Genomic DNA, 55,159 nt, shown 5'->3' with positions numbered 1-55,159 from the left:
ATGCGGCAGGCGAGAGCGAGCACTTCCCGTTCGGGGCCCTTTTCGGCGACCAGGGTCGCCACGACCGCTCGATCGCCACCTTCTTCCTGCTCGGCTGCACCGGCCTCGCCCCCGACCTGGCCTGGCTCTCCGCCCGTGTCTTTGCAGGCGAACTCGATCCGCAGATCTCCTGGCGTGGCAGCTGGGGCAAGGCCGCAGAAGCGGCCGAGGCCCTCCTCGGCCGCCGGCTCCACGGCAAGGCGGTGCTCGAACTCGACTGACACCGTGGAACGGCCGGCCCAACTGCCGACAAGGTCGTTAGGTTGACCAGGGTCCGGCCGGCGAGCGCGCCGCCGGGTGTCGCCGCGCGTTGCGCGCCCGCCGCGACGATGTCATCGGCCCGGCTCGCGGTGCGGTTCCAGACGGTGACGCAGTGGCCGGCGGCAAGCAGGGTACGGGCCATCGCCGCCCCATCGGGCTGAGCCCCAGCACGGTGACGGGGGTGTTCTGGCTGGTGGTGAAGATGCTGACGCAGCACCTGCGCGAGCTGGAGGAGGACGGCCTGGTGCACCGCGAGGTGTACGCCGAGGTCCCGCCCCGGGTCGAGTACTCCCTGACCGAGCACGGGCACACGCTCAACCAGGCGCTCGGACCGCTCGGGGCCTGGGGCGCCGAGCGCATCCGCCGGGAGCACTCCGCGACGGTCGGCGTGACCGAGGCCGGGCACGGCGAGTACGCCGGGAATGGAGCCACGGTGTGCAGCGGGGCGGCCAACCAGATTCCGCAATAGCCGAGTTGACGAGGAAGGGCTCCTAGCGCGTCCAGGGCCAGTCGTCGGGCCCGGACCCCTGCGTCTCGGGGAAGAACCGGGTGAGCTTGTCGGGGTTGCGCACGGTGTAGATGGCTTCGATCCGGCCCTCGCGGAGCGCGAACAGCCCGATCTGATGCCGGCCGTCGGCCGTGATGGCGAGGGCAGGGGCGCCGTTGACGTCGAGGATGCCAACGGCCTCCATCTCATACCGGTTGAGCAGTCCGGTGAGGAAGGCGAGCACCTTGGTGCGGCCGACGACCGGGCGGCGCGCGGCGGACACCTTGCCGCCGCCGTCGCTCCAGGCGACGACGTCCTCGGCGAGCAGTTCGGTCAGCGCGCCGAGGTCGCCGCCCCGGGCGGCTTCGAGGAAGCGGGTGAGGAGTCTGGCGTGTTCCCCGCCGGAGAGCGGGAAGCGCTCGCGGCCGGCCGCGAGGTGGCGTCCCGCCCTGCTGTACATCTGACGGCAGTTGGCGGCGCTCGTCTCGACGATGGACGCGATCTCGTCGTAAGGCAGCTGGAAGGCCTCGCGCAGGACGAACACGGCGCGCTCCGGCGGGGAAAGCCGCTCCATGAGGTGGACCGTGGCGTAGGCGACGGTGTCGCGCAGTTCGGCGGTGTCGAGCGGGCCGAGCGCGTCGGTGGCGACGGGTTCGGGCAGCCACGGCCCGACGTACGCCTCGCGGGTCATGCGCGCCGAGCGCAGCTGGTCGATGGCGAGCCGGGACGTGACGGTGATCAGGAAGGCGCGCGGGTCCCTGATCTCCTCGCGCTCCACCCGGCTCCAGCGCAGATAGGCGTCCTGGACGACGTCCTCGGCGTCCCACAGGGAGCCGAGCAGCCGGTAGGCGAGCCCGAGCAGCACCGGACGATGGGTCTCGAACTCCTCGGCGTGCTCCGTCATGGCGCCTGCCCCCTTCCCGCGCGGGGCCGGCGGCTTCCCGCCCGGCGCTGCGTCATTCAACTCGACGGCGGCCCGGTGCGCCAGCGTTGACGGGGCGGTGTCCGGCGCGTCACATGGCGCGCCGGTGGCCCTCCCAGTACGGCTCGCGCAGCCGCCGTTTGTAGAGCTTGCCGTTGGGGTCGCGCGGCATCGCGCCGATGAAGTCGACCGACTTGGGCCGCTTGTACGCGGCGAGGCGGCCCTCGCAGTGGTCCAGTATCCGCGCGGCCAGCTCCTCCCCCGCCTGGAAACCCTCGGCCGCTTCGACCACGGCCTTGACCTCCTCGCCCCAGTCGACGTGCGGGATGCCGAAGACGGCGGCGTCCGCGACGGCGGGGTGGGTCAGGAGCGCGGCCTCGATCTCGGCGGGGTAGATGTTGACGCCGCCCGAGATGATCATGTCGATCTTGCGGTCGCGCAGGAAGAGGTAGCCGTCCTCGTCGAGGTAGCCGAGGTCGCCGACGGTGAAGAAGTCGCCGATGCGGTTCTTCCTGGTCTTGCTCTCGTCCTTGTGGTAGCTGAAACCACCGGTGGACATCTTCATGTAGACCGTGCCGAGCTCCCCCGCCGGCAGCCGCTCCCCGTCGTCGTCGAAGACCGCCAACTCACTGATGGGCCAGGCCTTTCCGACGGTGCCGGGCTTCTTCAGCCAGTCCTCGGCGGTGGCGAAGGCGCCGCCGCCCTCGCTGGCCGCGTAGTACTCCTCGACGCAGCTCCCCCACCAGTCGATCATGGCGCGTTTGACGTGGTCGGGGCAGGGCGCGGCGCCGTGGATGGCGTGCCGCAGGGAGGAGACGTCGTAGCGCGCCCGCACCTCCTCCGGCAGCGACAGCAGCCGGTGGAACTGGGTGGGCACCATGTGGGTGTGCGTGCAGGCCTGTTCGTCGATGAGGCGCAGCATGTCGGTGGGCGTCCACTTGTCCATGAGGACGACGCGGTGCCCGATGTGCAGCGAGGCGCCCGCGAACTGGAGGACCGCCGTGTGGTAGAGCGGCGAGCACACCAGGTGGACGTTGTCGTCGAACGGCGTGATGCCGAAGATGGCGAGGAAGCCGCCGAGGTGGGTCTCCTCGGGGAGCTTGCCGGGCAGCGGGCGCCGGATGCCGCGCGGGCGTCCTGTGGTGCCGGAGGTGTAGTTCATGACCCAGCCGAGGGTGCGGTCGTCGGGCGCCGACTCGGGTTGCCCGGACAGGAGTTGGGCGTACGGGGCGAAGCCCGCGATGGCGCCGACGGCGTAGCGGTGCGAAGCGGGCAGCTTCGCCTCGTCGGCGGCCGAGGTGGCCGCGTCGGCGAACCGCTCGTGGGCGATGAGCACCTTGGCTCCGGAGTCGGAGACGATCCAGGCGATCTCGGGCCCGACGAGGTGGTGGTTGACCGGCACCAGGTAGAACCCCGCCTGGGACGCGGCGAGGTAGGCCGTGAAGAACTCGACGCCGTTGGGCAGTACGACGGCGAAGGCGTCGCCGCGCCGGAGCCCGGCGGCCCTGAGGCCGTGGACGAGCTGGTTGACGGCGCCGTGCAGCCGGCCCGCGCTCCACTCCTCGCCGTCCGGCGCGATCAGGACCCGGCGGTCGGGTTCGGCCTCGGCCTGGGCCCAGAAACCGTTGGGGGGCTGGTTCATCGGGCGTCCCTCCCTGCGATGCGGTTGATGCGGTCGACGGCGCGTTCGAAGCCCCGCGTCAGGTCGTCGAAGGTGTCCTGGACGCTGCGTTCGCTGGTCATCCGTCCGACGATCTGGCCGACCGGGGTGCCGAGCAGCGGCTCGGCCTCGTACTTCTGGATGCGGGAGACGGCCTCGGCGACCAGGAGGCCCTGGAGCGGCATGGGCAGGGTGCCGGGTCCCGCCGGATCGTCCCAGGCGTCGGTCCAGGCGGTGCGCAGCTGGCGGGCGGGCTTGCCGGTCAGCGCGCGCGAGCGCACGGTGTCGCCCGAGCCGGCGTCGAGGAGCTTGCGGGTCAGGGCCCGCGAGTGCAGATCGGCCTCGGTGGTGGTCAGCCAGAGCGAGCCGAGCCAGACGCCCTGGGCGCCGAGCGCGAGTCCGGCGGCGATCTGCTCGCCGCTGCCGATGCCGCCCGCCGCCAGGACCGGCAACGGGCCCACCGCGTCGACGACTTCGGGGACCAGGACCATGGTGGCGATCTCCCCGGTGTGGCCGCCCGCCTCGTACCCCTGGGCGACGACAATGTCGATGCCCGCGTCGGCGTGGTGGCGGGCGTGCCGGGCGCTGCCGGCGAGCGCGGCGATGGGCACGCCCTGATCGTGGGCGCGCCGGACGACGTCGGCGGGCGGTGAGCCGAGCGCGTTGGCGAGGAGCTTGATCGGATACCCGAAGGCCACGTCGAGCTGGGAGCGGGCGACCTGTTCCATCCAGCCGGTGATGCGCCAGCCGGAGACGTCGCCCTCGGCGAGCTCGGGCACGCCGTGCTTGGCCAGGGTCTCCCGGACGAACTGCCGGTGCCGCTCGGGGATCATGGCCTCGACCTCGGCCTCACCGACCCCTTCGACCTTCTTGGCCGGCATCACCACGTCGAGGCCGTAGGGCAGCCCGTCGGTGTGCTCCTGCATCCAGTCGAGGTCGCGCGCGAGGTCGTCGGGCGCGGTGTAGCGGACCGCGCCGAGCACACCGAGACCGCCGGCCCGGGTGATGGCCGCGGCCACCGCGGGGAACGGCGTGAAGCCGAAGACGGCGTGCTCGATGCCCAGTGTCCTGCTCAGCTCCGTCTGCATGGGGCGCAGGATGCCGCAGCGGGGGCGACGAGGGAAGACATTTTCTGATGCTGCGTCAGTTTCTTGGCGCCGCCCCTGTGCGAACATGCCCCCCTCCACGACATGCCGCGCCGGGCCGCGCCCCGCCAGGCATCGCCGCGTCATTGACACGGGTGGAGCCGGGGCAGAAGGTTTCCGTTGTCCGAGTGATCACGGAAGAAGTCCTCAGCGCGCCGGAAAGGGCCGTGTGCCGATGGCCGATGACGTACGGGGCTTCAGCAGACGGCGGGTCGCCCGCGCGGCCATGGGGCTTGGAGGTGCGCTGATGGTCGGCTCGTCACCGGGGGCAGCGGGGGCCGGGCAGCGTGCGCGGACCCTGCGGCGCGGGAGCGCCGAGCAGGCCGGGCTGCTGCCCGAGCACCTGGACCGCCTGGTGAAGGAGGCCCGGGCCTTCCTCGGCCCCTCCCCCGGCCATCCGTGGTACGCGGGCGCCGTCCTGCTCGCGGGGCGCGGCGCCACGGTCGCGCTGCACGAGGCGATCGGCGACGCCGTGCGCTATGCGGCGTACGACGAGAAGAGCGACGGCGCGGTGGAGCTCCCGCCCGGGCAGGTGATCGCGGCGGCCGAGGACACGGTGTACGACCTCGCCTCGCTCTCCAAACTGTTCACCTCGCTGCTCGCCGTCCAGCAGATCGAGCGCGGCGCGCTGCGTCTTGAGCGGACGGTCGCCTCGTACCTGCCCGAGTTCGGCGCGGCGGGCAAACAGGGCGTCACGGTGCGGCAGTTGCTCACGCACACCTCGGGGCTGCGGCCCTGGATCCCGCTGTACGAGGCGCCCACCCGCGAGGAGAAGCTGAAGCTCATCTGGCACGAGGCGCCCGCGCGTCCGCCCGGCAGCGCCTATCTCTACTCCGACCTCAACCTGATCTCCCTCCAGCTGGTCCTGGAGGCGATCACGGGACGCACGCTCGACGTGCTGCTCCACGACGAGATCACCGCTCCGCTCGGGATGCGCCGCACGCGCTACAACCCACCCGCGTCCTGGAAGCCCGAAATCGCCGCGACCGAGGACGCCCGCAGGCCGTGGTCGGGGCTCGACCGGGGCCTGGTGTGGGGCGAGGCGCACGACGAGAACGCGTACTGCCTCGGTGGTGTCGCCGGCCACGCCGGTGTCTTCTCCTGCGCCTGGGACCTGGCCGTTCTGGCCCGTACGCTCCTGAACGGCGGCACCTACGGCCGGACCCGGATCCTCGAACCCGCCTTTGTGGACCTGCTCTTCACCGACTTCAACACGGCCTTCCCCGGCCATGAGCACGGCCTGGGCTTCGAGCTGTACCAGCACTGGTACATGGGCGCGCTCGCCACGCCGCGCAGCTCGGGGCACACCGGGTTCACCGGCACCAGCATCGTCCTCGACCCGAGCACCGACACGTTCCTGGTCGTGTTGTCCAACTCCGTTCACCCGGTGCGCACTTGGCGCTCGGGGTCCGCGCCCCGGGTGGCGGCGGGCGACGCGCTGGCGCGGGCCGTCGCGGTGCGTCCCGCGCACGGCGGGACGGCGTGGTTCGGGGGGATGGCACGCGCCACGAGCGCCACGCTGACCCTGCCCGAGCTGCCCGCCCCGGCCGGCCGGGCCCGGTTCGAGTGCTCGCTGTGGTGGGACACCGAGCCGGGGGTGGGCGTTCTCGCCCTGGAGGCGTCGCGGGACGCGGGAGCCACGTGGCAGCCCGTCCCGTTCACGGCCGCGCGCCCCGGTGGCGGGCCCGTGGAGCACCCGTCCGGGTCGGTGACGGGGTGGTCGGGGCGGGTCTGGCACCGGGTGGCGGCGGACCTGGCGGCGTGGCACGGCCGGCCGGCCCGGCTGCGCCTGCGGTACACCACGGGACCCCGGTACGTGGGGCGCGGGGTGTACGCGGACGGCCTGCGGGTCAGCCACGACGGCCGGGCGGTGTTCGACGAGTCCCGGCCGGGCGACGCCGCGCGGATCGCGGCAGCGGGCTGGACGAGGTCCGCCAACTAGACGTGCCCTGAACAGAGTTGACGGACCGTTAGTTGGCGCACACGGGGGGCGCAGCACGTCAGTGGCCCAGCACCGCCATCGCCGCGTTGTGGCCCGGGATGCCGCTCACGCCACCGCCGCGCACGGCGCCCGCCCCGCACAGCATGACGTTGGCGTGGCCCGTCTCCACGCCCCAGCGGCCGGTCGATCCGTCGCCGTAGGGGAAGGCGAGGGCGCGATGGAAGATGTTGCCGCCGGGCAGCCGCAGATCGCGCTCCAGGTCGAGCGGGGTCTTCGCCTCGATACAGGGGCGGCCCCGCGCGTCCAGGGCCAGACAGTCGGCGAGCGGTTCGTCCAGGTGGGTCTCCAGTTGGGCGAGCGTCGCGGCGAGGAGCAGTTCGCGTGTCTTGTCGTTGTCGTCGGCGAAGAGCCGGGCGGGGGTGTGGAGCCCGAAGAGGGTGAGGGTCTGATAGCCACGGGCCGCGAGGTCCGGACCGAGGATCGAGGGGTCGCTCAGGGAGTGGCAGTAGATCTCCGAGGGCGGGACGGTGGGCAGTTCACCGCGCGCGGCTTCGGCGTACGCGGTCGCCAACTGGCCGTATCCCTCGGCGATATGGAAGGTGCCGGCGAAGGCCTCGCGCGGGTCGACGGCGGTGTCCCGCAGCCGTGGCAGGCGCGTGAGCAGCATGTTGACCTTCAGCTGCGCGCCCTCGGCGGGTTCGGGTGCCACATCGCCGAGGAGTTGTGCCAGGGCGTGCGGGGAAGCGTTGACCAGGACGTGGCGGGCGGCGACCGTGCCGGACGCCTCACCCGTGGCGTAGTCGACCTCGGCCTCGGCGCCATCGGTGTGGATCGCGCTCACCTCGTGCCCGGTGACGATCTCGGCTCCGGCCGCCCGCGCGGCCGCGGCGAGCGCGTCGGTGAGCGCGCCCATGCCGCCCACCGGCACGTCCCAGTCGCCGGTGCCGCCGCCGATCACGTGGTAGAGGAGACAGCGGTTCTGGGCGAGCGAGGGGTCGTGGGCGTCGGCGAAGGTGCCGATCAGGGCGTCCGTGAGCACGACACCCCGTACGAGGTCGTCGGCGAAGTGGTCCTCCACCGCGACGCCGATGGGCTCCTCGAACAGCATCCGCCACGCCCTGTCGTCCCCGATCCGCTCCCGCAGCGCGCTCGCGGTCGGCAGCGGCTCGGTCAGGGTGGGGAAGACCCGCTCGGCGACCCGGCGCGTCAAGTCGTAGAAGGACTGCCAGGCCGCGAACTCGGCGTCGGATCCGGTGAGTTGACGGAAAGAGGCGGCGGTGCGCGCGTGACCTCCGCCGACCAGGAGGCCGCCGGGGCGCCCGTCGCGAAGGGCCGGGGTGTAGGAGGACACCGTCCGCTTGCGGACCGCGAAGTCGAGTCCCAGATCCTCAACGATCTTGTGCGGCAGCAGTGAGACCAGATAGGAGTAGCGCGAGAGGCGCGCGTCCATGCCGTCGAAGGGGCGGGTGGAGACGGCCGCGCCGCCGGTGCGGCCGAGGCGTTCGAGGACCAGGACGGACCGTCCGGCGCGGGCCAGATACGCGGCGGCGACCAGACCGTTGTGCCCGCCTCCCACGATGACGGCGTCGTACAGGTCACGGGTGAACGCGGTGTGTGCGGTCATGCCCCTTGCTAACACGGGACGATCCGGCGCGGAACCCGTCCCGCGCACGGCACGGTCAGGGCCCCTCGGCCGCGGCCGCGCGTGCGCGCAGCTCGCTCGGCGCCGGGCGGGCCCCGGGGCCGAGCCGGGCGACCGCCTTGAGGATGTGGCGGGGCGGCAGCTGCCAGCGCACCGTGGCGGGGACACGGCGCAGCGTCGTGCCCATGCGGACGAGACGGCGGTCCACGGCCTGGGCGGCGGGAGCGGGGCGGCCGTAGAGCTCATGGGCGTAGGCGGGAAGTGAGGCGTAGGCGAGGGTGGCCACGCGCCGCCACACCAGCGCGCGCGCCGGGACCAGGGGCGCGGGTGTGGGCGGGCGCCGCAGGAAGTCGTCCACGACCCGGGCGTCGTCGGTGACCGCGAGCTCGGGCCGCACGGAGTCGAAGTAGGCGGCGAGCTCGGCGACGCTTCCCGGCACACCGGCCTCGTCCAGGCCCACCAGGCGGGCGGCCACGCGGTGCTCCTGGACGTAGCGGTCGGCCTGGGCGTCGCTCAGCCACAGGCCCGAGCGCCGGGTCACGGCGAGATAGCTGTCCACCTCGGCGCAGTGCACCCACAGCAGCAGCGCGGGATCGTCTGTCCCGTACTGCTCGCCGGTCACCGGGTCGTCGGCCTTGAGCAGGGCGTGGATGCGGCGGACCCGGGCGCCGGCCCGGTCGGCCTCGTCCTTGGTGCCGTAGGTGAGCGTCCCGACGAAGTCGGCGGTCCGCAGGAGCCGGCCCCAGGCGTCCTCGCGGAAGTCGGAGTTCTGCATGACACCGCGCACCGCGCGCGGGTGCAGCGCCTGGAGGTACAGCGCCCTGATGCCCGCGATCCACATCATGGGGTCGCTGTGCACCTGCCACGTGACCGACCGGGGGCCGAAATGGCCCGGGTCGCCGTCGTCCGCCATGGGGCACCTCCGGTGGGATGGGGTCCTTGAGCCAGTGTGACCAAGCTCTTCAGCTGGCACCAGGCCCCGTTCGTGACCTGCGCTCATGCCGACTAACCTCAGCGGCAGAAGGTTCGGAATCGGCAGGATGGTTCACCGGCGCCGGGCCGGGCAGCCGCGGCTTCTTCCCTACCGAGCCTCAGATGATTGAGGCGGATACGGCACCGCGCTGACCGCTGAGACGTTGCCTTCGGGGCGAGTGTGAGCTCTTTTCAGTCTCACGCTGGGGGTGGTGAAGGGCAAAGATGACCTTCACCACTTCAAACCCAGCCGTGTCCTGCGGCCAACCGACAAGCAGACCGTGGAGCGGGCCTTTGGCGCCATCCGGTCGCCGCTGTTCGCGAAACCGCTTGGCTACCAGGGAGTGGACACAGCCGGCCGCGGCACGGATCCAGAGGCGGACGCCTGCCTGACGGTGGCGCAGATGAAGCACCTCATCGCCACCTGGATCGTGAAAATCTGGCAAAACCGCCGCCTCGGTTCTTACGCCCCGAGCTGGGACCCGAGCGGCGACCACAGCCACAACAGCCTCTTCGCCTCATCGATGCAGCAGGGCGGCTTCGCGCTACGGATCCCGTCCCCCGAGCTGTATTACCAGCTCCTGCCGCAGCACCGGGTCATGATCCACGGCAAGCACGGCGTGAAGATCAGAAACCTCTGGTACGACGGCGAGGCCCTGGAGCCATACCCCGGCGAGTTGTCCCGGCGCGGCGGCCAGGCAAGGAACACGTACGTCATCCACCGCGACCCGCGCGATCCGTGCTTCGTGTTCTTCCAGGACCCGCGCACCCATGACTGGCGCACGCTGCGTTGGACGGGCATGCCCGATGAGGACGAGGTGCCGGCCTTCAGCGAGGCGCGGGTACGCGACGCCATGCGGGAGCTGCGCCGCTGGGGGCTCGCACCCAAGGACGAGACCGAACTGCCGCTCATCCTGCTGGAGTTGATCGGGAAGAATGTCCCCGTCGACCAGTGGCCGACCCGGCTGTCGAAGAAGGAACGCATCGAACACCCCCGTGAGGTGGCACAGGCGGCCGCCGGGCAGCCGACCGTCCTTCAAGCGCCACGGTCACGAGGAAGGCCCGGCAGGCGGCGGCACCGGCGGTCGCTGCCGTTCCGTCGGCACCCGCCCCGGCACCGACGGGGGCAAGGTTGTCCCGCTGCGCTGGAAGAAGCGCGCTCAGCAGGGCGAGGACCCGGTGAACGCCGGAGGCGCCGGGAGGCCGCCGTACCCGAGCAGCCGCCCGCGCCGCAGAGCCTGTCCGAGCGACTGCGTGCCTCTAGCCTGCTGGCGCTGCCCGACTCCGACACCGACGTGGACGACGAGGAACGCGATATGCCGGCCCCCACCGCCGAGGAAGAGGCTGATCAGTGAGCCCTGAGCGCAGCAATCCGTCGTTCCTGCCCGGCCCGCCGGTGGACCGCACCACGTGGGGGGGCTGACAGCGCTGGTGCCAAACCCGCGAGGACTTCGTTCCCGCCCCGGTGCTCACCGCCGAGGAGTACGCCCTCACGTCACCGCGCCGCGTGATGCCGCCCGGTGACCCGCGCGTCGAGGGGTTCGCCGAGCGGCTGGCGGCCCTTCCCGACCAGGACCGCCGCCGCCCCGACCCCCGGTTTCGTGTGCGCTCATTCAGGAAGCCGACGGCCGCCTGAAGTCCATCGCCCGTCCGGTCATCCGGGTCTCCCCGCCGTTCACCGAGGACGCCTGCTCCCAGCGGGCTCCGGCGGGGAGACTCCCGGTCCCACGAACCGGACGCGCACGCCCCGTTCCTGCGTCCCGGCACGGATACCGAGGCCGCGGCACCGGCCCGAGCTGCGCGAACGCACTCCCCGCACCGCCCGGAACCGGCCGAGAAGTACGGGCACCTCCCGTGCGGGAGGCGGCTACTGACAGGCGACCCCGCCCGTTCTCCCCGGGAGGTGCGTCACGTGAAGCACCCGCGCCCCCACCGCAGACGCCGTCGCGGCGAGCCGGTACGAGGGTCAACCCGGCCACGATCACCCGTACCGATCAGCCCGCGGGCAGGTCTGGCCGAGGCTGCCTTCCCGAGTCGCGGGAGGGCAGCCTCAGTCGACGCCCCTGAGATACACCTGACTGTGCTGCGCGTCGAGCGGATGCAGCGCCACGGCCAGCGAGTTCAGTTCGCCTTGGCAGGGCGAGCAGACGGGCCCTTCCGTGACATCGGCCAAGCCCTCCGGCTCGCTCAGACCGAGGTGGGCGAAGGGAGTCGTCGGCTTGACGTCCTTCGCCGAAGGAAGAGGGCTCGCCCGATGCGACAAGGGGCTGGCGGGGGCCAGTTTCCCGACGAACGCCTTGGTGTCCGGCGTGGGCAGGGTGAACGCGAGCAGCAGTCCGTCGTCCTGGAAACCCTTCTGGTAGGCCGCTCTCAGGTCGGTGGCCTGCGCCGGGATCGTGACGTGCAGTCGCCCGGCGACCTCGTGCGGTGTCATCCCCTTGACCCAGTACGGAATCCGCTGCCCGCCCGGGGAGCCGTCACGCACGGACGCGTCCGGCGACGACGAACAGGCGGCCAGGGCGCAGACCAGCGCCCCGGCGCACAAAACACCGACGGACTTCCGTCTCACCGGGCGTCTCCGTCGCGTCCGAGGTCGGTCCGCGTACCGTCCCGGCCCGGGTCGGCCGGGGCAGGCAGGGGACCGGGGTCGTCGTTCCCCAGGTCGTAGTGCTGCACCGTGCCACTGCCTCTCATGTCGAACTCCTTGGCGAGTCCCGTCCTGTGCAGACGGGCCATGTCCGCGTCGGTCATGGTCGTCGGCCCGATCTGGGTGGACTTTCCAGGGTCCCAGTTGTACCGGTCCCAGACGTTGACCCGGTAGTCGAGACCGATCTTGGGTTTGCCGTCGTCCCCCGGCACCACCGTGACCACGCCCGTCGTGTTGGTGTTCGCGCTGCCGACGGCCAGAAACCAGTTCCGGTCCGAGTGCGTGTATCCGATGCCGTTCGACTCCACCGGGATCGACACCGGCTTCCCGCCGGACTTACGGAAGGCCTCCAGTGCCTCTTTGCGCCATTCTTCCTGGTTGTCCTGGACGCCCTGCTCTGTCACGAGTCGGAGCTGCGCGTCGTCCTGCAGCATCCGGTCCACGTCGAGGTCCAGTGTGGTGCCCATGCCCCGGAGGTAGTGGTCCATGTTGCGGGCGGCGTCGGTGTTGCCGATGACGTCGCCCCCGGCCGCCATGGCCTTGGCCTCGGCGAGGACCCAGTAGTCGTGGGCGGAGGGGTCCTCGACGTCGTAGGGGCCGGAGCCGTCGTCGGGCGCCACCTGCTTCACCTGAACCCCGAGGATACCCGCCGAGATCAGATCGTCCTTGTGCTGCGACCACAGTTCGGCTCGTGCCTCCGGGCTCAGAGACTGCCACAGGCGGCGCAGCTCCCCCCTCTGCTCGGCGTTGGCCTCGTCGCCGAGCTCGGCGAGTTTGGTGGCCCGCGGCACCATGTCCTCGTCCAGGGAGGTGTAGGTGGCATGACCCGCGTTGAACGGATCGTCACCGTGGCTCTTCTGGAGGGCCCGCACGACGGCGGCATCGATCTCCGAGGCGTGCCGCACGACATCGGCGAGGGTGTCGGCGTACCACTGCATCAGGTCCTTCGCCTTCTGCCCCTCCTCCTTCCCGCCCACGGTGCACATGGCCGGCATCACCTTCACCGAGCCGTGGTCCCCGTCGACCACCAGGAATCCGGCCTTCTGTGCCTCCGCGTCCAGGTCCTTCGCGTTCCGCTGGAGTCCCGCGAGTTCCGTATGCGCGTCCGCGAGCACGCTCCAGATACTCTTGGCCTCGCTGTGCAGGTCGATGCACTCGTTGGCCGTCTTGTCCACGAACTCACGGGACACCGACGCGTTGAGGCCGGCCCACCGGGCGCTGTCGGCCTTCGCCTTCAGCCCGTCCTGGGCGTCCTTGGCCAGCGCATCGAGGTGTTTCACCGCCTGTTCCCAGGTGGCCACGGCGGAGCCGAGCTTGCCCAGATCCACTTCGAGCAGATCACGGTAGTTCACTGGTCCGGCCTCCTCACTTGAAGTAGCTGCTCAGCACGGACACCGAAACGGCGGAGCCGTCCCGGTTCCGTACCTCGGCACCGATCGTCTCGTCGTCGCGCGCGTGGAGCTTCTGCGAGTAGTCCAGGTGATTCGAGATGTGCGCGAACGCCTGCAGGACCGCCTTGACCTGAGAGGTCCACACGGTCACGGTCGTCTCCAGCCCCGACCCCATGTCGAAGTGATGACTCTTCAGCGCCGCCGCGGCCTGCATCGTCGTTCCGGCGCCGCTCTGGTCGGCTCCGGCCCCTGCGATGTCGACCTGGTCGTGCAGGCGTGCGTGGAGCTGGAATGCCTCGTGCCCCACGGCACCGAGGTCGTCCTGATGAACGACGAGATCCGCGTCCCCGCCACCTCCGGAACCCGGCTGACTGTTCAACTGCGTGCTCGTGTCCTGTTTTTCGGCAGCTCGGCTCTTCAGCTGCTCCCATTCATCCCAGGCCATGCGTCACACGCTCCCCCGCTGCGAAGCCCCGGCACAATTCATGATCAGTTTACGCGAAAGGGGGCGCGCGTCCCGTACGGCACGCCCCCTCTTTCGTCAGGCGGCCGTGCAGGCACCGGTCGTCGGCGGGGTCGTATCGCCGCCACCGCCTCCGTCCCCGCCGCGCCCGTCCAACCCCGCTGGTGGGCATCGTCGTTGATGCGGGTCCAGGTCGTGCCCTGGTCGGTCGACCGGAAGATGCCGCGTACGCCGCCCGTCCTGACGCTGGTGCAGAGGGTCTGGTACGACGCCCCGCTCTCCGCCTTGCCGAAGCCGATGGTGTCGGCCTGCTCGACGCCCGCCGGCTGGACGTAGCTCGCCCCGCCGTCCGTTGCCGATCTTCTTGAAGTACTTGTCGTACATCGCATACCGCAGGTAGTCGCCCATCTTCACCGCCTTGGCGACCATGGCGGACACCTCACTGCCCTTGCCCTGCGCCTTCGCCCACACGTCCGCCCAGTACGCGGCCTGCACCGCACGCGCATCCGCGTCCGGGGCGTCCGTGTACTTCCACTGCTTGGCGTAGGAGGAGTCGCCGGTAACCGTGGGTGCCGCCGTACTTGAAGGCGTCGCAGGTCGGCTGCGGGACGGTCTCCCAGACCGACTCCTGCGGGCCGCGCTGGAAGGTGTTGATGTACGACGGTCCGGTCACCGTCGGCCCCGCCTCACACTTGCCGGGCCCGTTGCCGCAGCCGTAGACGTTGTCCACGTCCTGGAGCCAGTGCGTACCGTACACAGGCGGTTCGCTGGCCGCGGCCTGACTGCCGCTGCTGACCACGCTTACGCGCTGTTCGTTGTCTCCCGCTCCCGAGAGGAACGCGGCGTGGCCACACGCCGCAGGAGGCGGCTAGGCGGGGCGGCACCGCCGGTTCGTCGGTCGTCTTCGCCGGACTGACCGGGGTGATCGCGCTTGCCGGTCTGTTGGTGGTCGGGATTCCGACGTTGACGAAGATGGGGCTCGCCGCGGCCGGCGCGGTGGTGATCGCCGTCGTGGCCGCACTCACCCTGGTACCGGCGTGCCTCGGGTTCTGGCCGAACGCGGTGCTGGCGCGCCGGACACGCAAGGCCTTGAAGCGGGACGCGTAGGCCGACCCGCGCGAGGAGAGCGCCGCTGCGGTATCCAGCGAGGCTCCGAAGTCCGGACGCGACAACCTGGGCGTCCGCTGGGCCCGCTTCGTCCTGCACCGGGTTGGCTCGTGTGCCAACTAGCCTCGGTAGGTGCCAACTACAGGCAGCGGTCGCAACCAGGCTAGCGGCGCACCCGGGGCATCCCCAGGCCGATCCAGGCGATGATTTCGCGCTGGATCTCGTTGTTGCCGCCGCCGAAGGTGAAGATGACGGCGGAGCGGTAGCCGCGTTCGAGTTCGCCGTGCAGGACCGCGCCCGCCGAGCCCTCCTTCAGCGGTCCCGCCGCCGCCAGGACCTCCATCAGGCTCGCGTAGGCGTCCCGGCGCGCCTCGGATCCGTACACCTTGACGGCGGAGGCGTCCTGGGGGGTGAGGGTGCCTTCCTGGACGGCGTTGACCATCTGCCAGTTGAGCAGTTTCATCGCCTCCAGGCGGGTGTGGGTGCGGGCGAGGTTCCTGCGGACCCAGCCGAGGTCGAGGACGCGGCGGCCGTCGGCGAGCGGGACGCCGGCGGCCCAGCGCTGGACGTCGTGGAGCGCGCGGATCGCCGTGGTGCCGTGGGCGGCCAGGGTGACCCGCTCGTGGTTGAGCTGGTTGGTGATCAGGCGCCAGCCCTTGTTCTCCTCGCCGACCCGGTGCGCGGCCGGGACCTTGATGTCCTCGTAGTAGCTGGCCGTGGTGTCGTGCGAGGCCAGCGTGTTGATCAGGGTGCAGCTGTAGCCGGGGTCGGAGGTCGGCACGAGGAGCATGGTGATGCCCTTGTGCGCGGGGGCGTCCGGATCGGTGCGCACGGCGAGCCAGACCCAGTCGGCGGTGTCGCCGTTGGTGGTCCAGATCTTCTGCCCGTTCACGGTGTAGGTGCCGTCGGCCTCGCCGCCTTCGCGCACCGCGCGCGTCTTGAGCGCCGCGAGGTCGGTGCCCGCGTCCGGCTCGCTGTAGCCGATGGCGAAGTCGATCTCGCCGGAGAGGATCCTCGGCAGGAAGTACGCCTTCTGCTCGTCCGTGCCGAACCGCATGAGCGTGGGGCCCACGGTGTTGAGGGCCATCAGGGGCAGCGGGACCCCGGCCTGGGCCGCTTCGTCGAAGAAGATGAACTGTTCCATCGGGCTGAGCCCCCGGCCGCCGTACTCCGTGGGCCACCCCACGCCGAGCCAGCCGTCCTCGCCGAGCCGGCGCACGGTCGCGCGGTAGAACCGCTTCTGCGCGGCCGGGTCCGCGTACCTGGCGTAGACGTTGTCCGGCACGAGCCCGGCGAAGTAGGTCCGCAGCTCGGTACGCAGCTTCTGCTGCTCAGGCGTGTATGCGAGGTGCACGGCCCCTCCAGGACGGTCGCGGTACGGCGGCGCACACAGTAGAACGTGTTCCAAGAATCTGGAAGGGGAGGGGGCGCCCCAGGTGCCAACGGGCCGCAGGGGGCAGTCACTTGCAGGCATCCGGGACTCGTCGGCGCGGGGCGTCACCCGGACGGCGCCGAGCGGTCGCCGGGGGCCGTGGGGGCGGTGAGCATGGCCGGTGGTGCGGAGTGCGGGGTGCGCGCCGTTTGGTGCGGGGTGCGCGCCGGTGGTGCGGGGTGCGCGCCCGTACCGCTACAGCGCGCCCGTCCCGTCCGTGTCCGCACCCCCGCCGCACCCCGCCGCGCCCCGCCGCACCCCGTCGCATCCCCGCCGCACCCGTGAACCGGAGGCCCCCGTGACCACTGCCCGCGACCTGATGACCGCCGGCGTCCGCTGCGTCCCGGCCTCCGAGACCCTGGACCGCGCCGCCCAGTTGATGCGCGACCACGAGGTCGGCGCGCTGCCGGTGAAAGGCAGTGACGGCACCCTGACCGGCATCGTGACCGACCGGGACATCGTCGTGAAGGCGCTCGCCTCCGGGAAGGACGCCTCGAAGATCACCGCGGGCGAGCTGGCCGGGGGCGGCGTGCACACGGTGGACGCGGGCGCCGAGGCCGCGCTCGCGGTGAGGGCGATGAGCGAGGCGCGGATCCGGCGGATCGTGGTCGTCGAGGACGGTCTGCCGGTCGGCATGATCACCGAGGCGGACCTGGCCCGCAAGCTCACGGCGGAGGCCTTCGCCACGTTCGCCGGGCGGGTGTACGCGGTTCGCTGAAACGCGCTCCGCACATGGTTCGAGCCACCCGTACGCGACCGGCCACGGCCCCGAGCAAGGGCGCCGCGCGGCGGTGGCCCTGGGGCGTGTGGGCCGGATGCGGTCCGGGTAGGCGGGGGCCAGAATGGTGCATTACTGGACGAACGTAGGAGGCGGCATGAACGACCGGTCCGATTCCAGCTCGCAGCCCGATTCCGTGACCCCCGACGCGCTGCTGCACACGGGAGCCGGGGGCGAGGTCACCGCAGAGGACCTGGTGCTCGCATCCGGACGGGACATCAACCCGGAGAACCTGGCCTGGGCGGAGCGCAAGCTGGCCGCCGAGGGCCCCGCCGCCCTGGACAAACTGCTTCCCTGAAACACGCCGCTTCCCTGAAAGGACACACCCGGGGGAAGACCTGACCGGCGCGGGCGCCGACTCGAGCGGGCGCCGACTCGACGGTCGCGCCCCCAACGGACCCGGCGCCAACGGACCCGGCGCCAACGGAGCCAGCCCGAGTGGACCCGGCCCGGCCGGCCCGAAGCCGGGTCCACGGCCCCGGCGCTCGTCCGGGGTGACGCGTCGCCGCCCGCGCGGTCAGTTCGCCGCGCGCTCCTCGAAGACCTCTCGGGCGACGGCGACGGCGTTGAGCGCCGCGGGAAAGCCCGCGTAGCCCGCCATCTGCGTGATGACCTCGACGACCTCCTCGCGGGTGCCGCCCACGTTGAGCAGCCCGTGCACGTGGATCCGCAGCTGCGGGGCGGCCGTACCGAGCGCCGTGCACATGGCGACGCTGGCCAGTTCGCGCTCCTTCAGGCCGAGCCCGGGGCGCGCGTAGACGTCCCCGAAGGCGAACTCGATGATGTAGCGCGTCAGATCGGGCGCGATGTCCCGCATCGACGCGACGACCTGGTCCCCGGCGTGCCCGTCCACCTCGGCCAGCTTGGCCAGACCGCGCTCGTAGCGGTCGCCGGGCTCCGGCGCGGTGTCGACGGGGGCGGCCGTGACGTCGGGCCTGCTCTCGAAGACCTCGCGGGCGGCGGCGACGCCGTTCAGGGCGGCGGGGAAGCCCGCGTACACGGCGGTGTGGATGAGCAGTTCCACCACCTCGGCCGGGCTGACCCCGACGTTGAGCGCGCCGTCGATGTGGAAGCGCAGCTGGGGCGCGGCGTTGCCCATCGCGGCGAGCGCGCCGACCGTGATGATCTGCCGCTGGCGCAGCGTGAGGCCGGGCCGGGACAGGATGTCGCCGTATCCGAAGGCGACGGTCATGTGGCCGAGGTCGGGCGCGATGTCGGCCAGGCTGTCCAGGACCGCAGGCCGCTCCCGCCCGCCCACGGTACGCAGCAGGGCGAGCCCGCGCTCGAACCGCTCGTCGGTCGTCTCGTCGCCCCGTACGGCGGCAGTGGCGGTCTCCGGGGCGTTCTGCGTGTTCTGCGTGTTCTGCGTGTTCTGGGCACTGTTCATGCTCCAGACGCTACGAGTTGGAGCACGCTCTAGCGCAAACGCCCGTGCGCGCCGGGTGTGTGGCCGAACGCCCGGCGGAATACGTCGATGAACGCGCTGGTGGAGGACCAGCCGCACCGGTGGGCCACGGTGGTCACCGGAGTGTCGTCGGCGAGCAGCCGCAGCGCGTGGTAGAGCCGCAGCTGGGTGCGCCACTGGGGGAACGTCATGCCGAGATCGGCGCGGAAGAGGCGGCTGAGGGTGCGTTCGCTCGCGCCCGCGTCCGCGCCGAGTTCCGCGAGCCCGCGCCGGTCGGCCGGGTCGGCCCACAGCGCCGCGCAGACCGCGGCCAGGCGGGGGTCGCTGGGCGCGGGCAGATGGACGGGCCACCGGGGCGCGGCGCGCACCTGGTCGAGCAGGACCGCGCGCAGCCGCTCCCCCTCGGGCCCCCGCTCTCGCGGGGCGCGGGTATGGGCGAGCAGCAGCTCGCGCAGGAGTGGTCCGACCGTCACGACGGTGGGGGCGTCGAGGCCCAGCGGGTCTTCGTGGGCCGCGATCCCCATCAGGTGCAGTTCCAGCCGGCCGTGGGCCCGGTGGGCGTGCACGGTGCCGGCCGGCACCCAGATGGCGCGCGTCGCGGGGGCGACCCAGGTCCCGGCGTCCGTGGTGACCGCGAGCACGCCTCGGCTCGCGTAGACGATCTGATGGTCGTCGTGCCGGTGCGCGTCGATGCTGTCGCCGGCGGCCATCGGCTGTGCGCGGGTGGGCGCCACGGGGGTGTGGCGGATATTCGGCATCGCCTGGCATTTTATCGGAAGCGCGACAGGTGCGGCGCTGGCGATGATCGGGCCGTGGCGAAGAAACAGGGTGATCAGCAGTGCGGGGAGCGGTCGACGCGGGGGCGGGGCGGCGGGTTGTGGCGAAGACCGGTGTTCCTGCTTGCGGTGGGGCACGCGTGCGTCGATGTGTACCAGGGCTCCGTGGCGGCGCTCGTGCCGTTCTTCGTGGCGGAGCGGGCCTATTCCTACGCGGCCGCCTCCGGTGTCGTGCTGGCGGCTTCTTTGCTGTCCTCCGTCGTCCAGCCGCTGTTCGGGGCGCTCGCCGACCGGTGGGCGATGCCGTGGCTGCTTGCGGTCAGCACGGCGCTCGCCGGGACCGGCATCGCCCTGAGCGCGACCGGGGGCACCTATGCGATGACCCTGGCGATGGTCGCCGTGTCCGGGGTGGGGGTGGCCGCTTACCATCCCGAGTCCGCCCGGGTGGCCCGGGCGGCGAGCGCCGGGAGCCACACGGCGATGGGCTGGTTCTCGCTCGGCGGCAACCTGGGTTTCGCGGCCGCGCCGCTGCTGGTCGGCGTGGTGGTGGGGGCGGGCGGGCTCGGGGCCGCGCCGCTGCTCGCGGTGCCGGCCGCGCTCGGCAGCGTGCTGTGTGTGCTCACGCTGCGGGCGACCCGGCTGCCCGGGCGGGGCACGGCGCGTGACCCGGGCGGCGCCGCGCGGGACGACTGGGCCTCGTTCCTGAGGCTGTCGTTGGTCGTCGTGTGCCGTTCGCTGGTGTTCGTGGGCCTGAGCGCGTTCGTCGCGCTGTACGCCCGTGAGCGGGTCGGCGGCGGTGAAGTGGCGGGCTCCGCCGCCCTGTTCGTGCTGTACGCGGGTGGCGCCGTCGGCACGGTCGTGGGTGGTCGGCTCGCGGCGCGCTGGGACCGGGTGCGGGTGGTGGCCCGGTCGTACGCGGTCGCGGCGCCGTCCGTCGCCGGGGTGGTGTTCGTCCCGGGCCCGGCTTTCTATCTGTTCGTCGCGCTGACCTCGGCCGCGCTGTATGTGCCGTTCTCGCTCCAGGTGACGCTGGGTCAGGACTATCTGTCCACCAGGATCGGGACGGCGAGCGGGGTCACGCTCGGCCTGACGGTGAGCGTGGGCGGCGTGGCCGGTCCGCTGATCGGGGCCGCCGCCGACGCCACGTCGCTGCGGACCGCCCTCGCCCCGCTGGTCGTCTTCCCCTTGCTGGCCTGGCTGACCGCGCGCACCTTGCCCGAGCCCGCGCCGCCCGAGCGTGAGGACGTGGCCGCCGGCGCCCCGGCCGCGCTGGCCGGGCGAGAGCGATGAAGGGCTCAGCGGGCCTGTCGGGCCCTGATGGCGGTGGCGCCGGCGGCGATGGCGGCCGTCGCGGTGCGGGCCCGCTGGGCGAACTCGTCCTGGGCCTCCGCGGGGCTGTAGACGGTGAGGGCGCGGTCCCGCTTGTCCAGGACCAGGGCGTCGGGCGCGGACGCCGTCTCCCCGTCGTACGCGAGGGAGTCGACGCCTTCGAGCCCGGTCAGACGCAGCGACCGTACGCGTTCGGCCTGGTAGACGTGGGAGCGCCGCAGGGCGCCGGCCAGCGCGGAGACGGCCAGGCGCAGACGGGCCAGGGGCGCTTCGGCGTCGACGGTGCGCAGGTCGAGCAGGCCTTCGTCCAGGCGCGGCCGGTAGGTGGGGGCGAGTCCGTCGGGCTGGTAGTGGCCGTTGCCCGCGAACAGCAGCCACAGCTTCCGGGGCCTGCCGTCCAGGCGCACGTGCACGGGTGTGGCGGTGCGCAGCACGCGCACGAGCGCGATGGCGGCGGCGGGCCACTTGCCGATCCGGCCTTCGAGGCCTTCGCGGATCCGGACCAGATCGGGGTAGAAGCCGATGCTGAAGGTGTTGAGGAACGCCGCCACGTCACGTTCCCCCTCGTCGCGTACGCGGGCCAGGTCGACCCGGATCGCCTCGCCGTGTTCGAGGGCGTGCGCCGTGTCCTCGAAGGCGGCGACGCCCGCGTCGAGGGCGAAGTGGTTGAGCGTGCCGCCGGGGAAGACCGCGAGCGCGAGCCCGGCCCGCGCGGCGCGTGCGGAGGCCGCGTTCACGGTCCCGTCGCCGCCGCACACCCCGAGCACTTTGGTCAGTCGGCCGGCCCGGGCGACGGCGTCGTCGAGGAGTGCGCCCAGGTCGTCCTGCGGACCGAGCACAACGATCTCGGCTTCGGGGAGCAGCAGCCTCAGGTGGTCCCGCGCGGGCAGCCGGCCCGGAACCCCTTTGCCTGACCCGCTGTTGACGACCACCACGAGACCCCGGCCACGCGGCAGCGTGGGTGCGTCGGCGCGGGTGTGCAGCGGGTGCACGGGCCGAGGCCTCGGCGGCCACCAGTAGCAGGTGATGGCGGCGGCGCCCACGCCGAGGACACAGCCGGCCAGCACGTCACCCGGGTAGTGGACGCCGACGTAGACACGTGAGAAGGCCACGGCCGCGGCGACCGGGGCGACGAGCGCGCCGTACCGGGTGGACTCCAGGGCCACGCCGGCCGCGAAGGCGGCGGCCGACGCGGAGTGGCCCGAGGGGAAGGAGGAGGTGTGCGGCGCCTTCGCGAGGCGGCGCACCAGCGGGACGGCGTCCACCACCGGGCGCCCGCGCCGGGTGGCGTACTTGGCGACGGTGTTGGTGGTGAGCGAGGCCAGCGCGAGGGCGCCCGCTCCGCGCCGCGCGGCCCTGCGGGCCGTGGGGCCCCCGGCGGCGGCGAGCACCGCCGCCGTCGCGAACCACAGCCCGCCGTGGTTGGCGGCGCGGCTCAGTCGGGGCAGCACCCGGTCCGCGCCGGCCAGGCGCGCGGTGGCCACCCGCTCGAACCAGCGGCGGTCGATCGTCCCCATCCGTGCCATCGGTGCCATGCTCCCTGCCTAGCGGGAGCGGCGCCCGTCCGCCCGCCGGGTTCGCCCGTACGGACGCCCGCTCAGCGGGGCCGGCCGCGCTTGAGGGCGGCCGGCGTCACCCGGGTCATGGGCAAGCCGCGGGCGGCGAGGGGAGAGCGAAGACCCGGATCGCGGCTCCGAGGACGACGACGGGTTGGGTGGCGACGACCAGGCGTCGGGCCAGGCCGCCGCGCTGAACTTCATCGTGGCGGTACCGCCACAGGGCGCCCGGCCGGCCACCCCATTGAACAGCGGCTTCGTCGGCGTAAATCGCCGGACTCGGCGCACCGAAGACGCTCAGAACCCCTTTCCGTACTGCCCCTGATCGGTTCCATCAGGGGTCAGCCGGCGGGGGGTGTCGTGATCAGGTCCATGCCCGGGTAGCGCCCGGTGACGAAGCCCGCAGCTTCGTAGATCGGCTTTCCGGCCTCGCTGGCGTGCAGTTGGATGTAGTGGATGCCGGCTTCCTGGAGCCAGTCGACCAGTTCGTCCACGATGCGGCGTGCGTGGCCGCGGCCGCGGGCCGGGGTGTCGGTGACGATGCCGTCCAGGTAGCCGCGGCGCCCGTCGGGCCACCGAGAACCGGGCAGATGGTAGGTGACCCAGGCCATGCCGCAGGCGAGGAGAGGTTCGCCGGGGTCACCGCCGACGACGAGGCAGACGCAGTCGTCGCGGCGGTTGACGCGCTCGTCGAACCAGTCGCGGGCGATCAGCCGCCATGGTGTGTCAACCGGTCCGGGGTCGGTGCCCAGGCTCTCCAGGGCGACGGCGCGCAGCCGGATCAGTTCCGGTATGTCGGCTGTGGATGCCTTGCGAGGCCGCATGTCGTGGCTCCTCTTGTCTCGGCCCGGTTCAGCGGGCCATGGTGAGCAGGACGCGGCCGAAGGGCCGGTCCTCGATCAGATGGCGCTGCGCTTCGGCCGCCTGGTCCAGAGGGAACACGCGGGCGACGGCGGGGGTGATGCGGCCCGCTCGCAGCCATTGCAGCAGGGTCACGCGGGCGGCGCGGGCGACGTCCGGCGGAGTCATCGTGAACGTGTAGCCGTAGGCGGTGGCGTTCTTCCAGATCAGGTCGGTGATGTTCACCGTGCCTTCGGTGCCGCCCGAGTATCCGACGCCGATGTAGACACCGCCGTGTGCGAGGGAGGCGATGCAGGGACCGAGCAGCGGACCGGCGACGCCGTCAACCACGACGTCCACGCCCCGGCCGTCGGTGATGCGCGCGACGCCGTCGGTCAGGGACTCGCGGGACAGGTCGATGACGTGCTCGTGGCCGGCGGCACGGGCGGCTTCGGCTTTGTCGGTGCGGCTCGCGGTGGAAATGGTCAGGGATGCGCCCAGTTCGCGGGCCACCTCCACGGCGCCCATGCCGACGGAGCCACCGATGCCTGGCGCCAGGACCGTGCCGCCGTCCTTCAGCCCGCCAAGCCGGGTCAGGACGAGGTAGGCAGTGCTGTATCCGGCACCGGCGAAGAGCGCGCAGGCGGCCTCGTCGCTCACCCCGTCGGGGATGGGTATCAACTGATGGGCGTCCGCGGTCAGTTGCTCGCGCCAGGTGCCGTCGGTGTGCCAGCCGAGCCCCCCGCCGCCGACCACGACGCGGGCTCCGTCCGGCAGACCGGTCGCCCCGGAGTCGGTGATCTCGCCCACCGCGCCGCCGCCGGGTACGTGGGGCGGCGCCCGGTGCAGGGAGGGGTCCATCCGGCCTGCCCTCAGGGTGTTGTCGGCCGGACTCACGTCGGCATAGGTGAGCCTGACCGACGCACGGCCCCCGGTGGCCGGTTCTGCTGGACGGTCCACGAGCCGCAGTTCCTCGTATCCGCCGTGGCGCCGATACTCGATCGCCCGCATGGCGTTCCCCCTCCGTACGTCCGGTCACGGGCCGTCCGACGGCCCGTGATGATCCAAGTAAATGAAACAGGTTCTGTTACAACTGCGGGTACGGGTGGACTCGGCCGGCCCCGCTCGGCGTATCAGCCGGAGCGGTCGGCCAGGGTCTCCCTCAGAACGTCCGCGACCGAGACCCCCGCGAGCTGCCGTCGGACAGCCTCTTCCGCGTCGCCATAGACGTGGCGCAGCGCGGACTGGATGCCGCGGCCGACCGGGCACGCCTGATTCGGTTCACCGCGGTGCAGGGCGAACAGAGGGTCGTCGTGCACCGCGCGGTAGACGTCGAGCAGCGCGATGGACTCAGGTTCGCGAGCCAGCGTCCAACCGGCCCCGGCTCCGTGACGGACGGTCACCAGGTGCGCCTTCCGTAGATCGGCGAGGCCGCGCCGGATCACGACGGGGTTGGTGGCTACGCTCGTGGCGATCTGGTCCGAAGTGACCACGTCACGCCCGCGGCCGTGCACCAGGGCCATCCAGGTCAGCACATGGACGGCGACCGTCATCCTGCTGTTCGCGCTCACGTCTTCACCACACCCCCTTGCCGTAACAATAACAGTTACAGCAGGGCTTGGGGGTTACGGGTAGTTCTTGCTGATCGTCGAGGCAGCCGAAGCCCTGACCAAGACGTCGCCGGGGCAGATGGTGCCGGCGATCAGGCGGCGGACCTCGGCGAGCAGCACGTGCACCCGGGCCGTGTCGTATGCCTCCAGGTCATCCGGGTTGGCGGTGAACGGGTATCCGAACCGTCACTCCCGCAGCGACGGCACGATCCGACCCGTGGCCGCGACGAACCGCCGGCAGGCCCCGACCAGGTCCAAGAACTCCGGGAGTCGCGCGACCGCCGGGCGGGGCGGCACCGGCGGACCGGCGTCGCCCCGCCCGGCGGTCGGGGGCCGCTGTGGGTGGCGGTGCCGGCGCCTCAGACGCCGACGGCCTCCTCGATCTCCTCTTCCTCCTCGGCCTCTGCGGCCTCGGTGGTGGCGGTGGCCTGGGCCACGGTGGACTCGGCGGGCGCCGGAGGTGTCATGGGCGTCTCGGACCGCGTCACCTCGACTGCGGGCGTCCGACGGCGTTCGACGGCGCCGGAGATCGTCATCATGGCGAGACCGAGGACCAGCCAGGCGATGAGGACCCACACATCGCGTGCGAGGCCGTGGCCGCCGAAGTAGACCAGGTCGCGAATGCCCTCCAGGAGGCCCGCGCCGTTCCAGAAGGCGTGCAGACCGCCGAAGAACCCGTTCTGGAGCTCGGGCCTGAAGAGCCCGCCGGAACTCGTGAAGTTGAGCATCACGAAGAGCACCATCACGGCGAGCGTGGTCCAGCGCTTGAGGAAGGTGTGCAGCCCGACGCCGAGGAAGAGGATGCCCGCCGAGTACAGCCAGGCCATCGCCCACACGCCCCACAGTCCGTGGTCGACCAGGTGGAACAGCGGTCCCGCGAAGGCGGCGCCGATCAGGGAGACCACGAAGGAGACCCCGGCCACCAGGCCCGCCCGGGTCCGGAGCGTGAGACCCGCCCCGGCCGCGCCGAGCACCGCGACGGATGCGTACGAGCCGATGCTGACCGCGATGAGCAGGAAGAAGAGGCCCGAGCCCGTGGGGTCGCCGGAGACCGGCGGCACCACGTCGGTGATCTTCAGGGGGGCGCCCTGCGCGGTGGCCACCGGCGTGAAGATCTTCTCGACGGCGGTGGCGCTCATGTCGGATCCGGCCGAGGCGACGATGAGCTCCGGTGCCTTGGCGTCCAGGACGTAGGCGCCGGTGATGTCGCGGGACTTGAGCTGGTCCACGGCGGTGGCGCGGTCGGGGAGGGTGCGCACGTCGAGCTTGTCGCCCGCCTTGCCTGCCGCGCCTGCCGTGTTCGCCGTGGCCGCTCCGTTTGCCTTGTCCTGGATGGTCTGCGCGAACACCTTCGCCTCGGGGCCCGCCCCCACGACGGCGACCGGCAGGTGGTGCGGTTCGGGGGAGACGAACGCGCCGAGGTAGGCGAGACCCATGCCGAGGCACATCAGGAGCGGGGTGATCAGATGCGTGAGGACGTGCCGCAGCGCGGGGTTGGACGGCGCCGTACGCACGAGCGCCGACGCGCCGGGCCGGCCGGCCTTGTGACCTGCGGACATGAGCGGACCCTTCTGCTCGTCCCCGCGACCGGGACCGGTCACGAACCGCGAGCGCAATGGTTGGCTTTTACAACTGCTATGAGTTGTACTCTACAAGCATCTGTCCGTGGACGCCACCTCGGCGGCGCGGGAGCGAGAGTCGCCTCGGTGGCGACGGCGGACCGCCCGCGTTGAGATGGGCCCATGAACCGCCAGGGCGCCCCGTGGTGGGCCGAGCTGCCGCCGGCCGCCGGCGCCGCCGTCATGGCCACCGCGATCGTCTCCATCGGGCTGCACCTGACCGTCCACGAAACGCTCTCCCGGGTGGGACTCGCCATCGCCGTGCTCCTGTGGCTGCTGCTCGCCTGGGACTTCCTGTGGCGGCTGCTGGGAAACCGGGCCCGCTGGTCCGGCGAGGCGGACACCCCACCCGCGCTCACCGCCGTCGCCGCCACCACGGTGCTCGGCACCCGCCTCTGCGCGCTCGGCCGCGAGGACGTGGCGGCGGGGCTGCTCGCGCTCGCGGCGGTGATCTGGCCGGGGCTGCTGATCGCGGTCGTACGCCACTGGCACCCCCGGATGCCCGGCGCCGCCTTCCTGGTGTGCGTGGCCACGCAGGGCCTGGCGGTGCTCGCGGCGACGCTCTCCCTGGCGGGCGCGGGCGACTGGCTCGGGTGGGCCGCGCTCGGCGCGCTCGTGCTCGGCGTGCTCCTCTACGGGGAGGCGCTGGCCCGATTCGACGTTCGGGAGCTGACCAGGGGAGCCGGCGACCAGTGGATCGCGGGCGGCGCGCCGGCCATCTCGGCGCTGGCCGCGGCGAAACTCACCACCTCACCGCTGTGGACCGGCGCCGCGCACGCCGCCCTGCGCACCACCACCCTCGTCCTGATCGGCGTCAATCTCGCGGCGTGCGCGGTGCTGCTCGGCTTCGAGGCGCGAAGGCCTCGGCCGCGTTACGACATCCGGCGGTGGTCCACGGTCTTCCCGCTCGGCATGACCTCGGTCGCCGCGCTGACCGCCGCCACCGCCACCGGGACCGGGTGGCTGCGCCCGCTCGGCGAGGGCGTGCTGTGGGCCGCCTGCGCGGCCTGGCTGCTCGTGCTCGCCGGGTTCATCCGCAAACGGCTCAACTCCCGCTCCGGACCGGGAGGTTGACCCGGCCCGGGTGCCCGGACCGGGCACGTGCGACCAGGTCGGCCGCCGCGCCCGGCCACTCGGGATACGCGAAGGTGAAGCCCGCGTCCAAGAGGCGGCCGGGCACCACGCGACGGCTCTTGAGCAGCAGCTCGGTGTCCGAGCGCAGCGCGAACGCGCCGAGCCCGGCCATCCACCGGGTCGCGGGCAGCCCCACCGGGATGCCCCGGGCGGCGCGCAGCGCGCGCATGAAAGCCCGTTGCGACAGCGGAGCGGGGGCCGCCAGATTGACCGGTCCTGTGATGTCGTCGCGCTCGACGAGGAAGCGGAGCGCCCGGACGAAGTCGTGGTCGTGGATCCAGGAGACGTACTGCGCCCCGCCCGCGACCGGACCGCCGAGCCCGAGGCGGGCCAACTTCGACAGCACGTCGAAGACGCCTCCCCGGTCGGGGCTCATCACCATCGCCGAGCGCAGGGCGACCTTGCGCGTGTACGGCGTACGCGCCTCTTCCTGCGCCGCCTCCCAGGCCTTGGCGATCTCCACACTGAAGGCCCAGTAGCCCGGAACGTCCGGCTCGGCGCCGCCCAGGATGCCGCTCGCCTCGTCATTGGGCGCGTCAAAGCGGTGCGCGTACACCGTCGGGTGCTCATCTGGAGCCAGAGCGCGGGCGGCCGTGCCGCGTCGGCGATGGCCCGGCCCACGACCTGGGCGGAGCGTACGCGCGAGTCCATCATGGCCCGCAGATTCGCCTCGGTGTAGCGGCAGTTGACGCTGCGGCCGGCCAGGTTGACGACGACGTCACTGCCGTCGACGACATCGGTCCACGCGCCGGGCGTCTCGCCGTCCCAGCCCACTTGGCGCGGGCCGCGCGGCCGTCGCGTGAGGATCACGACATCATGGCCCGCGGCCGTCAGCGCCCGGTCCAGGATCGAGCCGACCTGCCCGGTACCGCCGGGAATCACTACCTTCATCGCGCACCCCCTCGTTGTTGAGACCCTAGCGCACGGACTTGAACGCGTTCAAAGAGGCTCCGTCCCAGGTGGCCTGACCGCTTCGGCGCGCGGGAGCCCCCTGCCCCGGCCCGGATCACCCGGCCGGATCGCGTGCGGTGGTCGGCGGGGACGAGCGGGCCGACACTGGAGGTGCCGGCCGGATCGGATCCGCGGCGCGCGAACCGCCGGCGCAACCCAGGAGGCAGCCGTGGTCGACAGTGAGGTGTGGGGAGACGAGGTCTACCAGCCCGACGGCTCCGAGGTGCAGGACGACGAGGGCATCCTGGGCACCGAGGACACCCTGGACGAGGGGCCCGAGGACCCGCTCGACACGGGGTACTCGCCGCCGGAACGGCCCTGGGCCGTGGAGCGCCCCGGGGTGACCGCCGCCGAACGGCTGCGCGGCGAGAGCCTGGAGCAGCGCCTCGCCCATGAGCTCCCCGAGGTGGCCGACGCGGAGGGCGACGGCGTGGGCGACACCTGGGACACCGACGGCGAGCCGCGCGACAACGAGGTCGGCGCGGCCCGCGCAGGCCGGCTCGTGGCCCCGGACGAGGGCGCGCACCCCGACGAGGAGACCCGTCTGCTCGCCACGGACGTGGGCCTGGACGGCGCGGCGTCCTCGGCCGAGGAGGCCGCGATGCACGTCGTCGACGAGGACGCCATCGACAGCCCCTGACCACCCCCGGCGGCTGCGGGAAGGCGTGCGCCCCCGGTACGCGGCCCCCCAGCAGCCCAAACCCCTTGCGCCACACCGCAGTTGTGCCGACCGACACCCCGGAGACTCCATGCAGCGCGACAAGCAGCCCCCCTACCAGCCGGTCGTCTTCCGTGACCGCGCGGCCGGATTCGCCTTTCTGACCCGGTCGACCGCGACGAGCGAGGAGAGCATCGACTGGGACGACGGCAACACCTACCCCGTCATCGACGTGGAGATCTCCGCCGAGAGCCACCCCTTCTACACGGGCAAGGCGCGGACGGTCGACACCGAGGGCCGTATCGCCCGCTTCGAGCGGCGCTACGAGGGCAAGGCGTGACTGTGGCGGGGGCGGACGGCTGAGCCCCGCCCCGGCCCCCGCCCTCCTCCTGCACGTGCGTGCTGCGGCCCTTTCGAGCCGTACGCCCCATAAGGCGCCCTCACCCCGCGCTGGCCTGCCCCGCCGGGCCGTTCACCTGCACGCTCCTGGGTCTTTTGACCGAGCCCGCGCCACCCGCACCGGGGAACACGGCCGCGTTCTGGCCACCGTCCCCCGGGGCGGGTGCCGCCGCGCGTCACGAGCTGGCACCCTCGCGGACGTTGATCCGAACCCGTCGTGAGGAATGCGCATGCGCCACCGCACCGCCGTGTTCACCGTCGTCGGCGCGCTGTGCGGGGTCCTCGCCCTCATCCTCGCCCTGTCCGCCGATTCCACGCGGGCCACGCCGGTCGCGACCGTCGCACCGGTCGCAACTGTCACACCGACCGCACCGACCGCACCGACCGCACCGGTCACGGTTTTCGGCCATCGCGGGGCTCCGGCGCACGCCCCCGAGAACACCCTCGGCTCGGTGCGCGCGGCCGCGGATCTGGGCGTGGAGTGGGTGGAGAACGATGTCCAGCGCACCCGCGACGGAGCGCTCGTCGTCATCCACGACACCACCCTGAAGCGCACCACCGACGCCGAACGGCGCTACCCCGGGCGCTCCCCGTGGGCGGTCGGCTCGTTCACGCTCGCCGAGATCGAGCAGCTGGACGCGGGCGGCTGGTTCGGCCCGGGCTTCCGGGGCGAGCGCGTGCCGACCCTCCAGGAGTACCTGAGCCTGCTGGACCGTACCGGCCAGAGTCTCCTGCTCGAACTGAAGCAGCCGGAGCTCTACCCGGGGATCGAGCGCCAGACCCTCGACACGCTCGGCCGGGCCGGGTGGCTCGACGGGCCGCATCTGACCCGGCGCCTGATCGTCCAGAGCTTCAGCGCCCCCGCGCTGCGCACCACCCACCGGCTGCGCCCCGAGGTGCGCACCGGCTTCCTCGGCAACGTACCGCTGTCCCGGCTCGGGCAGTACGCCGCCTTCGTGGACGAGTTCAACACCGAGCAGCGCGCGGTGACTTCGGCGTATGTGCGGGCGGTGCACGCGCTCAGGAGTCCGCACGGGCCGAGGATGCGCGTGAACGCCTGGACCGTCGACAGCGCGGATGCCGCCCGTGCCCTGGTGCGGCGCGGCGTGGACGGCCTCATCACCAACCGGCCCGACGTCATCGGGCGGGCGACCGGCGGACGCCCGCTGCGGCCGCTCCGCCCTGCCCGCGCTCCGGGCTTCGCGTGATACTGGGGCCGACACACTCCGCACGCCTCGCCTGGAGGTCATGGTGAACAAGCTCATCAACGTGCCCGAGAGCGTCGTGGCCGACGCGCTGCGCGGCATCGCGGCCGCGCATCCCGCGCTGACGGTCGACGTGGAGAACCGGGTGGTGCTGCGGCGTGACGCGCCCGTCGCCGGTCGGGTGGCCCTCGTGTCGGGCGGCGGCTCCGGGCACGAGCCGCTGCACGCCGGATTCGTGGGGCCCGGGATGCTGTCCGCCGCGTGCCCCGGTGAGGTGTTCACTTCGCCGGTGCCGGATCAGCTGGTGCGGGCGGCGGCGGCCGTGGACGGCGGCGCGGGGGTGCTGTTCGTCGTCAAGAACTACACCGGCGACGTCCTGAACTTCGACATGGCGGCCGAGCTGGCCGAGGACGAGGGGGTGAGCGTCGCCAAGGTCTTGGTCGACGACGACGTCGCGGTCACCGACAGCCTCTACACCGCGGGGCGGCGCGGCACCGGCGCCACCCTGTTCGTCGAGAAGATCGCCGGAGCGGCCGCGGCGGAGGGCGCGCCGCTGGAGCGGGTCGAGGCGATCGCCCGTCAGGTCAACGCGAGCGCGCGCAGCTTCGGGGTGGCGCTGAGCGCCTGCTCGACCCCGGCCAAGGGCAGCCCGACCTTTGAACTACCGCCCGGTGAGCTTGAGTTGGGCGTCGGCATCCATGGCGAGCCGGGGCGTGAGCGGCGGGCGATGATGACCGCCCGGGAGATCGCGGACTACGCCGTGCACGTCGTCCTCGACGATCTGCGGCCGACCAGTCCCGTACTCCTCCTGGTCAACGGGATGGGCGCCACTCCCCTGCTCGAACTGTACGGGTTCAACGCGGAGGTGCACCGGGTGCTCGCCGAGCGGGGGGTGCCGGTGGTCCGTACGCTCGTCGGGAACTATGTCACCTCGCTGGACATGGCCGGGTGTTCGGTGACGCTCTGTCAAGTGGACGAAGAACTGCTGCGGTTGTGGGACGCGCCGGTCAACACGCCCGCGCTGCGCTGGGGTTGCTGAGTGATGAGTGAGGGAGAGCCTGTGCTCGACGCCGCGTTCATGTGCCGCTGGATGGCCGCCACCGCCGACGCGGTCGACCGCGATGAAGCCCGGTTGACCGACCTCGACTCGGCGATCGGGGACGCCGACCACGGGGCCAACCTCCGGCGTGGTTTCACCGCTGTGGCGGCGGCGCTCGGCAAGGAGCCTCCGGGCACCCCGGGGGCCGTACTCGCCCTCGCCGGGCGGCAGTTGATCTCCACCGTCGGCGGCGCGTCGGGTCCGCTGTACGGGACGCTGCTGCGGCGCATGGGCAAGGAGCTCGGGGACGCGGACGAGGTCACCCGGGAGCAGCTGGCCCGGGCGCTCGGCGCCGGGGTGGCGGCGGTCGGCCTGCTCGGCGGGGCGGCGGCCGGGGACAAGACGATGCTGGACGCGCTGCTGCCCGCCGTCGACGCGCTGGGCGAGTCCTTCGGTGCGGCGGCCGACGCGGCCGGGGCGGGGGCGGCCGCGACCGTGCCGCTGCGGGCCCGCAAGGGGCGGGCCAGCTATCTCGGCGAACGGTCGGTGGGGCATCAGGATCCCGGGGCGGCGTCGGCGGCGCTGCTCATCGGCGCGCTGGTGGAGGCCGCCGCGTGAGCGGGACCGAGCCGCTGGTCGGCGTGGTGCTGGTCTCGCACAGCGCGGCGGTCGCGGCGGCGGTCGCGGAGCTGGCCCGGGGCCTTGCGGGCGGCGACGCCACCGTCCCCGTCGCCGCCGCCGGCGGGCTGCCCGACGGCGGGCTCGGTACCAGTGCGGAGCTCATCGTGGCGGCGGCCGAATCCGTCGACCGGGGTGCGGGGGTGGCCGTGCTGGTGGATCTGGGCAGCGCGGTCCTCACGGTCAAGGCGCTGCTGGCCGAGGGGGACGAACTCCCGTCCGGGACGCGGTTGGTGGACGCGCCCTTCGTGGAGGGGGCGGTGGCGGCGGTCGTCAGCGCGGGGGCGGGGGTGGGGTTGGAGGGGGTCGAGGCGGCGGCGTCGGAGGCGTACGCCTACCGGAAGGTCTGAGGGGGTTGCCTCCCCCTCGGCCCCACCCCGGACGCGACGGGTTGCCTTCGGCTCTCCGGGGTGCGGGGCCCTGAAACCCCGCTTTCGCCTGCGGGCGGGGCGTGGCTGGTCGCGCAGTTCCCCGCGCCCCTTAAGGGCCCCGCCCTCGACTGCGGGCCGTGCGTGGTGCTCGCGCAGTTCCCCGCGCCCCCAAAAGCCCCGCCTTCGACTGCGGGCTGCGTCTGGCTGAGCGCGCAGTTCCCCGCGCCCCTTAAGGGCCCCGCCTTTGACTGCGGGCCGTGCGGGGTGCTCGCGCAGTTCCTCGCGCCCCTCAAAAGCCCCGGGGCTCTTCCGCGTGCGCCAGCGCAACCCCGACCGACCGCCACCAGGGCGTGGGGCGTGGGCGCGGGGCGTGTGAGGGGTGCCTCAGTGTTATGCAACTTGTTGCATAAGGGGTCCTGGCTGGACTACAACGGGGGGTGACGACACCCCACCCGGAGGCGCCCCCATGACCGCGTACCCCCACCTGCTGAGCCCCCTGGACCTCGGGTTCACCACGCTGCCCAACCGGGTGCTGATGGGTTCGATGCACGTCGGGCTCGAAGAGGCCGAGAACGGGTTCGAACGGATGGCCGCGTTCTACGCGGAGCGCGCACGCGGCGGCGTCGGCCTCATCGTCACCGGCGGCATCGCCCCGAACGACGCGGGCCGCCCCTACCCCGGCGGCGCCCGGCTCACCACCGGGGCGGAGGCCGCGCAGCACCGCACCGTCACCGAGGCGGTACACCGCGAGGGCGGCCGGATCGCGATGCAGATCCTGCACTTCGGCCGGTACGCCTACCACGAGGACCTGGTCGCTCCGAGCGCGCTCCAGGCGCCGATCAGCCCCTTCGTGCCGAACGCACTGAGCGACGACGAGGTCGAGAACACCGTCGAGGACTTCGTGCGCGCGGCCGAGCTCGCCAAGTCCGCCGGTTACGACGGCGTCGAGATCATGGGCTCCGAGGGCTATCTGATCAACGAGTTCATCGCGGGCGCCACCAACCACCGCACCGATCGCTGGGGCGGCTCGTACGAGAACCGGACGCGCTTCCCGGTCGAGATCGTGCGCCGCACCCGCGAGCGTCTTGGCGACGGCTTCATCATCATCTACCGGCTCTCGATGCTGGACCTGGTGCCCGGCGGCTCGACGCTGGAGGAGGTCGTCACCCTGGCCCGCGCCGTCGAGGCGGCCGGGGCCACGCTCATCAACACCGGCATCGGCTGGCACGAGGCCCGCATCCCCACCATCGCGACCTCGGTGCCCCGGGGCGCGTACACCTGGGTCACCAAGAAGCTGATGGGGTCGGTGTCGATCCCGCTGATCACCAGCAACCGCATCAACACCCCTGAGGTGGCGGAGCAGTTGCTCGCCGAGGGCCGCGCGGACATGGTGTCGATGGCGCGTCCCTTCCTCGCCGACCCGGAGTTCGTCGCCAAGGCGAGCGCGGGGCGCGCCGAGACCATCAACACCTGCATCGGGTGCAACCAGGCCTGCCTGGACCACACCTTCAGCGGGAAGATCACCTCCTGCCTGGTCAACCCGCGCGCCTGCCACGAGACCGAGCTCGTGCTCTCCCCCACCAAGCTGCGCAAGCGCCTCGCCGTGGTCGGCGCGGGCCCGGCCGGGCTCGCCTTCGCCGTCGCGGCGGCCGGGCGCGGCCACGCGGTCACCCTCTTCGACGCCGCCGACCGCATCGGAGGTCAGCTCGACATCGCCCGGCGGGTGCCCGGCAAGGAGGAGTTCGAGGAGACGCTGCGCTACTTCCGTACGCAGCTCGAACTGCGCGGCGTGGACGTGCGGTTGAACACCGAGGTGCGCGCGGCGGACCTGAGTGACGGCTCGTACGACGAGATCGTCGTCGCCACCGGTGTCACCCCGCGCACCCCGGAGATCCCCGGCTCGGACCACCCGAGCGTCGTCAGCTACCTCGACGTCCTGCGGGACGGGGCGCCGGTGGGCGAGCGGGTCGCGGTCGTCGGCGCGGGCGGCATCGGTTTCGACGTCGCGGAATACCTCACCGACGGCGGCGACGCGGCGAGCCTGGACGCACAGACGTACTTCCGCCAGTGGGGCGTCGACACCACGTACGCCGGGCGCGGCGGGCTGCGCGGGGCCGAGCGGCCCAAGCCGCCGCGCCAGGTCCACCTGCTCCAGCGCAAGACCACGAAGGTCGGCGCGGGGCTCGGCAAGACCACGGGCTGGATCCACCGCACCGAGCTGAAGCACCGGGGCGTGACCATGGTCCCGGGCGTGCGCTACGACCGGATCGACGACGAGGGCCTGCACATCACCGTGGACGGGCAGTCCTCGGTGCTGCCCGTCGACACGGTCGTGCTGTGCGCGGGCCAGGAGCCGCGGCGCGGCCTGTACGAGGAGCTGAGCGCGGCGGGCGCGACGGTCCACCTGATCGGCGGCGCCGACGTGGCCGCCGAGCTGGACGCCAAGCGCGCCATCGACCAGGGCACCCGGCTGGCCGCCGCGCTCTGAGCGGTGTGGCCGGGCGGCGCGGTCCGCCGGCGCGGCCGCGAACCTAGGATGCGGTCATGTCCCTCCCGCACGCGATCTTGACCGCACTGCTCGAAAAGCCCTCGTCCGGGCTTGAGCTGACGCGCCGTTTCGACAAGTCGATCGGCTACTTCTGGTCGGCCACGCACCAGCAGATCTACCGCGAGCTGGGCAAGCTGGAGCAGTCCGGGTTCATCCGCGCGCTGGCGCCCGCCGCGCCGGTGCGCGGCCAGAAGAAGGAGTACGAGGTGCTGCCGGCGGGCCGGGCCGAGCTCGCCCAGTGGGCGGCGGCCGGGCAGGACCCGAAGCCCCTGCGGGACCCGCTGCTGCTGCGCGTGCGCGCGGCGGCGGTGATCGGGACGGATGGCCTGCGGGCCGAGCTGGAGCGCCATCTCGGCCTGCACCAGGGTCAATCGACGACATATCAGGCCATCGAGGCGAAGGACTTCCCGCCGGAGCGGGACAGCGAACAGGACCGCCTGCGGCATCTGGTGCTGCGCGGCGGCATCGCACTGGAGACGTTCTGGGCCACCTGGCTGACCGAAGCGCTCAACACCCTCAACGCACCTGACACCCCCGATGCACCCGGTGCACCCGGTGCACCCGCCACCCCCGGCGTCCCCGGACCACCCGGCACCCCCGGCGCACGCGGCGTCTCTGACGCCCCCGGCACCCCCGGCGCACGCGTCGCCCCCGGCACCCCCGGCACTTCTGGCGTCCCCAGCGCACCCGGCGCACCCGGCCTGCCCGGCGCCCTCAGCGCCCCTGGCGCCCCCGACACCCCTGACGCCCCGGGCGCACCGGGCACCTCCGGCGACCCCGGCCCACCCGGCACCCCCGACGCCCCCGGCACCCCCGATGCACCCGGCGCCCCCGGCCCACCCGGCTTCCCCGCCACCCCTGACGCCCCCGGCGCAACCGGCACCTCCGGCGATCCCGGCCCACCCGGCACCCCCGACGCCCCCGGCACCCCCGATGCACCCGGCGCCCCCGGCCTACCCGGCTTCCCCGCCACCCCTGACGCCCTCGGCGCAACCGGCACCTCCGGCGCCCCCGGCCCACCCGACACCCTTGACGCCCTCGCCGCCCCCGGCACCCCCGATGCACCCGGCGCCCCCGGCTTCCCCGCCACCCCTGACGCCCCCCGGCGTCCCCGCCGCCCCCCTCGATGACCCGCCGCCCGGGTGAGCGGGGCCCGTCGGGCGTGGCGGGGGCCCGGGACGGCTGTTGGTGTTGTATTATGCAACCAACTCATGACCGGAGAGGGGATCAGTCGTGCTCAGCCGAGACCAGTCGGTCGTCACCATCCAGCGCGAGCTGACGGCGTTCGCCCGGCGCGCGCGGGCCGCCGCGGCCCGGATGCACCCGGAGCTTTCGCTCGTCTCGTTCACCCTGCTGTCCCACCTGGAGGACCAGAAGGGCTGCCGGGCCACCGATCTCGCCGCCTACTACATGCTCGACAAGTCGACCATCAGCCGGCAGATCGCGGGCCTGGAACGGCTCGGTTTCATCGAGCGGGTCAGCGACCCCGACGACCAGCGCATCCAGCTGCTCCGGCTGACCCCGGCGGGCACCGCCAAGCTCGCGGAGGCGGCGGAGCTGCGCCGCCAGGCCTTCCACGACCGGCTCGCCGACTGGACCCCCGAGGACCTGGACCGCTTCGCGGAGTATCTGCTGCGCTACAACAGCCTTGCGGAGAACACCCCTTGAGGGTCCGTTAGGCGATGCCTCCGGGCGGGCACTCGCTCCGTATGAGTGTTTTCAAGACCAGCATCCTTGTCCTCGACTGTGCCGAACCGGTCGAACTCGCCGAGTTCTACGCCAAGTTGCTCGGCGGTGAGATCGAAACCGGCTGCGACTCGGACTTCGTCGAGGTCGTCGGCGGCCAGGGCGTCCACCTGGCGATTCGCCGTGACCACGGCTACGCGCCGCCCAGCTGGCCCCGCCCGGAAGACTCCCAGCAGGCGCATCTGCGGATCGTCGTGGCGTACGGCGACATGGACGCGGCCGAGCGCGAGGCGATCACCCTGGGGGCGACCCCCGTCGACACCAAGAACAACAACGGGCCGCGCGACGAGCGCGTCTACGCCGACCCCGCCGGGCACTCCTTCACGCTCGCCGTCTCCGCCAAGCACTCGGAGCAGTCAAACAACTAAGGGCCCCGGTCACCGCTCGACCGCCCCCTCAGACCGCCCCCTCACTCCTCCCGGTCGCGGTCGCGGTAGTGCCTGCGCGCCAGAGCCGGGAGCACGAACCAGCAGCCGACGAACCAGCACACGACCACGCCCACCAGCCAGGGCGCCAGGACGCTGTGCAGGGCGACCCGAAGGATCAGCAGCAGTGAGCTCGCCACCGTGCACAGGAGCAGCACCAGGCCGACCACGGTGAGCCGGGAGGCCCACCGGACCGTCTGCGGCTTGAGCCGCTTGCCGGCCAGCACGCGGTGGAAGGAGACCGGCCCGATCAGCGCGCCGGTCGTCGCCGCGCCCAGAACCACGGTCACCACGTAGATGGTCCGGTCGGTCGTGCTCAGCGAGGTGAACCGCTGCTGGAACACGACCGCGAGCAGAAAACCGAACAGGATCTGCACGCCGGTCTGGGCGACCCTCAGCTCCTGGAGGAGATCGCCCCATTTGCGGTCGGCACGCTCCTCGGCCGTCTCGTCACGCCCCGGATCCCTCATCCCACCACCTCCTCACCTCGCGTTCCACCGTGCGGATACCCATCCATATCAACGGGAACCCCACCGCTTCCCCCGCCCCGTGGCGCCACGCCCGGCGGACCCTCACACTGGCCGCATGGGCGGAAAACGCAGCGCCGGGCTCCTGCTGTACCGCAGGGCTGGACACGGGATCGAGGTGCTGGTCGGGCACATGGGCGGCCCGTTCTTCGCGGGCCGTGAGGCGGGGGCCTGGTCGGTGCCCAAGGGAGAGTACGAGGCCGAGGAGCGGCCCGAGGCGGCGGCGCGGCGGGAGTTCGCGGAGGAGCTGGGTCTTCCGGCCCCCGAGGGGACGCTCATCGCGCTGGGCGACATCGTGCAGCGCGGCGGCAAGACCGTGACCGTGTGGGCCGTCGAAGGCGATCTGGATCCGGCCGACGCGGTGCCGGGCACGTTCACCATGGAGTGGCCCCGGCGCTCGGGCACGATGCGCGTCTTCCCCGAGATGGACCACTTCGCCTGGCTGGCACCCGAGGTGGCGGCGCCCCTGCTCGTCCAGGGCCAGCAGGCCTTCCTCGACCGGCTCGTCCTGCGTCTGGCCGATGAGGCGTGAAGTCGCCCCAACGCGCCTTGATCACGCTGGAGTTGCCCGCTCCTTTGCCCGCGCGTCGTTCAGCCCGCCCCTGAGCCTTGAGCGGTCGATCCGACCCGCATCAGGGCTTTCCCGACCCTCTCCCGTTCAGGCACTCCTCCAGGAAGCCGAGCACCTTGAGGTGGTAGGCGCGGGCGGTCCGGCCGAGGCTGACGTTGTGCCCGGCGGCGGGCTGGCGGTCGACGACCACCCGGGGCGCCGCGCCCAGCCGGGACGCGAGAGCGGCGAGGTCGTCGTCGCTCTGGGCCCACCAGGCCTCGTGCTCGGCGAACGTCACACGGGCCGGGATCCGTATGCGGGCCAGCACGTCGTCGCACCGGCGGGTCCAGGCGATCACCGCGGCCAGTTCGCGCACCGGCATCGGCGCGAGGTCCGCCTGTGTGGTGAACATCGTGCCCGGCGGACAGAGCTCCCGAGGGCCCCAGTTGCGCAGCATGAGGAGCAGGTCGCGGTCCTGGTCGTCCCCTTCGGGCTCGGGGGCCAGGCGGCGGCCGCACCCCGACACCTCCAACCCCACGCAGGACGCGGCGAGTTCGGCTTCGGCGGCCAGCGTCAGGGTGAGCAGGCCGCCCCAGGAGTGGCCGAGGAGGAAGTAGCCCGCGCCCGTGGCGTGCCGCGCGGCGAACTCCGTGAGGCCGACGCGCACGGTCGCGGCCTGCTCGTCCAGCGGCAGTCCCCCCGGGTGGCGGTCGGCGGACGCGCCGTAGCCGGGGCGGTCGAGGGCGAGCACCGTGAACCCGAGGGCGGCGCCGAGGGTCAGCAGGGAGACATCGGGGTGCGCCTGGCCGTCGAAGTAGCCCGAGGTGATGCCTCCGCCGTGCAGGGCCACCACGACGGCGCGGGGCGGGAGTTGGGCGGGTTCGCTCAGGAGCCCGGACAAGGTGGTGCCGTCCGCGTCCAGCGTGATGCGGCGCACCCCGGTGGAGCGGGCCGGCGCGGATGGTGTCGTGGTCTCGGTCATGCGGGAATCCCCTTCCGTCCGCGTACAGTCAAGCCGATCACGGACGGACGCCGGCCGGGGCCCCTGGAGTGGCGGACCGGACCGCCTCAGGCGCTGAAGGAGTCCGGGTCGCTGTTCTTCCACGGCTCGGCCCATTCCTCGGGAAGCGCGGCCGAGGAGAGCAACTGGCCCGGTTCGAGCCAGGTGTAGAGCTCGGCGTAGGAGGCGACCGCGTGGTGGGAGGTGCGGCGGCGCAGCATGTGGGGACGGAGCTCGGCCGGGTCGCTCACGCCGAGCGAGGCCATGATCTCCATGGCGCTGTGCACGGTGGCCTCCTGGAAGCGCTGGACGCGACGGTACTTGTCCTCGACGTCCAGGGCCCGGCTGCGCTCCGGGTCCTGGGTGGCGACACCGACGGGACAGTGGTTGGTGTGGCAGCGCTGGGTCTGGAGGCAGCCGACGGCGAACATCATCGCGCGGGCGGCGTTGGTGTAGTCGGCGCCCTGGATGAGACGTTTGACGATGTCCGCGCCGGTGGCGACCTTGCCGCTCGCGCCGATCCGCACCCGGTCGCGCAGGCCGGTACCGACAAGGGCGTTGTGGACGATGGAGAGGCCGTCGGTCAGGGGCGTGCCCACATGGTCGGCGAATTCCATCGGGGCGGCGCCGGTGCCGCCCTCGGCGCCGTCGACCACGATGAAGTCGGGGGTGATGTCCTCCTCCAGCATCGCCTTGCACAGGGCGAGGACGTCACGGCGGCTGCCGACGCACAGTTTGAATCCGGTGGGCTTGCCGCCGGCCAGGTCGCGCATGCGGGCGATGAAGCGGATGAGTTCGCGCGGGGTGGAGAACACCTCGTGGTGGTTGGGCGAGATGACGGTCTTGCCCTCGGGCACCTCGCGTACCCGGGCGATCTCCGCGGTCACCTTGGCCCCCGGCAGTACGCCGCCCTTGCCGGGCTTGGCGCCCTGGGACAGCTTCAGGGAGACGCAGCGGACGCTGTCGGTGGCGGCCTTGCGGGCGAACTCGTCGGGATCGAAACCGCCTTCGGGGGTGCGGCAGCCGAAGTACGCGGTGCCGATCTCCCAGATCAGGTCGCCGCCGTACCGCAGATGGTGGTCCGAGATGCCGCCTTCACCGGTGTCGTGCGCGAAACCGCCCTCCTTGGCGCCCCGGTTGAGGGCGAGGATGGCGGGCGCGGACAGCGAGCCGAAGCTCATCGCCGACACGTTCAGAAGGGCCATGTCGTACGGCTTGGCACAGCCGGGGCCGCCGACCCGGACCGTGGCGGGCCGGTCCGGCACGGGGCGCGGCGCGACCGAGTGCGCGAAGAACTCATAGCCCGGCTGGTAGACGTCGAGTTCGGTGCCGAAGGGGGCCTGGTCGGCGGTGCCCTTGGCCCGCTCGTAGACGGTGGAGCGGGTGTCGCGGTCGAAGGGGCGGCCGTCGTAGTCGCGCTCGATGAAGTACTGCTGCGTCTCGGGGCGGATCGCCTCCAGGAGGAACCGCGCGTGCCCCAGGACGGGGTAGTTGCGCAGCACGGAGTGGCGGCGCTGTACGAGGTCGTACGTTCCGGTCGCGGCCAGGGCAAGCAGGGGGGCGGCGGCAAGCCACCACCAGGGGCCCGCCGTCACGGCGAGAGCCACGGCGGCCGCCGCGAGCACCACGAGGGCGGCCACCAGGCCGATGCGCTTCACTTGTCGTCTCTCCTCACTTGCCCGAAACAGCGTTCCTGCTCTTGACATGCACGGGGCCGGCCGCTGGGATGTGGTTGCTTTCGTTCGACACCGTTCGTTTGTGCGCCAATAACCCCCACCGGAGCCGCACATGACTGCCGAACCGCACAGCTTCAGACACCGTCTGCTGGTCTGCCTGACTACCCTCGCTCTCATCACGGGCGGTGTGACGGCCGCCATGGACGTCGTGACCGCCCCTCGGGCCGTGGCCGTCGGCAACGGTCTGGCGCGTACCCCGCAGATGGGATTCAACAACTGGAACTCGACTCATTGCCGCGCCGAATTCAACGAGTCGATGGTCGAGGGCATCGCGGACGCGTTCGTCGCCAAGGGCCTCAAGGACGTCGGCTACACCTACGTCAACATCGACGACTGCTGGGCGCTGCCGGAGCGCGACGCCGCCGGAAACCTCGTGCCCGACCCGGTGCGCTTCCCCCACGGCATCAAGGCGGTCGCGGACCATGTGCACGCCAAGGGGCTCAAATTCGGTCTGTACTCCAGCGCGGGCACCAAGACGTGTGACGCCCAGGGCTTCCCCGGCGGCCTCGGCCATGAGCGCCAGGACGCCGAGCTGTGGGCGTCCTGGGGCGTCGACTACCTGAAGTACGACAACTGCAACAACGACGGCGTCGACGCCGGACAGCGCTACCGGGCGATGGGCGACGCGCTCAAGGCCACCGGCCGGCCCATCCTCTACAGCATCTGCGAGTGGGGCCAGAACCAGCCGTGGACCTGGGCCTCCGGCACCGGCAACTCGTGGCGCACCACGGGCGACATCAGCGACTCCTGGTCGAGCATGATCGGCATCGCGCACCAGAACCAGTCGCTCGCCCGTTACGCGGGCCCCGGCGGCTGGAACGACCCGGACATGCTGGAAGTCGGCAACGGCGGCATGACCGACACCGAGTACCGCACCCACTTCAGCCTGTGGTCGCAGATGGCGGCCCCGCTCCTCATCGGCAGCGATCTGCGTGCCCCGAGCGCGGCCACCCTGGCGATCCTGAAGAACACCGACGTCATCGCCGTCGACCAGGATCCGCTCGGCAGTCAGGGCACGGTGGTCTCCAGCTCGGGCGGCTTGGTCGTGATGACCAAACCCCTTGCGGACGGCGGCCGTTCGGTGACCCTCACCAACGAGAACGGCTCCGCGCGGACGGTCTCCACTACCGTGCAGGCCATCGGGCTCGGCGGCGCCTCCTCCTACCGCCTCAAGGACCTGTGGTCCCACCGCACGACCAGCACCACGGGGGCCATCAGCGCGTCGGTGCCGGCGCACGGCACGGTCATGTACCGGGTCACCCCCGGCGCGCCGGTGCCGCCGACGGGCGGGCTCCACCAGCTCAGCGACCTGCCGTGGACGTCGGCCGTCAATGGCTGGGGGCCCGTCGAGCACGACCGCAGCAACGGCGAACAAGGCACGGGTGACGGCACGACCCTCACCCTCGACGGGGCCGCCTTCGCCAAGGGCCTGGGCGTCCACGCGGCGTCCGCGGTGACGTACCACCTCGGCGGCGGCTGCACCACGTTCACGACGAGCGTCGGCGTGGACGACGAAGTGGGCGCACGGGGGTCGGTCGACTTCCGGGTCTACCGCGACGGGGCACTGGCCGCCGACAGCGGCCGGGTCACGGGCGCGGACGCCGCCAGGACGCTCACCGCCGACCTGACCGGCGCCGACGAGCTGAAACTGGTCGTGACGGATGCCGGCGACGGCATCGACTACGACCACGCGGACTGGGCCGGCCCTCAACTGACCTGCAAGTGATGGCCGGTTGAGCCGAGCGTGGCGGGGCCCGAGCAAGCCGGCGGGCCCCGTCCGCCGTGCTCGCCGCCCTACTTCACGGCCACCACGAGCCGGGCGCGCGGGCTGCCGTCCGGGCGCCGGCCGAGGTCTTCCAGTGCGTACAGGTCCACGCGGAAGCCGGCGGCGCCGAGTTCCCGGGTGACGTCCGCCAGCGCGAACCCTCGGTAGTACATGACGAACGGCGGGTGCCACAGCGCGTTGCGCACCCGCATCGCCGTGTCGAACCCGAGCAGCGTGAGATGCCCGAGGCTGCCGGGCCTGGCCGGCGCCACCACGGGGAAGGCGAACGTGCCGCCCGGCCGCAGCGCCGCGTACACCTGGGCGAACAGGCCGGGGCGCTCCTCGGGCAGGAAGTGGCCGAACGCCCCGAAACTGACGGCGAGATCGAACGCGGCGCGCAGGGGCAGCGCCCGCGCGTCGGCCCTGATCAGCTCCGCTCCGGGATGCGCGCGGGCGGCGACGGCGAGCATCCCGGCGCTGATGTCCACGCCGGTGACGCCCTCCCGGCACACGGCGCCCAGCACGTCGAGTCCCGCGCCGGTGCCGCAGCACAGGTCGAGGCCCCGGCCGAAGGGTCCGAGCCCGGCGAGCACGGACGCGACGGGGTCCAGGAACGCTTTCGGCGTACGGAAGGGCGTGCGGTCGAACTTGGGCGCCAGGAGGTCGTAGCCGTGCTCGACGGACGACAGCGCCTGGACGGCGAGTTCCCTGAAGGTGGGGCCTTGAGGAGCGAACATGGCCGCTCAGCGTAGCCGCCGCTCGGCGCCCGCAGCAGCGCCTTCGGCGGCGGCAACGGACACCGAGGGGTGGGCGGCGGCCGAGCACGCGGCCCTTTCGCGCCGCTCAAGCCTCGGTTCAGCCTCGGTCAAGCCCCTGCCGCGACGCGTTTTCGCCATGTACGGTTCAATCGCGCGCCGTGCGAGTGTCCGCACAACGACGTTCTACGCGCGCAGACTTGGTGTCCCCACCACCTCTCCCCCACCCTCCATGGAGGTACGCAGGATGCTCGGAGCCATACGTTCCGGCCGCTCGCGCCGACGGACCGCAGGCGCCCTGACCGCACTGGGCGCGCTCGTCGTCGCCGGTGGCACGGCCGCCCAGGCCGCCACCCCGCACACCACCCCGCACGCCACGGCGGCCCACGCCGCCGTCACCGCCCAGCACCGGGTGCTGTTCGACAACTCCAAGGCGGAGACCGCGGGCAACGCCGACTGGATCATCAGTACGAGCCAGCCGGATCCGCTGGGCCAGAACCCGTCCCCCGCCACCGAGAAGGACTGGACCGGCGCCCTGTCCTCGTGGGGCGTGGCGCTCCAGAAGACCGGCGACTACGCCCTCAAGACGCTGCCGTCGGGCAACACCATCACCTACGGCACGTCCTCCCCGCTCGACCTGAAGAACTTCGACACCTTCGTCATGCCCGAGCCCAACGTCCTGCTGAGCGCGGCCGAGAAGACCGCGGTGATGCGGTTCGTGCAGAACGGCGGCGGACTCTTCCTGATCTCCGACCACACCGGCTCGGACCGCAACAACGACGGCGCGGACGCGGTGAAGGTCATCAACGACCTGATGTCCAACAACAGCGTCGACAGCACCGACCCGTTCGGGTTCTCGGTGGACTCGCTCAACATCGCCAACGACAACCCGCGCGCCATCGACGACACCGCCGACCCGGTCCTCAACGGCTCGTTCGGCAAGGTGACGGGCAGCATCATCCGCAACGGGACCACGGTGACGCTCAAGCCCGCCGACAACCCCGCCGCCAAGGGCGAGGTGTACCGCACCGGTTCCTCCGGCACCACCGGGGCGTTCTTCGCCACCAGCACCTTCGGCAGCGGCCGCGTCGCCTTCTGGGGCGACAGCTCGCCCATCGACGACGGCACCGGCCAGTCGGGCAACACGCTGTACGACGGCTGGGACGACCCGGCCGGCACCGACGCGGCTCTCGCCCTGAACGCCACCGCCTGGCTGTCCGGCGCGGCCGGCGGCAGCGGAGGCGGTGGCACCACGCCGTGCGCCCCGGCGCAGCTGCTCGCCAACCCGGGCTTCGAATCGGGGAGTTCGGGCTGGACGGCGAGCAGCGGGATCATCAACACCAGCGCGGGCGAGCCCGCGCGCACCGGCGCCTACAAGGCCTGGCTCGGCGGTAAGGGGACCGCGCACACCGACACCCTCGCCCAGACGGTGACGATCCCCTCGGGCTGCGCCGCCCAGTTCGGCTTCCAGCTGCACACCGACACCGCCGAGACGACCGGCACCACGGCCTACGACACGCTCAAGGTCCAGGTCGTGAACGCGAGCGGATCGGTCCTTGCCACCCTCGCCACGTACTCCAACCTGGACGCGGCGAGCGGCTACGCGCCGCGCGCCTTCGACCTCGGCGCCTACGCGGGGCAGACGGTGACGCTCAAGTTCACCGCCACCGAGGGCTCCAAGCTCCAGACGTCGTTCGTCCTCGACGACACCGCGCTCACCGTGAGCTGACCGGTCAGGACGTGCGGGGTTCGCGCCGCCCGGGTCACGGCCCGGGCGGTCCTGGTCAGCCGCGCGGGCGTACCGGCAGCGACTCGATTCCGTACACGATCGACAGCTTGCGGAAGGCGAGGTCCTGCGCGGGTACCGCCAGGCGCATGTTCGGGAAGCGGCGGACCAGGGCGGGGAAGGCGGCGCGCAGTTCCATGCGGGCCAGTTCGGCGCCGATGCAGCGGTGGATGCCGTAGCCGAAGGCGAGATGGCCGCTCGCCCTGCGGTGCGGGTCGAAGCGGCCGCCGTCCTCGGTGAAGGCGGCGTCGCGGTTGGCGGCGCTGAGCGAGCAGAGCACCATGTCGCCCTTGGGTATGCGTACGCCCGCGACCTCGACGTCCTCGCGGGCGAAGCGCGGGAAGGCGAGCTGGACGACGGTGAGGTAGCGCAGCGCCTCCTCGACGAAGGTCGCGGCCGCCGCCTCGTCGTGGGCTATGCGCGCGAAGGCGTCGGGGTCCTGGAGCAGGACCAGCGAGCCGAGCGCCAGCATGCTGGCGGTGGTCTCGAACCCGCCGGTCAGGACGCCGTCGGCGAGCCCCGCGAGTTCGTCGTCGCCGACGCTGTCGCCGTGCTCCTTGACGATCATGCCGATCAGGCCGTCGCCCGGGTTCTCGCGCTGCTTCTTGACCACGTCTCGGAAATACGACAGCGACGCGGACATGGCGCCGAGCGGCGCGGTCGCCCCGGCGAACAGGTCGAAGCGTTCCATGGCGAGCTGCTGGAAGTCGTGCCGGTCCTCGTAGGGCACGCCAAGGAGCTCGCATATGGTCAGCGAGGGTATGGGCAGCGCGAACGCCTCGACCAGGTCGACGACGCCGTCCGCCGCCTCCATCATGTCGAGCCGTTCCTCGACGAGGGCGTCGATGCGCGGGGTCAGGCGGCGCAGCCTGCGCATGGTGAACTCGGGCGTCAGGATGCGGCGCAGCCGGGTGTGCACCGGCGGATCGCTGAATCCGAGCCCGCCGGGATGCTGCTCCTCGACGACGCCCGCGTTGCCCGCGAGGTGGGTGAAGTCGTTGCTGAACCCGTCGGCGGAGCCGAGGACGGCCTTGACGGCGTCATGGCCGGTCACCACCCAGGCGTCCATCCCGAACGGCAGCGCGACCTTGGTGACGGGCTCGTCGGCCTGTCTCACGGTCAGTTCGGGGACCGGGTCGAGACCGTCCCGGCGCAGCGGCATGAGCAGCGCGTCGGGCAGCAGCGAGATCGTGCCGGGACCGATACCACGCTTCTGGATCCTGGCAAGGTAGGTGCGCCCGAGCCACATGGTGACTCGGGAACGGAGATTTACCCTCAAGGCGGACTCCAAGGACAGGTTGTGCGGCCAGGACACCGGGTACGACCGGGTGGCTCAGGATAAGTGGCCCGTGGGCGCTGTGGATCCGGCAGGGACTCAGCTCACACGCGCTGTGCGCCGGGAGCGGTGTTTCCGTGTCCTCTTACGTGCTGACGGGCGACGTCCGACGGGGGGGCGGTTTCGGCCGGCGGTGGGGCGTTTTCAGGCCCCGGTGTACGCCGCCGCCCCGGCCGGAGGAGGTCCGGTCGGGGCGGCGGTCCGCTCAACTGGGCGATTTCCCAGGGGAGTTGCCGTCAGGCGAGGGAGGCGATGGCCTGGTTGAAGGTGGCCGAAGGGCGCATGACCTCGGTCGCCTTGGCGGCGTCGGGCTGGTAGTAGCCGCCGATCTCGACCGGCGAGCCCTGTACCGCGATGAGCTCGTCGACGATGACCGACTCCTGCTCGGTCAGCGTCTTGGCCAGCGCCGAGAACGCCTCGGCGAGCTGCGCGTCCTCGGTCTGCTTGGCCAGCTCCTGCGCCCAGTACAGGGCCAGGTAGAAGTGGCTGCCGCGGTTGTCGATGCCGCCCAGCTTGCGGCTGGGCGACTTGTCCTCGTTGAGGAAGGTGCCCGTGGCGCGGTCCAGGGTGTCGGCGAGGATCTGGGCGCGCGCGTTGCCCGTGGTGGTCGCCAGGTGCTCGAAGCTGACCGCGAGCGCGAGGAATTCGCCCAGGCTGTCCCAGCGCAGGTAGTTCTCCTTGACCAGCTGCTGGACGTGCTTGGGCGCGGAGCCGCCGGCGCCCGTCTCGAAGAGGCCGCCGCCGTTCATCAGCGGGACCACCGAGAGCATCTTGGCGCTGGTGCCCAGCTCCAGGATCGGGAAGAGGTCGGTCAGGTAGTCGCGCAGCACGTTGCCGGTGACGGAGATGGTGTTCTCGCCGCGGCGGATGCGCTCCACGGACAGCTTGGTCGCGTCGACCGGGTTGAGGATCTGGATGTCAAGGCCCTCGGTGTCGTGCTCGCCCAGGTACTGCTTGACCTTCGCGATGAGCTCAGCGTCGTGGGCGCGGCCCTCGTCCAGCCAGAAGACGGCCGGGTCGCCGGTGGCGCGGGCGCGCGTGACGGCGAGCTTGACCCAGTCCTTGATCGGGGCGTCCTTGGTCTGGCAGGCGCGGAAGATGTCGCCCTCGGCGACCGCCTGCTCCAGGACCACGTTGCCCGCGGCGTCCACCAGGCGCACCGTGCCGGTGGCCGGGATCTCGAAGGTCTTGTCGTGCGAGCCGTACTCCTCGGCCTTCTGCGCCATGAGGCCGACGTTCGGCACGGAGCCCATGGTCGAGGGGTCGTAGGCGCCGTTGGCCCGGCAGTCCTCGATCACGGCCTGGTAGACACCGGCGTAGCTGCTGTCGGGCAGCACGGCCAGGGTGTCGGCCTCGGCGCCCTCGCGGTTCCACATGTGGCCCGAGGTACGGATCATGGCCGGCATGGAGGCGTCGACGATGACGTCGGAGGGGACGTGCAGGTTGGTGATGCCGCGGTCGGAGTCGACCATGGCGAGCTCCGGGCCCTCGGCGAGCTCGGCGTCGAAGGACGCCTTGATCTCGGCGCCCTCGGGCAGCGACTCCAGGCCCTTGTAGATGCCGCCGAGGCCGTCGTTCGGGGTCAGACCCGCGGCGGCGAACACCTGGCCGTACTTCGCGAACGTCTTGGGGAAGAAGGCGCGCACCACGTGGCCGAAGATGATCGGGTCGGAGACCTTCATCATCGTGGCCTTCAGGTGCACGGAGAAGAGCACGCCCTCGGCCTTGGCGCGGGCGATCTGCTCCGTGAGGAATTCGCGCAGCACGGCCACGCGCAGCACGGAGGCGTCGACGACCTCACCGGCGAGGACCGGTACGGACTCGCGCAGCACGGTGGTGGTGCCGTTGTCGGCCACCAGCTCGATGCGCAGCGTGTCGTCGGCGGCGATGACCGCGGACTTCTCGGTGGACCGGAAGTCGTCCACGCCCATGGTGGCGACGTTCGTCTTGGAGTCGGCGGTCCACTTGCCCATGCGGTGCGGGTGGGCCTTGGCGTAGTTCTTGACCGACGCGGGGGCGCGGCGGTCGGAGTTGCCCTCGCGCAGGACCGGGTTGACGGCGCTGCCCTTGATCTTGTCGTAGCGCGCGCGGACGTCCCTGTCCTGGTCGCTCTTCGGGTCGTCCGGGTAGTCCGGGAGGGCGTAGCCCTGGCACTGAAGCTCGGCGACGGCCGCCTTGAGCTGGGGGATGGAGGCCGACACGTTCGGCAGCTTGATGATGTTCGCGCCGGGCGTCTTGGCCAGCTCACCGAGCTCGGCGAGCGCGTCGTCGATCCGCTGGCTCTCCTCGAGGAATTCGGGGAAGCTCGCGATGATGCGCCCCGCCAGGGAGATGTCACGGGTCTCCACAGTGACGCCCGCGGTCGAGGCGTACGCCTGGATCACGGGCAGGAACGAATGCGTCGCCAGGGCGGGCGCCTCGTCAGTGTGGGTGTAGATGATGGTCGAGTCAGTCACCGGGTGCTCCGCTCCACGTCTGCAACATTGCTCGACATCAAGATATCTCCTGATCGTCCGGGCTCATGACGGGACCCCGGCCCCGGGGCGCCCTCCGGGCGGCCGCGCGGCCGCTGCCGCCGGGTCCCGACCCTCAGGGACGTACGGCACGCGCCTCGAAGCGGCCCACTCCGAGTTCGATCACGAAGGAGACCTGCTGCCCCTCGGACAGCGTCTGCGTCTCGCCCTCGATGTCCTCGCGGCGCACGTGGATGGCGTCGTGCTGCCCGAACGGCACGACGAAGCCGTAACCCTTCTCACGGTCGAAGTACTGAACGATTCCGTCGCACCTCTCGCTCATGGACTCACTCCTCGCGTGATCGTTCATGCGACCGGTCGGGGGCCGGGGCCGGGTCGCGGACGGGGAACCGGCCGGGTGCACCGGTGCCTGGACGGGCACGGACCGCCGCTCGGGAGCCGAACGGGCTCCCTACTCGTACGTATACCGTCGCATCCCCCCTTTGATACCTCCAGCGGTACGGGGCCGGCGGGGGCCAGGCGGCCCGTGCGAGGAGCCGGGACCGGCTGCGGGGAGGCCGCGCCCCATGGGGCAGGATGGCAGCCCGTTCGCGGGGCGGCTCTTCGAACGGGGCGCCAGGCACGACGATCTGACAGGTGACAAGGTGACGACACATCACACGGGGCCCTCGACGGCGCCCCGCTCCCGCCCTTCGCTGCCCCGCCGCCCGGAGGGTGTGCGTTGAACCGAGGCGTTGTCCTGCACGACTGGGTGGCGGCCTGCATAGCGCTGGCCGCGGGCGTCGCGGCCGGGCTGCTGCTGCGCGTCCTGCTGAAGTGGCTGGGAAAGCACGCGCTCAGGACGCGGTGGCGGGGGGACGACATCATTGTCGACGCCCTGCGCACCGTCGCGCCCTGGGCGGCCGCGATCGCCGGCGCCGCGGCCGCCGCCTCGGCGCTGCCGCTGACCGCACGGGTGGCGGGGATCGTCAACCACACCCTGTCCGCCCTGATCATCCTGATCACCACCTTCACCGTGGCCCGGGTCGTCGCCGGGCTCGTACAGTCCCTCGCGCAGTCCCGGACCGGCGTGGCCGGCTCGGCGACGATCTTCGTCAACATCACCCGCGTCGTGGTCGTCGCGATGGGCGCCCTGGTCGCGCTCGAAACCGTCGGCGTCTCAATAGCTCCCCTGCTCACCGCGCTCGGGGTCGGCGGCCTCGCGGTGGCGCTCGCGCTCCAGGACACCCTCGCCAACCTCTTCGCGGGTGTGCACATCCTCGCCTCGAAGACCGTCCAGCCCGGTGACTACATCCGGCTCAGCGGCGGTGAGGAGGGGTATGTCGTCGACATCAACTGGCGCAACACCGTGGTGCGCAATCTGTCGAACAACCTCGTGATCATCCCCAATGCCCGGCTCGCCCGCACCAACATGACCAACTACACGCGCCCCGAACAGGAGTTGACGATCGTGGTGCAGGTGGGGGTCGGCTACGAGTGCGATCTGGAGCACGTGGAGCGGGTGACCCTGGACGTCGTCGACAGCGTGATGACGGACATCACGGGCGCGCTGCCCGGGCACGAGGCCGCCGTCCGCTTCCACACGTTCGCGGACTCCCGGGTCAACTTCTCGGTGATCCTCGGGGTCGGGGAGTTCAGCGACCAGTACCGGATCAAGCACGAGTTCATCAAACGCCTCCACCGGCGGTACCGGGCCGAGGGGATCTCGATCCCCGCGCCGGCCCGGGAGGTCTCCCTGCGCCAGGCCCCGCCAGGCCCCGCGCGCCTCCCCCACCAACGCGAGGCGTCCGACTCACCGCTCCCCGACACCCTCCAGCACTGAGCCCCGCCATGGGCCGGGGGCGGAGGGTCCGGGGTGCCGGGGCCGGGGTGCCGAGGCCGCACTGAGCCCCGCCCCGGGCCGGGGGCGAAGGGTGCCAAGGCCTGGGGGCCAGGGCCCGGGGGCCAGGGCCCGGGGGCCAGGGCCCGGGGGCCAAGGCCCGGGGGCCAAGGCCCGGGGGCCAAGGCCCGGGGGCCAAGGCCCGGGGGCGGGGTCCAGGGGTCGCCGCTCACCTGCCCCCGGACCGCTCCCCGCCCGACCCGACGGCCCGGTGGCCCGGTGGCCCGGTGGCCCGGTGGTAGCGTCGTGACATGACCCCGGAAGAGCTCGCCAATCTCGCGCACCTGCGCCGAGCGCGGGACCTCATCGACCGGGAGTACGCCAAGCCGCTCGACGTACCGACCATGGCGCGGCACGCGCTCATGTCGCCGGCCCACTTCTCGCGGCGGTTCCGCGCGACGTACGGCGAGACCCCCTACAGCTACCTCATGACCCGCCGGATCGAGCGGGCCATGGCGCTGCTGCGTGGGGGAATGAGCGTGACGGACGCGTGCATGGCGGTCGGCTGTACGTCGCTGGGGTCGTTCAGCTCCCGGTTCACCGAGATCGTGGGCGAGACGCCGAGCGCGTACCGCGGCCGGGAGCACGAGGCCGTGGCCGCGATGCCCGCGTGCGTGGCCATGGTGCGCACCCGCCCCGCGCGCGGCCCGGCGAGCAGAACTGGAGAAGCGGGCAAGAAACCCGGCGCCTAACGTTGACGGCATGACCATCGCACTCCAGTACTGCCATGTCACCGTCAATGACCCGGACGAATCGCTCGGCTTCTACCGTGACGCGCTCGGCCTCGACGTCCGCAACGACGTGGCCTCGGGCGGCCACCGCTGGGTCACGCTCGGCAGCGAGAGCCAGCCCGGCCTCGAGATCGTCCTGTCGCAGCCGCACGCGGGCCGGTCCCAGGCGGACGGCGACGCCCTTCAGGAACTGCTCACCAAGGGCGTCCTGCCGACGCTCGTCTTCCGGACGGACGACCTCGACAAGACCTTCGAGAAGGTACGCACCTCGGGCGCCGAGGTGCTGCAAGAGCCCATCGACCAGCCCTGGGGCCCCCGCGACTGCGCCTTCCGCGACCCCTCAGGCAACATGATCCGCATCCAGCAGCAGGGCAAGGCCTAGACGACTGAGCCGATGTGCTGAGTGGCCGAATGCGATCAGCGACCGCATGGTCGGGGCGCTGGTCTTGTGGTTGCGCCAGACCGGTGTCGAGTCGACGATCCAGCGCGCTTCGGAGGTGAAGCCGAGCAGTGCCTGCGCGACCGCGTCCAGGCCGGTCCGCACTGGACGATCCTGGACGCCCCGCGTGCCCGCTCCCGGGGCGGACGGGGCACGTGCCTACTCCTGGTGAGCGGCGCTGTGTTGTGCGGTGTGCCGTTCGTAGAAGACGGTGTGCTCCAGGGTGCGCCGGCCGGGATGGAGCCGTTCCTCCGCCGGGTAGCCGACGGACACGAGCAAGGCGATGGCCAGGTCATCGCGGCCGTCGATCCCGATCACCTTCTTCACCTTGTCCTCGTCCCAGCCGTTCATCGGCGAGGTGGCCAGGCCCATCTCGGTGGCGGCGAGCATCACGAACGAGGCGGCGATCATCGCGTCCTTGACCGCGTATTCGCGGAGCAGGCCGCGCTGGCCAAGGTCCTCCTGGAAGGCTGTCGATGCCGCGGAGAACATGGTGATGAAGTCGTCGCTCCATGCCCCGGCCCGCCGGGCCTGGTCGTAGATGTCGCTGTGGTCATCGCGCCAGGACTGTGGCTCAGCGACGAAGACCAGGACCACGGGAGCTTCCTGCGGTTGCGGCTGTCCGCCGGTGGCCCAGACGAGCCCTTCACGTCCCTCGTCGCCGGTCACGACGACGATCGACCGGTCCTGGAGGTTCCAACTGGTAGGTGCTTCGACGGCGAGCTCAAGCAGCGCGGAGAGGACGGCCTCGGGAATCGGATCAGGCCGGTAGTGGCGCACGGTGCGGCGGGTGCGGATCGCGTCCGCGACGGAGAGTGTCCGGTTCGTCATGCCACTTACTATGGGAGAGTCACTCTCCGATCAGAAGAGGGCACCTTTTTGTGCGTTACTCTCCCACCATGAAGACTGTGGTGGATTCCTCCGGGCTGCCCGCCGACGCCTACTCCGCGAAATGCCCGACGCGCCAGGTCCTCGAGCACATCGCCGGCAAATGGACGATCCTGGTCGTCGACGCCCTGCTGCAAGGCACCATGCGCTACACCGACTTGAGCCGACGTATCGAAGGCGTCTCACAGAAGATGCTCACCCAGACCCTGCGCAGTCTTGAAGCAGACGGCTTCGTCACCCGTACGGTGCACCCGACCATCCCGCCACGTGTCGAGTACGACCTCACCACGCTCGGACGGAGCCTGGCTGAACCCATCGCCGCGCTCCGGCAATGGACGGAAACCCACATCAACGAGATCGAACAGGCCCGAACCCGCGTCATCGCCGAAGCACGGACCCACTGACTCGTCGGCACCTCGTCAGCGGGCTGCGGCCCGGGAGGGCGCGTCACGTGGCGTCGTGGAAGACCAGGCCGAGGGTGCGGCGTTGTCCGGAGCGTACGGTGCTCACGCCGTGCCGCATCGGGGCCGCCGACCAGCCTCGTCGGCTCGCGACGGGCCGGTCCCGGGTGGTGAAGACCAGGCCGTGCCCCTGGGGCAGGACCGTGGCCGAGCCACGGCTCTGGGCGCGCGGGCGCTGCTCGGTCATCAGGAACTCGCCACCGCTGTAGTCGGCGCCCGGCGCGTCCAGGCCGATGACGACCTGGAGCGGGAACAGCATGTCGCCGAACACGTCCCGGTGCAGCGCGTTCCAGTCACCCGGCCCGTACCGCAGCAGAATCTGGGCGGACCGGTCCTGGCCCGCCTCGTGGCACATCGTCAGCCAGTCGTCGAGCCGGTCGGGCCAGGGCGCCGGCCTGCCGAGCCGCGCGGCCCAGTCACGGGCGACGGGCAGCAGGCCGGGATAGAAGGCGGCGCGCAACTCGACGACGAGCGGCGGGAGTTCATGGGTGAGGTAGCGGTACTGGCCGGAGCCGAAACGATGGCGGGCCATGTCGACGGTGGTACGGAATCGCTCGGGCCGGTCGTAGAGCGCGGCGGTCTCCTGGCACTCGTCCGGCGTGAGGAGCCGCCCCGTCAGCGCGTGGCCGTGTTCGTCGAGCTCACCGGCCAGGGCGTTCCAGTCCTGGGCGACCACGCGGTCGCGGAGTGCGGAACGGGTGGTGTCGTTCATGGTGTGACCTCCTCGCGGCACGGCGCCGGACGCCGCCTCGGCAGCGCGCCTCCCGCCTGCTCAGGCGGCGACTACATCCACCTTGCGGGTCGCGCCGGGCCGTCGCTGGCGCGAATCGGACACCACGCTGTCCGTACGCGCTGGGGCGTCACACCCGGGTTGATCAGGCGCGCGAGGTCATCGAGCCCGGGGCGTGGGCTGCGACCGCGCGCAGCAGTTCCTTCTTCGACGGGTTCACCAGGGGGCGCCCGGCCACGGTCACCGTGGGCACGGTCTCGTTCCCGCCCGCCACCGACCGGACGAACGCGGCTCCCTCTGGGTCACGCCAGATGTTCACCTTGGTGTAGCACAGCCGGCTGAAGAGCAACTGGAAACGGAGCTTCATGCAGAAGGTGCACAGGGGCCGCCAGTAGAGCACCACACCAGTTTGGTCACCACTCACGGAACTCCCCCTCGTCGACGCCGTTCCACCCCCGGCGAGCGAAGCATAAACGAGCCCCGCCGGACCGGCTGGGTGGGGCGGCTCGGTGTCGGCTGGTCACGAGGCGCGCGCGTGCCTCAACTGACGGCCCGCGTACGCCTGTTACGTGGACGCGTCCGCGTACGGAACTCTGGACAACTCCCGTCCCGCCCCCGTCGCGCCGCTCAGGCGGCGGGAATGCGGCCGCAGAGCCAGTTGCCGGGGTCTGTCGGGTCGTCGCTCCTCCAGAACTGCTGCCACAGCGACGCGAATTCTTCGCGGGTGAGATGACCGTCGGCGTTCGGATCCAGGAGTTCGAACAGGCCCGTCGTGTCCACGGGCCGGCCGTTCCAGGTCTCCACCAGCGTGCGGTGTTCCTCGGGCGAGATGCGGCCGTCGCCGTCGGCGTCCACGGCGTCGAACAGGGTCCGCGCCGTCGCGGTGACCTCCGCCGCCATGGTGGGCAACCGGTCCACGACGTCC

General features: G+C 72.0%; 54 protein-coding genes and 6 pseudogenes (2 of these 60 running past the window's edge). 28 read left to right on the top strand and 32 right to left on the bottom strand.

All coding sequences use genetic code 11. The features are described 5' to 3' along the window. On the top strand, positions 1-260 hold the final stretch of the coding sequence (locus tag ACFYM2_RS16140; RefSeq protein ID WP_388836669.1) for a zinc-binding dehydrogenase. The gene continues 670 nt to the left of window position 1, outside the view; the window shows 260 of its 930 coding nt (coding positions 671-930); its start codon lies beyond the left edge, outside the window; it ends in the stop codon at positions 258-260. Between the two features lie 107 nt (positions 261-367). Here the strand turns inward: ACFYM2_RS16140 and ACFYM2_RS16135 are convergent. After that, positions 368-442: pseudogene (locus tag ACFYM2_RS16135) on the bottom strand (hypothetical protein); the annotation flags it as partial. A gap of 9 nt (positions 443-451) precedes the next feature. Between ACFYM2_RS16135 and ACFYM2_RS16130 the strand changes: the two are divergent. Then, positions 452-769: a winged helix-turn-helix transcriptional regulator gene (locus ACFYM2_RS16130; RefSeq protein WP_388836744.1), complete on the top strand. Its 318-nt coding sequence runs from the start codon at positions 452-454 to the stop codon at positions 767-769. 22 nt (positions 770-791) lie between these two features. Here the strand turns inward: ACFYM2_RS16130 and ACFYM2_RS16125 are convergent, their stop codons facing one another. The 3 genes from ACFYM2_RS16125 to ACFYM2_RS16115 all read right to left on the bottom strand — a co-directional run bounded on the left by ACFYM2_RS16125 (position 792) and on the right by ACFYM2_RS16115 (position 4,457). After that, entirely contained in the window at positions 792-1,691 is a 900-nt protein-coding gene (locus ACFYM2_RS16125) for an RNA polymerase sigma-70 factor (protein WP_388456777.1), read from the bottom strand. A gap of 109 nt (positions 1,692-1,800) precedes the next feature. Continuing rightward, positions 1,801-3,351, bottom strand: a complete 1,551-nt coding sequence (locus tag ACFYM2_RS16120; protein ID WP_388836665.1) for an acyl-CoA synthetase — start codon at positions 3,349-3,351, stop codon at positions 1,801-1,803. Then, entirely contained in the window at positions 3,348-4,457 is a 1,110-nt protein-coding gene (locus tag ACFYM2_RS16115) for a nitronate monooxygenase family protein (protein ID WP_358995892.1), read from the bottom strand. Before ACFYM2_RS16115 ends, ACFYM2_RS16120 begins: the two co-directional genes overlap by 4 nt. A gap of 232 nt (positions 4,458-4,689) precedes the next feature. Between ACFYM2_RS16115 and ACFYM2_RS16110 the strand changes: the two genes are divergently transcribed. After that, the gene (locus tag ACFYM2_RS16110) at positions 4,690-6,456 is read left to right on the top strand and encodes a serine hydrolase (protein ID WP_388836662.1); all 1,767 of its coding nucleotides are present in this window, start codon (positions 4,690-4,692) and stop codon (positions 6,454-6,456) included. A 58-nt stretch (positions 6,457-6,514) separates the two neighbouring features. Here ACFYM2_RS16110 and ACFYM2_RS16105 read toward each other — a convergent pair whose 3' ends face one another. Then, complete coding sequence (locus tag ACFYM2_RS16105) at positions 6,515-8,080, bottom strand: NAD(P)/FAD-dependent oxidoreductase (protein WP_358995887.1); 1,566 nt, start codon at positions 8,078-8,080, stop codon at positions 6,515-6,517. 55 nt (positions 8,081-8,135) lie between these two features. Continuing rightward, positions 8,136-9,011, bottom strand: a complete 876-nt coding sequence (locus ACFYM2_RS16100; RefSeq protein ID WP_388836659.1) for an oxygenase MpaB family protein — start codon at positions 9,009-9,011, stop codon at positions 8,136-8,138. 271 nt (positions 9,012-9,282) lie between these two features. Here ACFYM2_RS16100 and ACFYM2_RS16095 point away from each other — a divergent pair, with 271 nt between their 5' ends. Together ACFYM2_RS16095 and ACFYM2_RS16090 are read left to right on the top strand one after the other, a co-directional pair. Continuing rightward, positions 9,283-10,425 (top strand): hypothetical protein, encoded by a 1,143-nt coding sequence (locus tag ACFYM2_RS16095; protein ID WP_388836656.1) that lies wholly within the window; start codon positions 9,283-9,285, stop codon positions 10,423-10,425. Between the two features lie 155 nt (positions 10,426-10,580). Then, positions 10,581-10,706: pseudogene (locus tag ACFYM2_RS16090) on the top strand (SAM-dependent methyltransferase); the annotation flags it as partial. Positions 10,707-11,120: 414 nt separating this feature from the next. Here the strand turns inward: ACFYM2_RS16090 and ACFYM2_RS16085 are convergent. Genes ACFYM2_RS16085 through ACFYM2_RS16075 form a run of 3 tightly spaced genes read right to left on the bottom strand, consistent with a single transcriptional unit; the run spans position 11,121 to position 13,553 of the window. Further along, positions 11,121-11,639: a hypothetical protein gene (locus tag ACFYM2_RS16085; RefSeq protein WP_358995878.1), complete on the bottom strand. Its 519-nt coding sequence runs from the start codon at positions 11,637-11,639 to the stop codon at positions 11,121-11,123. Next, a complete protein-coding gene (locus tag ACFYM2_RS16080) occupies positions 11,636-13,069 on the bottom strand; it encodes a hypothetical protein (RefSeq protein ID WP_388836653.1) in 1,434 nt (477 codons plus the stop codon). The genes ACFYM2_RS16085 and ACFYM2_RS16080 overlap by 4 nt, the downstream gene beginning before the upstream one ends. 13 nt (positions 13,070-13,082) lie before the next feature. Further along, on the bottom strand, positions 13,083-13,553 hold the full coding sequence (locus ACFYM2_RS16075; RefSeq protein WP_388836650.1) for a hypothetical protein: 471 nt from the start codon (positions 13,551-13,553) through the stop codon (positions 13,083-13,085). 198 nt (positions 13,554-13,751) lie between these two features. Between ACFYM2_RS16075 and ACFYM2_RS16070 the strand changes: the two genes are divergently transcribed. Beyond that, positions 13,752-13,907: a hypothetical protein gene (locus ACFYM2_RS16070; protein ID WP_388836753.1), complete on the top strand. Its 156-nt coding sequence runs from the start codon at positions 13,752-13,754 to the stop codon at positions 13,905-13,907. Here ACFYM2_RS16070 and ACFYM2_RS16065 read toward each other — a convergent pair. Beyond that, a pseudogene (locus ACFYM2_RS16065) lies at positions 13,863-14,367 on the bottom strand (glycoside hydrolase family 48 protein); the annotation flags it as partial. The gene ACFYM2_RS16070 and the pseudogene ACFYM2_RS16065 sit on opposite strands and share 45 nt — an antisense overlap. 6 nt (positions 14,368-14,373) lie before the next feature. Here ACFYM2_RS16065 and ACFYM2_RS16060 point away from each other — a divergent pair. Continuing rightward, a pseudogene (locus tag ACFYM2_RS16060) lies at positions 14,374-14,657 on the top strand (MMPL family transporter); the annotation flags it as partial. Positions 14,658-14,841: 184 nt separating this feature from the next. On the opposite strand, the gene ACFYM2_RS16055 reads toward ACFYM2_RS16060, so the two are convergent. After that, the gene (locus ACFYM2_RS16055) at positions 14,842-16,032 is read right to left on the bottom strand and encodes an acyl-CoA dehydrogenase family protein (RefSeq protein WP_350228959.1); all 1,191 of its coding nucleotides are present in this window, start codon (positions 16,030-16,032) and stop codon (positions 14,842-14,844) included. A 376-nt stretch (positions 16,033-16,408) separates the two neighbouring features. Here ACFYM2_RS16055 and ACFYM2_RS16050 point away from each other — a divergent pair, with 376 nt between their 5' ends. Further along, entirely contained in the window at positions 16,409-16,828 is a 420-nt protein-coding gene (locus ACFYM2_RS16050) for a CBS domain-containing protein (protein WP_388836647.1), read from the top strand. Between the two features lie 157 nt (positions 16,829-16,985). Then, a complete protein-coding gene (locus ACFYM2_RS16045; RefSeq protein WP_350228961.1) occupies positions 16,986-17,186 on the top strand; it encodes a hypothetical protein in 201 nt (66 codons plus the stop codon). A gap of 219 nt (positions 17,187-17,405) precedes the next feature. Here ACFYM2_RS16045 and ACFYM2_RS16040 read toward each other — a convergent pair whose 3' ends face one another. Then, entirely contained in the window at positions 17,406-18,275 is an 870-nt protein-coding gene (locus ACFYM2_RS16040) for a carboxymuconolactone decarboxylase family protein (RefSeq protein ID WP_358995865.1), read from the bottom strand. A 29-nt stretch (positions 18,276-18,304) separates the two neighbouring features. Then, entirely contained in the window at positions 18,305-19,051 is a 747-nt protein-coding gene (locus ACFYM2_RS16035; protein WP_388836644.1) for an AraC family transcriptional regulator, read from the bottom strand. Between the two features lie 132 nt (positions 19,052-19,183). Between ACFYM2_RS16035 and ACFYM2_RS16030 the strand changes: the two genes are divergently transcribed. Further along, positions 19,184-20,359 carry an MFS transporter gene (locus ACFYM2_RS16030; protein WP_388836741.1) on the top strand — a complete coding sequence of 392 codons (1,176 nt, stop codon included), beginning with the start codon at positions 19,184-19,186 and terminating at the stop codon, positions 20,357-20,359. A 5-nt stretch (positions 20,360-20,364) separates the two neighbouring features. Here the strand turns inward: ACFYM2_RS16030 and ACFYM2_RS16025 are convergent, their stop codons facing one another. From ACFYM2_RS16025 to ACFYM2_RS16000, 6 genes are all read right to left on the bottom strand, one after another. After that, positions 20,365-21,933, bottom strand: coding sequence for a bifunctional phosphatase PAP2/diacylglycerol kinase family protein (locus ACFYM2_RS16025; protein ID WP_388836641.1), 1,569 nt, complete (start codon positions 21,931-21,933; stop codon positions 20,365-20,367). 362 nt (positions 21,934-22,295) lie between these two features. Next, entirely contained in the window at positions 22,296-22,778 is a 483-nt protein-coding gene (locus tag ACFYM2_RS16020; RefSeq protein WP_388836639.1) for a GNAT family N-acetyltransferase, read from the bottom strand. A gap of 28 nt (positions 22,779-22,806) precedes the next feature. Then, complete coding sequence (locus tag ACFYM2_RS16015) at positions 22,807-23,805, bottom strand: zinc-binding alcohol dehydrogenase family protein (RefSeq protein WP_388836636.1); 999 nt, start codon at positions 23,803-23,805, stop codon at positions 22,807-22,809. Positions 23,806-23,927: 122 nt separating this feature from the next. Next, the gene (locus ACFYM2_RS16010; RefSeq protein ID WP_388836634.1) at positions 23,928-24,365 is read right to left on the bottom strand and encodes an Rrf2 family transcriptional regulator; all 438 of its coding nucleotides are present in this window, start codon (positions 24,363-24,365) and stop codon (positions 23,928-23,930) included. 225 nt (positions 24,366-24,590) lie between these two features. Next, positions 24,591-24,701: a DUF6192 family protein gene (locus ACFYM2_RS16005; RefSeq protein WP_388836631.1), complete on the bottom strand. Its 111-nt coding sequence runs from the start codon at positions 24,699-24,701 to the stop codon at positions 24,591-24,593. Positions 24,702-24,763: 62 nt separating this feature from the next. Beyond that, positions 24,764-25,963 (bottom strand): hypothetical protein, encoded by a 1,200-nt coding sequence (locus tag ACFYM2_RS16000; RefSeq protein WP_388836628.1) that lies wholly within the window; start codon positions 25,961-25,963, stop codon positions 24,764-24,766. Positions 25,964-26,146: 183 nt separating this feature from the next. Here ACFYM2_RS16000 and ACFYM2_RS15995 point away from each other — a divergent pair, with 183 nt between their 5' ends. Further along, positions 26,147-27,097 (top strand): hypothetical protein, encoded by a 951-nt coding sequence (locus ACFYM2_RS15995; protein WP_388836625.1) that lies wholly within the window; start codon positions 26,147-26,149, stop codon positions 27,095-27,097. Here the strand turns inward: ACFYM2_RS15995 and ACFYM2_RS15990 are convergent. Continuing rightward, positions 27,069-28,048: pseudogene (locus tag ACFYM2_RS15990) on the bottom strand (TIGR01777 family oxidoreductase). The gene ACFYM2_RS15995 and the pseudogene ACFYM2_RS15990 sit on opposite strands and share 29 nt — an antisense overlap. A gap of 229 nt (positions 28,049-28,277) precedes the next feature. On the opposite strand from ACFYM2_RS15990, the gene ACFYM2_RS15985 reads away from it, so the two are divergent. From ACFYM2_RS15985 to ACFYM2_RS15940, 10 genes and pseudogenes are all read left to right on the top strand, one after another. Beyond that, positions 28,278-28,748, top strand: coding sequence for a DUF5709 domain-containing protein (locus ACFYM2_RS15985; protein ID WP_358995836.1), 471 nt, complete (start codon positions 28,278-28,280; stop codon positions 28,746-28,748). Positions 28,749-28,857: 109 nt separating this feature from the next. Beyond that, positions 28,858-29,106: a type B 50S ribosomal protein L31 gene (locus ACFYM2_RS15980; RefSeq protein WP_358995834.1), complete on the top strand. Its 249-nt coding sequence runs from the start codon at positions 28,858-28,860 to the stop codon at positions 29,104-29,106. Positions 29,107-29,395: 289 nt separating this feature from the next. Then, entirely contained in the window at positions 29,396-30,373 is a 978-nt protein-coding gene (locus tag ACFYM2_RS15975; RefSeq protein WP_388836623.1) for a glycerophosphodiester phosphodiesterase, read from the top strand. A 43-nt stretch (positions 30,374-30,416) separates the two neighbouring features. Beyond that, on the top strand, positions 30,417-31,409 hold the full coding sequence (dhaK, locus tag ACFYM2_RS15970; RefSeq protein ID WP_388457125.1) for a dihydroxyacetone kinase subunit DhaK: 993 nt from the start codon (positions 30,417-30,419) through the stop codon (positions 31,407-31,409). A gap of 21 nt (positions 31,410-31,430) precedes the next feature. After that, positions 31,431-32,027, top strand: coding sequence for a dihydroxyacetone kinase subunit DhaL (gene dhaL / locus ACFYM2_RS15965; protein ID WP_388457127.1), 597 nt, complete (start codon positions 31,431-31,433; stop codon positions 32,025-32,027). Then, positions 32,024-32,437 (top strand): PTS fructose transporter subunit IIA, encoded by a 414-nt coding sequence (locus ACFYM2_RS15960; protein WP_358995828.1) that lies wholly within the window; start codon positions 32,024-32,026, stop codon positions 32,435-32,437. Before dhaL ends, ACFYM2_RS15960 begins: the two co-directional genes overlap by 4 nt. Positions 32,438-32,924: 487 nt before the next feature. Beyond that, positions 32,925-34,946 carry an NADPH-dependent 2,4-dienoyl-CoA reductase gene (locus tag ACFYM2_RS15955; protein WP_388836620.1) on the top strand — a complete coding sequence of 674 codons (2,022 nt, stop codon included), beginning with the start codon at positions 32,925-32,927 and terminating at the stop codon, positions 34,944-34,946. A 56-nt stretch (positions 34,947-35,002) separates the two neighbouring features. Continuing rightward, positions 35,003-35,524: pseudogene (locus ACFYM2_RS15950) on the top strand (PadR family transcriptional regulator); the annotation flags it as partial. Between the two features lie 715 nt (positions 35,525-36,239). Continuing rightward, on the top strand, positions 36,240-36,674 hold the full coding sequence (locus ACFYM2_RS15945; protein ID WP_358995824.1) for a MarR family transcriptional regulator: 435 nt from the start codon (positions 36,240-36,242) through the stop codon (positions 36,672-36,674). Positions 36,675-36,715: 41 nt separating this feature from the next. Then, complete coding sequence (locus tag ACFYM2_RS15940) at positions 36,716-37,120, top strand: VOC family protein (protein WP_358995821.1); 405 nt, start codon at positions 36,716-36,718, stop codon at positions 37,118-37,120. A gap of 41 nt (positions 37,121-37,161) precedes the next feature. On the opposite strand, the gene ACFYM2_RS15935 is transcribed toward ACFYM2_RS15940, so the two are convergent. Beyond that, entirely contained in the window at positions 37,162-37,647 is a 486-nt protein-coding gene (locus ACFYM2_RS15935) for a DUF6328 family protein (protein ID WP_350228976.1), read from the bottom strand. Between the two features lie 115 nt (positions 37,648-37,762). Between ACFYM2_RS15935 and ACFYM2_RS15930 the strand changes: the two genes are divergently transcribed. After that, a complete protein-coding gene (locus ACFYM2_RS15930) occupies positions 37,763-38,236 on the top strand; it encodes an NUDIX domain-containing protein (RefSeq protein ID WP_388836616.1) in 474 nt (157 codons plus the stop codon). Between the two features lie 100 nt (positions 38,237-38,336). Here ACFYM2_RS15930 and ACFYM2_RS15925 read toward each other — a convergent pair whose 3' ends face one another. Both ACFYM2_RS15925 and ACFYM2_RS15920 read right to left on the bottom strand, forming a co-directional pair. Continuing rightward, positions 38,337-39,236 (bottom strand): alpha/beta hydrolase, encoded by a 900-nt coding sequence (locus ACFYM2_RS15925; protein WP_388836613.1) that lies wholly within the window; start codon positions 39,234-39,236, stop codon positions 38,337-38,339. 86 nt (positions 39,237-39,322) lie between these two features. Further along, the gene (locus ACFYM2_RS15920; RefSeq protein ID WP_358995811.1) at positions 39,323-40,912 is read right to left on the bottom strand and encodes an FMN-binding glutamate synthase family protein; all 1,590 of its coding nucleotides are present in this window, start codon (positions 40,910-40,912) and stop codon (positions 39,323-39,325) included. A gap of 130 nt (positions 40,913-41,042) precedes the next feature. Here ACFYM2_RS15920 and ACFYM2_RS15915 point away from each other — a divergent pair, with 130 nt between their 5' ends. After that, positions 41,043-42,716, top strand: a complete 1,674-nt coding sequence (locus ACFYM2_RS15915; protein WP_388456813.1) for an NPCBM/NEW2 domain-containing protein — start codon at positions 41,043-41,045, stop codon at positions 42,714-42,716. Positions 42,717-42,784: 68 nt separating this feature from the next. On the opposite strand, the gene ACFYM2_RS15910 is transcribed toward ACFYM2_RS15915, so the two are convergent. Next, positions 42,785-43,492, bottom strand: a complete 708-nt coding sequence (locus ACFYM2_RS15910) for a class I SAM-dependent methyltransferase (RefSeq protein ID WP_358995808.1) — start codon at positions 43,490-43,492, stop codon at positions 42,785-42,787. A 265-nt stretch (positions 43,493-43,757) separates the two neighbouring features. Here ACFYM2_RS15910 and ACFYM2_RS15905 point away from each other — a divergent pair, with 265 nt between their 5' ends. After that, positions 43,758-45,239, top strand: coding sequence for a hydrolase (locus tag ACFYM2_RS15905; RefSeq protein WP_388836610.1), 1,482 nt, complete (start codon positions 43,758-43,760; stop codon positions 45,237-45,239). Positions 45,240-45,294: 55 nt separating this feature from the next. Here the strand turns inward: ACFYM2_RS15905 and ACFYM2_RS15900 are convergent, their stop codons facing one another. The 3 genes from ACFYM2_RS15900 to ACFYM2_RS15890 form a co-directional block, all read right to left on the bottom strand. Next, a complete protein-coding gene (locus ACFYM2_RS15900; protein WP_358996031.1) occupies positions 45,295-46,545 on the bottom strand; it encodes a cytochrome P450 in 1,251 nt (416 codons plus the stop codon). 323 nt (positions 46,546-46,868) lie between these two features. Further along, complete coding sequence (locus ACFYM2_RS15895) at positions 46,869-49,088, bottom strand: NADP-dependent isocitrate dehydrogenase (RefSeq protein ID WP_388836607.1); 2,220 nt, start codon at positions 49,086-49,088, stop codon at positions 46,869-46,871. Positions 49,089-49,221: 133 nt separating this feature from the next. Continuing rightward, a complete protein-coding gene (locus ACFYM2_RS15890; protein WP_350228983.1) occupies positions 49,222-49,428 on the bottom strand; it encodes a cold shock domain-containing protein in 207 nt (68 codons plus the stop codon). Between the two features lie 399 nt (positions 49,429-49,827). On the opposite strand from ACFYM2_RS15890, the gene ACFYM2_RS15885 reads away from it, so the two are divergent. The 3 genes from ACFYM2_RS15885 to ACFYM2_RS15875 all read left to right on the top strand — a co-directional run bounded on the left by ACFYM2_RS15885 (position 49,828) and on the right by ACFYM2_RS15875 (position 52,098). After that, on the top strand, positions 49,828-50,928 hold the full coding sequence (locus tag ACFYM2_RS15885) for a mechanosensitive ion channel family protein (protein ID WP_358995801.1): 1,101 nt from the start codon (positions 49,828-49,830) through the stop codon (positions 50,926-50,928). A gap of 308 nt (positions 50,929-51,236) precedes the next feature. Next, positions 51,237-51,677: a helix-turn-helix transcriptional regulator gene (locus tag ACFYM2_RS15880; RefSeq protein WP_350228985.1), complete on the top strand. Its 441-nt coding sequence runs from the start codon at positions 51,237-51,239 to the stop codon at positions 51,675-51,677. A gap of 10 nt (positions 51,678-51,687) precedes the next feature. Next, entirely contained in the window at positions 51,688-52,098 is a 411-nt protein-coding gene (locus ACFYM2_RS15875) for a VOC family protein (protein ID WP_388456818.1), read from the top strand. On the opposite strand, the gene ACFYM2_RS15870 is transcribed toward ACFYM2_RS15875, so the two are convergent. Then, the gene (locus tag ACFYM2_RS15870) at positions 52,057-52,260 is read right to left on the bottom strand and encodes a hypothetical protein (RefSeq protein WP_388836604.1); all 204 of its coding nucleotides are present in this window, start codon (positions 52,258-52,260) and stop codon (positions 52,057-52,059) included. The two genes, ACFYM2_RS15875 and ACFYM2_RS15870, sit on opposite strands and share 42 nt — an antisense overlap. A gap of 54 nt (positions 52,261-52,314) precedes the next feature. Beyond that, positions 52,315-52,986: a nitroreductase family protein gene (locus ACFYM2_RS15865; protein ID WP_388836601.1), complete on the bottom strand. Its 672-nt coding sequence runs from the start codon at positions 52,984-52,986 to the stop codon at positions 52,315-52,317. Between the two features lie 68 nt (positions 52,987-53,054). Between ACFYM2_RS15865 and ACFYM2_RS15860 the strand changes: the two genes are divergently transcribed. Next, positions 53,055-53,447 carry a winged helix-turn-helix transcriptional regulator gene (locus ACFYM2_RS15860; RefSeq protein WP_388836598.1) on the top strand — a complete coding sequence of 131 codons (393 nt, stop codon included), beginning with the start codon at positions 53,055-53,057 and terminating at the stop codon, positions 53,445-53,447. Between the two features lie 43 nt (positions 53,448-53,490). On the opposite strand, the gene ACFYM2_RS15855 is transcribed toward ACFYM2_RS15860, so the two are convergent. The 3 genes from ACFYM2_RS15855 to ACFYM2_RS15845 all read right to left on the bottom strand — a co-directional run. Beyond that, positions 53,491-54,216: a 2OG-Fe(II) oxygenase gene (locus ACFYM2_RS15855; protein ID WP_388836595.1), complete on the bottom strand. Its 726-nt coding sequence runs from the start codon at positions 54,214-54,216 to the stop codon at positions 53,491-53,493. 163 nt (positions 54,217-54,379) lie between these two features. Then, entirely contained in the window at positions 54,380-54,658 is a 279-nt protein-coding gene (locus ACFYM2_RS15850) for a glutaredoxin domain-containing protein (RefSeq protein WP_388836593.1), read from the bottom strand. 203 nt (positions 54,659-54,861) lie between these two features. Continuing rightward, on the bottom strand, positions 54,862-55,159 hold the 3' portion of the coding sequence (locus ACFYM2_RS15845) for an EF-hand domain-containing protein (RefSeq protein WP_388836590.1). It continues 245 nt past the right edge of the window; the window shows 298 of its 543 coding nt (coding positions 246-543); the start codon falls outside the window, past its right edge; its stop codon occupies positions 54,862-54,864.

Source organism: Streptomyces sp. NPDC006711 (assembly GCF_042869775.1).
Lineage (GTDB): Bacteria > Actinomycetota > Actinomycetes > Streptomycetales > Streptomycetaceae > Streptomyces.
This window is presented reverse-complemented; position numbering and strand designations above follow the sequence as displayed.

Excerpts from the sequence above, each read along its gene's own strand:
- ACFYM2_RS16125 (WP_388456777.1), bottom strand. The coding sequence starts at position 1,691 with ATGACGGAGCACGCCGAGGAGTTCGAGACCCATCGTCCGGTGCTGCTC.
- ACFYM2_RS16120 (WP_388836665.1), bottom strand. The coding sequence starts at position 3,351 with ATGAACCAGCCCCCCAACGGTTTCTGGGCCCAGGCCGAGGCCGAACCC.
- ACFYM2_RS16115 (WP_358995892.1), bottom strand. The coding sequence starts at position 4,457 with ATGCAGACGGAGCTGAGCAGGACACTGGGCATCGAGCACGCCGTCTTC.
- ACFYM2_RS16110 (WP_388836662.1), top strand. The coding sequence starts at position 4,690 with ATGGCCGATGACGTACGGGGCTTCAGCAGACGGCGGGTCGCCCGCGCG.
- ACFYM2_RS16105 (WP_358995887.1), bottom strand. The coding sequence starts at position 8,080 with ATGACCGCACACACCGCGTTCACCCGTGACCTGTACGACGCCGTCATC.
- ACFYM2_RS16100 (WP_388836659.1), bottom strand. The coding sequence starts at position 9,011 with ATGGCGGACGACGGCGACCCGGGCCATTTCGGCCCCCGGTCGGTCACG.
- ACFYM2_RS16075 (WP_388836650.1), bottom strand. The coding sequence starts at position 13,553 with ATGGCCTGGGATGAATGGGAGCAGCTGAAGAGCCGAGCTGCCGAAAAA.
- ACFYM2_RS16070 (WP_388836753.1), top strand. The coding sequence starts at position 13,752 with ATGCGGGTCCAGGTCGTGCCCTGGTCGGTCGACCGGAAGATGCCGCGT.
- ACFYM2_RS16045 (WP_350228961.1), top strand. The coding sequence starts at position 16,986 with ATGAACGACCGGTCCGATTCCAGCTCGCAGCCCGATTCCGTGACCCCC.
- ACFYM2_RS16040 (WP_358995865.1), bottom strand. The coding sequence starts at position 18,275 with ATGAACAGTGCCCAGAACACGCAGAACACGCAGAACACGCAGAACGCC.
- ACFYM2_RS16035 (WP_388836644.1), bottom strand. The coding sequence starts at position 19,051 with ATGCCGAATATCCGCCACACCCCCGTGGCGCCCACCCGCGCACAGCCG.
- ACFYM2_RS16025 (WP_388836641.1), bottom strand. The coding sequence starts at position 21,933 with ATGGCACCGATGGCACGGATGGGGACGATCGACCGCCGCTGGTTCGAG.
- ACFYM2_RS16020 (WP_388836639.1), bottom strand. The coding sequence starts at position 22,778 with ATGCGGCCTCGCAAGGCATCCACAGCCGACATACCGGAACTGATCCGG.
- ACFYM2_RS16015 (WP_388836636.1), bottom strand. The coding sequence starts at position 23,805 with ATGCGGGCGATCGAGTATCGGCGCCACGGCGGATACGAGGAACTGCGG.
- ACFYM2_RS16000 (WP_388836628.1), bottom strand. The coding sequence starts at position 25,963 with ATGTCCGCAGGTCACAAGGCCGGCCGGCCCGGCGCGTCGGCGCTCGTG.
- ACFYM2_RS15995 (WP_388836625.1), top strand. The coding sequence starts at position 26,147 with ATGAACCGCCAGGGCGCCCCGTGGTGGGCCGAGCTGCCGCCGGCCGCC.
- ACFYM2_RS15980 (WP_358995834.1), top strand. The coding sequence starts at position 28,858 with ATGCAGCGCGACAAGCAGCCCCCCTACCAGCCGGTCGTCTTCCGTGAC.
- ACFYM2_RS15975 (WP_388836623.1), top strand. The coding sequence starts at position 29,396 with ATGCGCCACCGCACCGCCGTGTTCACCGTCGTCGGCGCGCTGTGCGGG.
- ACFYM2_RS15955 (WP_388836620.1), top strand. The coding sequence starts at position 32,925 with ATGACCGCGTACCCCCACCTGCTGAGCCCCCTGGACCTCGGGTTCACC.
- ACFYM2_RS15940 (WP_358995821.1), top strand. The coding sequence starts at position 36,716 with ATGAGTGTTTTCAAGACCAGCATCCTTGTCCTCGACTGTGCCGAACCG.
- ACFYM2_RS15935 (WP_350228976.1), bottom strand. The coding sequence starts at position 37,647 with ATGAGGGATCCGGGGCGTGACGAGACGGCCGAGGAGCGTGCCGACCGC.
- ACFYM2_RS15930 (WP_388836616.1), top strand. The coding sequence starts at position 37,763 with ATGGGCGGAAAACGCAGCGCCGGGCTCCTGCTGTACCGCAGGGCTGGA.
- ACFYM2_RS15925 (WP_388836613.1), bottom strand. The coding sequence starts at position 39,236 with ATGACCGAGACCACGACACCATCCGCGCCGGCCCGCTCCACCGGGGTG.
- ACFYM2_RS15915 (WP_388456813.1), top strand. The coding sequence starts at position 41,043 with ATGACTGCCGAACCGCACAGCTTCAGACACCGTCTGCTGGTCTGCCTG.
- ACFYM2_RS15910 (WP_358995808.1), bottom strand. The coding sequence starts at position 43,492 with ATGTTCGCTCCTCAAGGCCCCACCTTCAGGGAACTCGCCGTCCAGGCG.
- ACFYM2_RS15905 (WP_388836610.1), top strand. The coding sequence starts at position 43,758 with ATGCTCGGAGCCATACGTTCCGGCCGCTCGCGCCGACGGACCGCAGGC.
- ACFYM2_RS15900 (WP_358996031.1), bottom strand. The coding sequence starts at position 46,545 with ATGTGGCTCGGGCGCACCTACCTTGCCAGGATCCAGAAGCGTGGTATC.
- ACFYM2_RS15890 (WP_350228983.1), bottom strand. The coding sequence starts at position 49,428 with ATGAGCGAGAGGTGCGACGGAATCGTTCAGTACTTCGACCGTGAGAAG.
- ACFYM2_RS15880 (WP_350228985.1), top strand. The coding sequence starts at position 51,237 with ATGACCCCGGAAGAGCTCGCCAATCTCGCGCACCTGCGCCGAGCGCGG.
- ACFYM2_RS15875 (WP_388456818.1), top strand. The coding sequence starts at position 51,688 with ATGACCATCGCACTCCAGTACTGCCATGTCACCGTCAATGACCCGGAC.
- ACFYM2_RS15865 (WP_388836601.1), bottom strand. The coding sequence starts at position 52,986 with ATGACGAACCGGACACTCTCCGTCGCGGACGCGATCCGCACCCGCCGC.
- ACFYM2_RS15860 (WP_388836598.1), top strand. The coding sequence starts at position 53,055 with ATGAAGACTGTGGTGGATTCCTCCGGGCTGCCCGCCGACGCCTACTCC.
- ACFYM2_RS15855 (WP_388836595.1), bottom strand. The coding sequence starts at position 54,216 with ATGAACGACACCACCCGTTCCGCACTCCGCGACCGCGTGGTCGCCCAG.